The 57,254-nt window shown below is 63.8% G+C and carries 50 protein-coding genes (2 of these 50 cut by a window edge); 18 read left to right on the forward strand and 32 right to left on the reverse strand.

All coding sequences use genetic code 11. From position 1 onward, the window contains the following. The 3 genes from NDO48_RS18260 to NDO48_RS18270 all read right to left on the reverse strand — a co-directional run. Positions 1–256 carry the start of a cell wall hydrolase gene (locus NDO48_RS18260; RefSeq protein WP_018426755.1) on the reverse strand. 932 nt of this gene lie to the left of the window's left edge, so 256 of the gene's 1,188 nt are visible here — the first part of the coding sequence; its start codon is at positions 254–256; its stop codon lies off the left edge, out of view. A gap of 122 nt (positions 257–378) precedes the next feature. After that, positions 379–1,818, reverse strand: a complete 1,440-nt coding sequence (gene der, locus NDO48_RS18265; RefSeq protein WP_018426754.1) for a ribosome biogenesis GTPase Der — start codon at positions 1,816–1,818, stop codon at positions 379–381. Between the two features lie 10 nt (positions 1,819–1,828). Next, positions 1,829–2,494 carry a tetratricopeptide repeat protein gene (locus NDO48_RS18270; protein WP_018426753.1) on the reverse strand — a complete coding sequence of 222 codons (666 nt, stop codon included), beginning with the start codon at positions 2,492–2,494 and terminating at the stop codon, positions 1,829–1,831. Positions 2,495–2,965: 471 nt separating this feature from the next. Between NDO48_RS18270 and NDO48_RS18275 the strand changes: the two genes are divergently transcribed. After that, a complete protein-coding gene (locus NDO48_RS18275; RefSeq protein WP_018426752.1) occupies positions 2,966–3,964 on the forward strand; it encodes a hypothetical protein in 999 nt (332 codons plus the stop codon). A 173-nt stretch (positions 3,965–4,137) separates the two neighbouring features. Here the strand turns inward: NDO48_RS18275 and sbmA are convergent, their stop codons facing one another. Beyond that, positions 4,138–5,415, reverse strand: a complete 1,278-nt coding sequence (gene sbmA, locus NDO48_RS18280) for a peptide antibiotic transporter SbmA (RefSeq protein WP_026226949.1) — start codon at positions 5,413–5,415, stop codon at positions 4,138–4,140. A gap of 162 nt (positions 5,416–5,577) precedes the next feature. Between sbmA and NDO48_RS18285 the strand changes: the two genes are divergently transcribed. Further along, complete coding sequence (locus NDO48_RS18285) at positions 5,578–5,982, forward strand: MAPEG family protein (RefSeq protein ID WP_018426750.1); 405 nt, start codon at positions 5,578–5,580, stop codon at positions 5,980–5,982. On the opposite strand, the gene NDO48_RS18290 is transcribed toward NDO48_RS18285, so the two are convergent. Further along, the gene (locus NDO48_RS18290; protein ID WP_018426749.1) at positions 5,979–6,182 is read right to left on the reverse strand and encodes a hypothetical protein; all 204 of its coding nucleotides are present in this window, start codon (positions 6,180–6,182) and stop codon (positions 5,979–5,981) included. The genes NDO48_RS18285 and NDO48_RS18290 overlap by 4 nt on opposite strands. Before the next feature lie 116 nt (positions 6,183–6,298). On the opposite strand from NDO48_RS18290, the gene NDO48_RS18295 reads away from it, so the two are divergent. Continuing rightward, entirely contained in the window at positions 6,299–7,195 is an 897-nt protein-coding gene (locus NDO48_RS18295) for a LysR substrate-binding domain-containing protein (protein WP_018426748.1), read from the forward strand. 49 nt (positions 7,196–7,244) lie between these two features. Here the strand turns inward: NDO48_RS18295 and NDO48_RS18300 are convergent, their stop codons facing one another. The 6 genes from NDO48_RS18300 to NDO48_RS18325 all read right to left on the reverse strand — a co-directional run bounded on the left by NDO48_RS18300 (position 7,245) and on the right by NDO48_RS18325 (position 12,495). Continuing rightward, positions 7,245–7,595 (reverse strand): ArsC family reductase, encoded by a 351-nt coding sequence (locus NDO48_RS18300; RefSeq protein WP_026226948.1) that lies wholly within the window; start codon positions 7,593–7,595, stop codon positions 7,245–7,247. 70 nt (positions 7,596–7,665) lie between these two features. Next, positions 7,666–8,070 carry a RidA family protein gene (locus tag NDO48_RS18305; RefSeq protein ID WP_026226947.1) on the reverse strand — a complete coding sequence of 135 codons (405 nt, stop codon included), beginning with the start codon at positions 8,068–8,070 and terminating at the stop codon, positions 7,666–7,668. Further along, a complete protein-coding gene (locus tag NDO48_RS18310; RefSeq protein ID WP_267322010.1) occupies positions 8,067–8,918 on the reverse strand; it encodes an SMP-30/gluconolactonase/LRE family protein in 852 nt (283 codons plus the stop codon). The genes NDO48_RS18305 and NDO48_RS18310 overlap by 4 nt, the downstream gene beginning before the upstream one ends. Further along, positions 8,915–10,135, reverse strand: coding sequence for a PLP-dependent aminotransferase family protein (locus NDO48_RS18315; protein ID WP_018426744.1), 1,221 nt, complete (start codon positions 10,133–10,135; stop codon positions 8,915–8,917). Before NDO48_RS18315 ends, NDO48_RS18310 begins: the two co-directional genes overlap by 4 nt. Positions 10,136–10,158: 23 nt before the next feature. Continuing rightward, entirely contained in the window at positions 10,159–11,430 is a 1,272-nt protein-coding gene (locus NDO48_RS18320) for a Coenzyme F420 hydrogenase/dehydrogenase, beta subunit C-terminal domain (protein ID WP_267322011.1), read from the reverse strand. Between the two features lie 126 nt (positions 11,431–11,556). Continuing rightward, positions 11,557–12,495: a LysR family transcriptional regulator gene (locus tag NDO48_RS18325; RefSeq protein WP_018426742.1), complete on the reverse strand. Its 939-nt coding sequence runs from the start codon at positions 12,493–12,495 to the stop codon at positions 11,557–11,559. A gap of 205 nt (positions 12,496–12,700) precedes the next feature. Between NDO48_RS18325 and NDO48_RS18330 the strand changes: the two genes are divergently transcribed. The 5 genes from NDO48_RS18330 to NDO48_RS18350 all read left to right on the forward strand — a co-directional run bounded on the left by NDO48_RS18330 (position 12,701) and on the right by NDO48_RS18350 (position 18,374). Continuing rightward, positions 12,701–13,144, forward strand: coding sequence for a MarR family winged helix-turn-helix transcriptional regulator (locus NDO48_RS18330; protein WP_018426741.1), 444 nt, complete (start codon positions 12,701–12,703; stop codon positions 13,142–13,144). Positions 13,145–13,155: 11 nt separating this feature from the next. Then, positions 13,156–14,862 carry an MFS transporter gene (locus tag NDO48_RS18335; RefSeq protein ID WP_267322012.1) on the forward strand — a complete coding sequence of 569 codons (1,707 nt, stop codon included), beginning with the start codon at positions 13,156–13,158 and terminating at the stop codon, positions 14,860–14,862. A gap of 6 nt (positions 14,863–14,868) precedes the next feature. Beyond that, entirely contained in the window at positions 14,869–15,945 is a 1,077-nt protein-coding gene (locus tag NDO48_RS18340) for an HlyD family secretion protein (protein WP_018426739.1), read from the forward strand. A 272-nt stretch (positions 15,946–16,217) separates the two neighbouring features. Next, positions 16,218–16,907, forward strand: a complete 690-nt coding sequence (locus tag NDO48_RS18345; RefSeq protein WP_267322013.1) for a GntR family transcriptional regulator — start codon at positions 16,218–16,220, stop codon at positions 16,905–16,907. A gap of 24 nt (positions 16,908–16,931) precedes the next feature. Beyond that, positions 16,932–18,374, forward strand: coding sequence for an amidohydrolase family protein (locus NDO48_RS18350; RefSeq protein WP_018426737.1), 1,443 nt, complete (start codon positions 16,932–16,934; stop codon positions 18,372–18,374). Positions 18,375–18,379: 5 nt separating this feature from the next. Here NDO48_RS18350 and NDO48_RS18355 read toward each other — a convergent pair whose 3' ends face one another. The 5 genes from NDO48_RS18355 to NDO48_RS18375 form a co-directional block, all read right to left on the reverse strand. Continuing rightward, positions 18,380–18,985: a 2'-5' RNA ligase family protein gene (locus NDO48_RS18355; protein ID WP_157632692.1), complete on the reverse strand. Its 606-nt coding sequence runs from the start codon at positions 18,983–18,985 to the stop codon at positions 18,380–18,382. Between the two features lie 91 nt (positions 18,986–19,076). Continuing rightward, complete coding sequence (locus tag NDO48_RS18360) at positions 19,077–20,108, reverse strand: P1 family peptidase (protein ID WP_018426735.1); 1,032 nt, start codon at positions 20,106–20,108, stop codon at positions 19,077–19,079. A 5-nt stretch (positions 20,109–20,113) separates the two neighbouring features. Beyond that, positions 20,114–20,701, reverse strand: coding sequence for an NUDIX domain-containing protein (locus tag NDO48_RS18365; RefSeq protein ID WP_018426734.1), 588 nt, complete (start codon positions 20,699–20,701; stop codon positions 20,114–20,116). Between the two features lie 92 nt (positions 20,702–20,793). Next, entirely contained in the window at positions 20,794–21,804 is a 1,011-nt protein-coding gene (locus tag NDO48_RS18370) for an amino acid ABC transporter substrate-binding protein (RefSeq protein ID WP_026226944.1), read from the reverse strand. Between the two features lie 170 nt (positions 21,805–21,974). Continuing rightward, positions 21,975–25,025 carry an aminotransferase class III-fold pyridoxal phosphate-dependent enzyme gene (locus tag NDO48_RS18375; protein WP_018426732.1) on the reverse strand — a complete coding sequence of 1,017 codons (3,051 nt, stop codon included), beginning with the start codon at positions 25,023–25,025 and terminating at the stop codon, positions 21,975–21,977. 130 nt (positions 25,026–25,155) lie between these two features. Between NDO48_RS18375 and NDO48_RS18380 the strand changes: the two genes are divergently transcribed. Beyond that, positions 25,156–25,593 (forward strand): Lrp/AsnC family transcriptional regulator, encoded by a 438-nt coding sequence (locus tag NDO48_RS18380; protein ID WP_018426731.1) that lies wholly within the window; start codon positions 25,156–25,158, stop codon positions 25,591–25,593. A 40-nt stretch (positions 25,594–25,633) separates the two neighbouring features. Here NDO48_RS18380 and NDO48_RS18385 read toward each other — a convergent pair whose 3' ends face one another. The 8 genes from NDO48_RS18385 to NDO48_RS18420 form a co-directional block, all read right to left on the reverse strand. Continuing rightward, complete coding sequence (locus NDO48_RS18385; RefSeq protein WP_026226943.1) at positions 25,634–26,392, reverse strand: ABC transporter ATP-binding protein; 759 nt, start codon at positions 26,390–26,392, stop codon at positions 25,634–25,636. A gap of 2 nt (positions 26,393–26,394) precedes the next feature. Beyond that, positions 26,395–27,459, reverse strand: a complete 1,065-nt coding sequence (locus tag NDO48_RS18390; RefSeq protein WP_018426729.1) for a FecCD family ABC transporter permease — start codon at positions 27,457–27,459, stop codon at positions 26,395–26,397. After that, positions 27,459–28,163: a hypothetical protein gene (locus NDO48_RS18395; protein ID WP_018426728.1), complete on the reverse strand. Its 705-nt coding sequence runs from the start codon at positions 28,161–28,163 to the stop codon at positions 27,459–27,461. Before NDO48_RS18395 ends, NDO48_RS18390 begins: the two co-directional genes overlap by 1 nt. Continuing rightward, complete coding sequence (locus tag NDO48_RS18400) at positions 28,156–28,779, reverse strand: hypothetical protein (RefSeq protein WP_018426727.1); 624 nt, start codon at positions 28,777–28,779, stop codon at positions 28,156–28,158. The genes NDO48_RS18395 and NDO48_RS18400 overlap by 8 nt, the downstream gene beginning before the upstream one ends. Positions 28,780–28,797: 18 nt before the next feature. Further along, positions 28,798–29,877: an ABC transporter substrate-binding protein gene (locus NDO48_RS18405; protein ID WP_267322014.1), complete on the reverse strand. Its 1,080-nt coding sequence runs from the start codon at positions 29,875–29,877 to the stop codon at positions 28,798–28,800. Between the two features lie 235 nt (positions 29,878–30,112). Continuing rightward, positions 30,113–31,576 carry an MFS transporter gene (locus tag NDO48_RS18410; protein WP_267322015.1) on the reverse strand — a complete coding sequence of 488 codons (1,464 nt, stop codon included), beginning with the start codon at positions 31,574–31,576 and terminating at the stop codon, positions 30,113–30,115. Between the two features lie 118 nt (positions 31,577–31,694). After that, entirely contained in the window at positions 31,695–32,318 is a 624-nt protein-coding gene (locus NDO48_RS18415; RefSeq protein WP_018426724.1) for a CPBP family intramembrane glutamic endopeptidase, read from the reverse strand. Between the two features lie 149 nt (positions 32,319–32,467). Beyond that, positions 32,468–33,688 carry an NAD(P)-binding domain-containing protein gene (locus tag NDO48_RS18420; RefSeq protein WP_018426723.1) on the reverse strand — a complete coding sequence of 407 codons (1,221 nt, stop codon included), beginning with the start codon at positions 33,686–33,688 and terminating at the stop codon, positions 32,468–32,470. A 177-nt stretch (positions 33,689–33,865) separates the two neighbouring features. Between NDO48_RS18420 and NDO48_RS18425 the strand changes: the two genes are divergently transcribed. Then, positions 33,866–35,440, forward strand: coding sequence for a globin-coupled sensor protein (locus NDO48_RS18425; protein WP_018426722.1), 1,575 nt, complete (start codon positions 33,866–33,868; stop codon positions 35,438–35,440). Position 35,441: 1 nt separating this feature from the next. On the opposite strand, the gene NDO48_RS18430 is transcribed toward NDO48_RS18425, so the two are convergent. From NDO48_RS18430 to NDO48_RS18465, 8 genes are all read right to left on the reverse strand, one after another. Further along, positions 35,442–36,392 carry a hypothetical protein gene (locus NDO48_RS18430; protein WP_018426721.1) on the reverse strand — a complete coding sequence of 317 codons (951 nt, stop codon included), beginning with the start codon at positions 36,390–36,392 and terminating at the stop codon, positions 35,442–35,444. A gap of 82 nt (positions 36,393–36,474) precedes the next feature. After that, the gene (locus NDO48_RS18435) at positions 36,475–37,629 is read right to left on the reverse strand and encodes a hypothetical protein (RefSeq protein WP_018426720.1); all 1,155 of its coding nucleotides are present in this window, start codon (positions 37,627–37,629) and stop codon (positions 36,475–36,477) included. After that, positions 37,616–38,788, reverse strand: a complete 1,173-nt coding sequence (locus NDO48_RS18440; protein WP_018426719.1) for a polysaccharide pyruvyl transferase family protein — start codon at positions 38,786–38,788, stop codon at positions 37,616–37,618. The genes NDO48_RS18435 and NDO48_RS18440 overlap by 14 nt, the downstream gene beginning before the upstream one ends. Before the next feature lie 38 nt (positions 38,789–38,826). Further along, positions 38,827–40,005: a polysaccharide pyruvyl transferase family protein gene (locus NDO48_RS18445; RefSeq protein ID WP_018426718.1), complete on the reverse strand. Its 1,179-nt coding sequence runs from the start codon at positions 40,003–40,005 to the stop codon at positions 38,827–38,829. A 41-nt stretch (positions 40,006–40,046) separates the two neighbouring features. After that, positions 40,047–42,719 (reverse strand): glycosyltransferase, encoded by a 2,673-nt coding sequence (locus NDO48_RS18450; protein ID WP_018426717.1) that lies wholly within the window; start codon positions 42,717–42,719, stop codon positions 40,047–40,049. Beyond that, positions 42,706–44,178 carry a DUF6212 domain-containing protein gene (locus tag NDO48_RS18455; protein WP_267322016.1) on the reverse strand — a complete coding sequence of 491 codons (1,473 nt, stop codon included), beginning with the start codon at positions 44,176–44,178 and terminating at the stop codon, positions 42,706–42,708. The genes NDO48_RS18450 and NDO48_RS18455 overlap by 14 nt, the downstream gene beginning before the upstream one ends. A 210-nt stretch (positions 44,179–44,388) precedes the next feature. Beyond that, the gene (locus tag NDO48_RS18460) at positions 44,389–45,603 is read right to left on the reverse strand and encodes a glycosyltransferase family 4 protein (RefSeq protein WP_018426715.1); all 1,215 of its coding nucleotides are present in this window, start codon (positions 45,601–45,603) and stop codon (positions 44,389–44,391) included. A gap of 45 nt (positions 45,604–45,648) precedes the next feature. Continuing rightward, entirely contained in the window at positions 45,649–46,236 is a 588-nt protein-coding gene (locus NDO48_RS18465) for a MarR family transcriptional regulator (protein WP_245262131.1), read from the reverse strand. A gap of 194 nt (positions 46,237–46,430) precedes the next feature. Between NDO48_RS18465 and NDO48_RS18470 the strand changes: the two genes are divergently transcribed. The 8 genes from NDO48_RS18470 to NDO48_RS18505 all read left to right on the forward strand — a co-directional run. Next, entirely contained in the window at positions 46,431–48,200 is a 1,770-nt protein-coding gene (locus NDO48_RS18470; protein WP_026226937.1) for a type I secretion system permease/ATPase, read from the forward strand. A gap of 110 nt (positions 48,201–48,310) precedes the next feature. After that, positions 48,311–49,609 carry an HlyD family type I secretion periplasmic adaptor subunit gene (locus NDO48_RS18475; protein ID WP_416377211.1) on the forward strand — a complete coding sequence of 433 codons (1,299 nt, stop codon included), beginning with the start codon at positions 48,311–48,313 and terminating at the stop codon, positions 49,607–49,609. 361 nt (positions 49,610–49,970) lie between these two features. Beyond that, positions 49,971–50,630: a calcium-binding protein gene (locus NDO48_RS18480; RefSeq protein ID WP_018426711.1), complete on the forward strand. Its 660-nt coding sequence runs from the start codon at positions 49,971–49,973 to the stop codon at positions 50,628–50,630. A 74-nt stretch (positions 50,631–50,704) separates the two neighbouring features. Continuing rightward, positions 50,705–52,954 carry a glycosyltransferase family 2 protein gene (locus NDO48_RS18485; protein ID WP_018426710.1) on the forward strand — a complete coding sequence of 750 codons (2,250 nt, stop codon included), beginning with the start codon at positions 50,705–50,707 and terminating at the stop codon, positions 52,952–52,954. Then, positions 52,951–53,790 carry a class I SAM-dependent methyltransferase gene (locus NDO48_RS18490; protein ID WP_018426709.1) on the forward strand — a complete coding sequence of 280 codons (840 nt, stop codon included), beginning with the start codon at positions 52,951–52,953 and terminating at the stop codon, positions 53,788–53,790. The genes NDO48_RS18485 and NDO48_RS18490 overlap by 4 nt, the downstream gene beginning before the upstream one ends. A 2-nt stretch (positions 53,791–53,792) precedes the next feature. Then, positions 53,793–55,049, forward strand: a complete 1,257-nt coding sequence (locus NDO48_RS18495; RefSeq protein ID WP_267322018.1) for a glycosyltransferase family 4 protein — start codon at positions 53,793–53,795, stop codon at positions 55,047–55,049. A gap of 11 nt (positions 55,050–55,060) precedes the next feature. Beyond that, positions 55,061–55,795 (forward strand): membrane protein, encoded by a 735-nt coding sequence (locus NDO48_RS18500; RefSeq protein ID WP_026226936.1) that lies wholly within the window; start codon positions 55,061–55,063, stop codon positions 55,793–55,795. Between the two features lie 6 nt (positions 55,796–55,801). Then, positions 55,802–57,254, forward strand: the 5' portion of a protein-coding gene (locus tag NDO48_RS18505; protein ID WP_416377212.1) for a hypothetical protein. It continues 758 nt past the right edge of the window; the window shows 1,453 of its 2,211 coding nt (coding positions 1–1,453); its start codon is at positions 55,802–55,804; the stop codon falls past the right edge of the window.

The raw sequence follows: 57,254 nt of genomic DNA on the forward strand, positions 1-57,254 counted from the left end.
ACATCGGGCCGGTGACGATGCCATCGAGGAAAGGCATTTCGGCCGCATGCACTGAACCGGCGGCAGCGCGCTCGACATAAGAACTCCAGCGGGCGTTCTGGCCCTCGAGGCCGGAAACGAAGCTGGTCATGTCCTGATAAGCGGCAACGGTGGGGAAGCCGAGCCAGATCCCGAGGCCGACGATGGCGGGTGCCAGGAACGAACGCTTTCCCTCGCGGGCGGCGGCAGGCCGCCGCGACTCAACTGGTCGATGCACGAAAACTCTCCAGGACGCTACACACCCACTGGAGAGAAAAATGAAGCATTAACCTTGATGGAGCGTTAACGCACGCAACCTTCGCGCAATGCGAAAAGGGCCCGCAATTGCGAGCCCCCGGTTCATTTCTTCTTCTTTGCGCGTCCCGCGAACGGGTTGTCGGATGTGCGCAGCGCCATGCGGATCGGCACGCCGGGCATCTCGAAGGCGTCGCGCAGATTGTTGGTCAGATAGCGCACATAAGATTGCGGCATGGCATCTGGGCGCGAACATGAGACGACAAAGCCCGGCGGTCGGGTCTTCACCTGGGTGATGTACTTGACCTTGAGCCTGCGGCCGGCGACAGCGGGCGGCGGGTGGTGGGCGATGATGCCCTCCAGCCAGCGGTTGAGCTTGCCGGTCGAGACGCGACTGTTCCAGACGCGGTGGGTGCGCAGGACCGCATCCATCAGCTTGTCGAGGCTACGGCCGGTTTCGGCCGACACGGGCACGGCCTGCAAGCCCCGCACCTGCGGCAACAGCCGCTCGGTCTTTTCGCGCAGCTCGGCGAGCGCTTCCTGCGGATTGTCGATCAGATCCCACTTATTGAAGGCGATGACCGGGGCCCTGCCCTCGCGGATGATGAGGTCGGCGATCTGCAGGTCCTGCTTCTCGAACGGGATCGTCGCATCGAGCACGATGATGACGATCTCGGCGAAGCGGATGGCGCGCAGGCCGTCCTGAACGGAGAGCTTCTCCAGCTTCTCCTGCACCTTGGCCTTGCGACGCATGCCGGCCGTGTCGAACAGCTTGATGCCGCGGCCCTTCCAGTCCCAGTCGACCGATATCGAATCGCGAGTGATGCCGGCCTCGGGGCCCGTGAGCAGGCGTTCCTCGCCAATCAGCGCATTGATAAGTGTCGACTTGCCGGCATTCGGACGGCCGACGACTGCGATACGCAGCGGCTTGGTCTCGTCATAGGCATTGACGTCTTCGGCGTCGGGGTCGGCGATGTCCTCGCCGATCAGCACGTCGCTTTCGGCAACGAGTTCGGCTTCGTCGTCACCGTCGTCCTCGAAGACGCGCTCGTGCCCGAGCGCTTCGACAACGGCGTCGCGCAAATCGGGCATGCCGATGCCATGCTCGGCCGAAATCTGCACGGGCTCGCCCATGCCGAGTTCCCAGGCCTCAAGCGCGCCGCCCTGGGCGCCGCGTGCCTCGGACTTGTTGGCGACGAGTACGGTCGGCTTGCCGGAACGGCGCACGATCTCGACGAAGGTGCGATCATCGGGGGTCAGGCCGGTCTTGGCATCGACCATAAAGAAGATCAGATCGGCTTCCTTGATGGCGATCTCGGTCTGCTGGCGCATGCGCCCCTGCAGCGTGGCGGCGCCCGCATCCTCGAAGCCTGCCGTGTCGATGACGTCGAAGGCGAGGTCGTAGAGCTTTGCCGCATGGACGCGGCGGTCACGCGTCACACCAGGCGTGTCGTCGACAAGCGCGATCTTCTTTCCGACCAGCCGGTTGAAAAGCGTGGATTTGCCGACGTTGGGTCGGCCGATTATGGCGATCTTGAATGCCATAGGGCCCGCGTTACGATCCGTTGCCCGAACCGCGGATCAGTTCGGCCATGACATTGGCACGCTGACGCGCGTTGCGCGGCGCGACTTCGTCGTTGGAAATCTGTTCGAACAGCTTCATCGCGTCGGTGAACTTGCCTTCCTTCCAGGCCGAGAGGCCAAGCGCCTCGCGTGCCGAATGGCGCAGCGGATTGGTGTCGGCGGTCAGCGTCTCGACGCGGCTCGACACCTCGGCATAGGTACCGTGGTCGACGAGCAGGAGTGCCGCGCGCAGGCGGGCCATGTCGCGGATGACGGCAGGAATGGCAGTGTCGGCGGCCACTTCATCGAAACCCGCGACCGCGCCCTTGAAGTCGCCCTTGTCTGCGAGAACGGTGGCGGCACGCATACGGGCGAGCAACGGATAAGCGCCGTAGCCATCCTTTTCCAGCGCCTCGAACGCAACCAGCGCCTCGTCAGTCTTGCCCGAATTGGCGAGCGTCAGCGCCTGCGAGAACTGGTCGCCCGAGGCGTTGGCCTTGGTCTCGACCCAATATTCCCAGGCGACGAACAGCCCAGTGCCGATGACCACCAGAACGGCGAGCACGATCGCCGCGGGGCCATAACGGTCCCACAGGGCCCTGGCCTGCTCCTGGCGAATTTCCTCGTTTACTTCGCGGAAAAAGCTGTCGTCCGACATTCCATCCAACCGGTTGCGGCCCTCGGGCCTCTCGTGAGCCTGCGTTTTAACGGAATTTCGCCGCCATGGAAGGGGGCGGGGTGGAAATTCGGTGGGCGGGGAGTCCCTCGCCCCGATTACGGGGAGAAGGGGCCGAGTTTCTTCACTGCCACGCCCCGTTTCCGGTCTGGCCATTGTCAAAGAACGCTTCCGCGTTCGGGAGAGAAATTCGAGAAGCGGAGCGCGAGGCCGTGCCTTCCGATAGATTGATGTGGTGCAACGTTCGCAGACCAGAGAGGGTGCGAAGGATAGCGATGGCAAAGAGAGGCAGCATCGAAAAGTGCCCAAGCCTCGCCCAAAAAGTCGTCACACCGTGGAACCCCTCTCCCCGCCTGTCCAAACGGAGGCATTTGAGACAGAACGCATCCGTGCCACATTTCGGCCTTAACCGCCTGACGTCGCCAAGTCCCCGTAATTGCATCGAAGTTCGACATGACCAAAGCGTTTAGCGTCTGTGCCCTTATTTCCGCATCGCTCGCCGCCGGGCCGGCGGCAGCGAGTCCTGCCCCCAAGGTTGACGAGGTGAAGCCCAAGCAGATCGTGCTGATCTCCTTCGATGGCGCCCATGACCTTGCGCAGTGGCAGCGCAGCCGAAACCTTGCGGCCCGCACCGGCGCGCGCTTCACCTATTTTCTCTCATGTGTCTTCCTGCTGTCGCGCGAGACCAGGGGCGAATATCTGGCGCCAGGCAAGTCGCCCGGCCGCTCAAACGTCGGCTTCGCGCAATCGAAGCAGGAGGTGGTCGACCGGCTCGAACAGATCAATCTCGCCGCGGCCGAAGGCCACGACATCGCCAGCCATGGCTGCGGCCATTTCGACGGCGGCAAGTGGAGCAAGGCCGATTGGACGAAGGAATTCGACGCCTTTTCCCAAATCATGCGCGACACCTACAAGATCAATGGCATTTCGCCGGAGCCATCGAACTGGGCCCATATCGCCGCCTCGGTGAAGGGATTTCGCGCACCATATCTGTCGGAGAACAAGGCGCTGACGTCGGTGCTGCTGGACAAGGGCTTTGCCTACAACGCCAGCGGCGTGTCGCGCGGGCCGGAGGCGCCAAAGCCGGATCGCGGCATGATGGAATTTGCCTTGCCGCAGATTGCCGAGGGTCCGTCCGAGCGGCGCATCATCGCCATGGACTACAATCTCTATGTCCGCCACTCGGGCGGGGTGGAGAAACCTGGGGAAGCACCCATTTACGAGAAGCGCGCCTATGACGCGTTCAAGGCGGCTTTCGACAAGCAGTTCGATGGCAGCCGCATCCCGCTGCAGGTGGGTTTCCATTTCACGCTGATGAACGACGGCGCCTACTGGCGCGCGCTGGAGCGTTTTGCCGGAGAGGTCTGCGTGAAGTCGGATGTCGAGTGCATCAGCTATGCCGACTATGTCGGGCGACAGAAGGACGCTGCGCCGGTGCAGACCGGCGGGTGAATGCAGGACGTTTTCGATTTCAAGCAGGACGATGACGCCCCTCCTCCCTTGTGGGAAGGACAGAAAGCGGGGCGTTAGCTTAAAGACGGCAAGCGTCGAAGCTTGTGCCTTGCCCTCACCACCCCGCCCCTCTTCCTCCTGGGAAGAAGGCTGTCGACGTCATGACACCATGATCATGCCACCGGCTGATCTTCCGGCCTCATGCCAGCCTTTTCCCGCTCGAGATATCGCTTATCGATGTCGGGCAATTGGTCGCCGGCGAGCGTCGCCTCAAAGGCGCGAAGGCGCTTGTAGACCGACAAAAGCTCGACGATCGTCGACCATGAATTGACCAGGAACTGGAACGAGCTGGTGACCTGCGAGAATGCGTAGCTGATCTGGTTCATCAGGCCGAGCGTCAGCTTCTGGGCCGCGACCGATGGAACCATGACGATCAGCGAAAAGATGTTGTTGGCCTGGAGATAGGTGTAACGGACAACATTGAAGTAGACGTAGTGGAAATAGAGCCGAAAATAATTGCGGCGAACGTTTTCGAACAACTCAGCAACCGTCGCAGGCTGGGCACGATCTTCATGATCCTCGCCATAGACCAGCTCCTTGCGGTAGGCTGCCTCGACACGCTGGTTGCGGAACTGCAGGCCTGGCAGTTTGTAGCCCGCCAGCGCCAAGCTGATTGTGCCGAACAGCGACCAGGCGATCGCGGCAACGAGTAGCGGTTGCTTGACTTCACCCAGTAGCGGCAGATGGGTGATGTGCGTCGACAGTTGGATAAGCACAGGCGTGAACGCAATGAGCGTCATGATGGAATCGATGAAATTGACGCCCAATCCCTCCATGATCTGAGCGAAGCGCATCGTGTCTTCCTGCACGCGTTGAGCGGCGCCTTCTATGTGGCGCAACCGACCCCAATGCTCCATGTAGTAACCGTTCATCGCCATACGCCAACGGAAGACCCAGTGGCTAACAAAGAAGGCATTGACCACAGCGACATTCATGCCGACCAGCGCCAGGCCGGCAAAGCTGGCGATCTGCCAATAGAGCTGTTCGTCGGTCGCCGTCGTTGTCTTGGACAGGACATTCTGGATCAGGTCATAAAACGGACCGTACCAGTTGTTGACGGCGACACTGACCTGGACCTGGAAGTAGACCACGAAGAGAATTAGGGCCGTACCAAGGATCGACCAGCGCTGCCAGGGATGAGGCGAATACCAACTCCAGAAGGCATAGAAGACCACGACGCCGAAAAAGAAATAGATATAAAACCACAGAAAGGGCGGCGACCAGAATACCGAGATACCGATGATCTTGGGCGCGTCCGCCGCTGCAGGCGGCATGCCGAAAGCAGCGCCCAACTGTTCGCCGCCGAAGAACCACAGGAGCACGAGCACCAGGCTCCAGACAGCAGCCGAGGTGAAAAACAATTTCGGCTGCGGGAAGAAGGATACGAACACGCTTCCGGGTTCCTTTCGGCGTTCAGCGGCATATGCGATTTGCCGCATGAAGTCATACTTCGCGCCTGATGGGAATCCCAGTGGGCGCGCATATTGCATTGCGCCCGAGATCGTGGCGATTTTCGGCTCTTGCAGATTACACTTAGGTAACGTGGGGACGCCATGAACCAGTCAGCCCTTGCCGCAGCAGCCCTCTATGCGGCGCTCAATGCCCTGATCCTGCTGTGGCTGACGACGGCAACCGCGATGGTGCGGCGTAAGCACATGGTGCTGATCGGCGACGGCGGGGTTGCGCATCTCGGTCGGACGATGCGTGGCCATGCCAACGCCATCGAGAACATCCCCGTCATGCTGGTGCTGCTTGGATTTGCCGCGGCACTCGGAGCGCCAGCTGTGGCAATCCATGTGCTGGGTGCTGGCTTCACCTTCGGCCGCGCCGTGCATGCCTGGCATTTCACCCACGCCGAGGCGTCGCAATGGCAGCGCGCGACCGGCTTCGGACTCAGCGTGCTGACGATTGCGACGGCAGCGCTCGGCGTGCTCGGCCACGCATTTCTGTTGCTCTAGGCACGGCACTCGCCGGGCGCCGACAAAACCGGCCTGGAGCCGCGACCGAGCGGCAGGTCGGCGAGCGCGCGTTCGTCCATGCGCGCGATGTCGGGATGGGACAGCGGATCGTGCAGCCAGGCGAGGAAACGCTCACTGTCGATGCCGTTGATATCGTGCTGGCCTTGCAGCAGGGTAGCGAGGCTTGAGAAAATCTTCATCTGACTTCTCCTGAAAGCGTTGGTCCTTTCACTGTATTTTCGCTAAAAACGCTCACTCATCAATCAAGATTGCCGCAGACGGAGTTTAGAAAATCTCAAGTCAGGCACTCAATCGTGTGCATCTGAACGGGCTCCGTGCGGTCGAGAGCGTCGCGCGCTGTGGCTCACTGGTCAAGGCGGCAGAGGAGCTCGGTGTCTCGACCAGCGCGGTCAGCCAGCAGATTGGCCGCACCGAAGCGCAGCTTGGCCGCGCCATTTTCCAGCGCACCGGCGCGAGACTAGCGCTGACCGGCTTCGGGGCGGAGTTTTGCACGCGGCTGACAACTGGTTTCCAGGAACTCGGCCGCGCGGTGGCGCTGGCCGAGGAGACAAGCTCGAACGTGCTGGTGGTGTCGGTGGCGCCGGCTTTCGCCTCGCGCTTCCTGGTGCCCAGGCTCGCCCGCTTCAACCAGCGCCACCCCGAGATCAAGCTCAGGATCGACGCTTCGACCGGGCTGGTCGATCTCGACCATACCGACGTCGATCTCGCGATCCGCATGGGCGACGGCACATGGCCCGGCGTGCGGGCGGAGCTGCTTCTGGCGCAGGAGGTTTTTCCCGTCTGCGCGCCGGCTCTTGCCGCGAAACTGAGGGAGCCTGCCGATCTCGCACATCTGCCCGTCATCGCCGACGAGAGCACGATGATCAGCTGGGAGCGCTGGTTCGAGGCGGCGGGGCTGCAGAAGCCGTTCCCGGTGCAGCGGGCGGGGCCATCCTTCACCGACCCGATCCTCGGCATCGACGCGGCGGTGGGCGGACAGGGTGTGGCGCTGGCCTGGCAGCTCTTGTCGGCCGATGCGCTGGCCGACGGGCGGCTGGTGGCGCCGTTCGGCATCACCGTTGCCAGCGGGCTGGGCTATTATCTGGTCAGCTCGAAGATGGATCGCCCGGGCCGCAAGGTGCGCGATTTCACAACGTGGCTGCGCGAGGAGGTGGCGGCGACAATGGCGCGGTTCGGCACAAAGGCGAAATAGCCGGCGGCCCGAGAGCGCGGACATTGTCCACCGGCAGCGGCCGCGTCCATTATCCCGGGAATGCGGCCTCGTAGGCCTCAGGCTTGAAGCCGACGAGGCGGCGGCTGCCGAGATCGAGCATCGGGCGTTTGATCATCGAGGGCTGCGCGAGCATCAGGGCGATCGCCTTTTCGGCATCGAGGCCTTCCTTGTCTGTGTCGGGCAGCTTCTTGAAGGTGGTTCCGGCGCGGTTGAGTACAGTCTCCCAGCCGAACTCCTTGACCCATTTTTCCAAGCTCTTGCGGTCGATGCCGACGGCCTTGTAGTCGTGGAAGTCGTAGGCGACGCCGTGCCCCTCGAGCCAGCTGCGAGCCTTCTTGATCGTGTCGCAGTTCTTGATGCCGTACATGGTGATGGACAAGATCGGGCCTCCGCAAGCGCGGCCGGCCGGGCGGACCCGACTCGGCCAATTTTTGGCTAGCGGCTAGGTTCTACACCGCAGGCGGTTTGGCAAGCGCGTGGCGCCAGGCGACCGCCTCGACCTCGACCATGATCTCGGGCAGGACGAGTGCCGTGACGACCATAGCGGTGGTGGCCGGCGGATTGTCGGCGAAGATGCGGTTCTTGACCGAAGCATAGGCCTGGTAGGCGTCCGCGCTGGTCAGATAGCAGCGCAGCGACACGACATGACCGAGGTCGAGACCTGCCTCGCCCAGCACCGCCTCGATGTTGCGGAACACCTGTTCGGTCTGCCCGGCGGGATCGCCGACACAAATGATCTGTTTGTCCTTCAGGGCCACCTGTCCGGAGACCAGTACGAAGTCGCCGCAGCCGACGGCCTGGCTCATGCCGGGGAACGCCATGCCTGGTGGGTTGAGACGTGCGACGTTGCTCATGGCCGTCCTGCTCCCGGCGCTGGCGCGCGGACGACGTCGATGCGCCCTCCCCTCAGCTTGGTGGTGATTTCAGGGGCGTGGTGCGGGGCGACGCAGATGAAGAGGTCGCGGCCATCCGCACCGCCGAGCATGCAGGCATAGGGGCTGGCATCTGGGATGACGATGCGGTCGACGATCTCGCCGGCAGGGCTGACACGCAACACCATCTTTTCATAAGGCGAGGCCGCCCAGACATGGCCTTCGGCGTCGAGGCAGATGCCGTCGGGCACATGGCCGTCGAGCGCTGCAAACAGCCGGCGGTTGGACAAGCTGCCGTCAGAGCCTATGTCGAAGGCGGTCAGACGTGCAGCCATCGACTCGGCGATAACGAGTGTGCTGCCATCAGCTGTGATGACAGCGCCGTTGGGACACATAAGCCCATCGGCTGCTATGCCAACCTCGCCATCCGGCGAAACCGTAGCGAGCACCGTCGGCGCCGGCGGCTGGCCGGCATAGAAGTCGAAGCCGATGTTGCCGACATAGGCGCGGCCCTCAGCGTCGACGATCATGTCGTTGGAGTGGAACGGGTGGACGCCGGCGAGATCGGCATGAAGCACCAGCTTGCCATCCCCAAGCCGCCGAAACAGCTTGCGGTCGTTCATCGAGACGACGAGCAGGTCGCCATCCGGCAGCCAGCCCATGCCGGATGGGCCGCCGGGAACGGCGAAGTTGTCGCGACGCGTGCCGTCGCCATCCAGAACATGGACGAGACCATCGTGCTGATCGGCGAACCATAGCTGGCCGTCATGCCAGCGGGGGCATTCGGGATAGACAAATCCCCCCGCGATCGTGCGAACCGAAATCGTCATGCCGGAACCCTGGCGCAGGCGCTGAGGATTTCGCCGAGCTTCCTGATACCGCGCTCGATGATGTCTTCGCTGACATGGCTGTAGGCGAGGCGCAGGAACTGGCGACCGTCGGTCTCACCCATGAAACGTTCGCCGGGACGGAAGAAGATGCCCTCCTTGGCCGACAGCTCGGCCGCGCGCTGCCAGTCGACACGCTCGTCGATCTCGAGCCAGAGGTAGAACGAGCCCTGCGGCATGCGGAAGGTGACGTAGTTGCCGCAATGATCGCGTACCGCGCGCGCCGCCGTCTCGGCCTTGCTCTTGTAGACCTTGTTGACCTCGGCGATGTGGTCCTCAAGCAGGCCGTCGGCCATGAACGAGGCCATGACGCGGGAGTACCACTGGCTGACGCCAAGGTCCTGGCGCACGGCGGCGATGGGTTCGATGGCCGCGGCCGGACCGGCGATCCAGCCGAGGCGCAGCGCCGGAGCCACGATCTTGGAGAAACTGCCGCACTGGATGACGCGGTCATCGGTGTCGAGGCTGAGCAGGGTTGGCAATTCCTCGCCGGCAAAACGCAGATCGCCATACACATTGTCCTCGATGATGAGGAAGTCATGCTCCCTGGCAAGCTTCAGCAGCTGCTTGCGGCGCGGTACCGACATTTCGGTGCAGGTCGGTGTCTGGAACGTCGGGATGGTGTAGACAACCTTGACCTTCTTGCCCTCGGCCTTGACCTTCTTGAGCAGGGTTTCGAGCGCATCGATGTCCATGCCATGGTCGTCCACTGCCACAGTGCGCAGGTCGCCGCCGGCCATCTGCATGAAGCGCAGCGCATAGGGAAAGGATGCGGCCTCGGCGACGACGACATCACCGGGATTGACGTATCCGTTGGCGGCGAGCGCGATGCCCTGCACCGAGCCAGAGGTCAGGATGACGCCGAGCGTGCCCAGCTGCTTGCCCTGGGTGCGCTCGATGCGGTCAGCGATTTCCTTGCGCAGGCCCTTGTAGCCGAAGACGAGTTCTTCATAGCCAGTGGCCGGGTCGAAATAGTCGAGCACCTTGGCGCCATGCTCGTCCAGCGCCTTGCGGGCGAGACGAACGAGGTCGTCGGTTGGGAAGGTCTCGGGTGCTGCCAGGCCTTGGTCGAAATTGAAGATCGCCGGCACTTCGGGGTCCGGAAAGAACAGGGCTGGGCCGGAGCCCGAGAGCTTGGCGCGCAGATGATCGACAGACATGGTTTCCTCCTTGGTGATTGTTCTCAGCTTGTCTTGGTGTCCGCAACGAAGGTCCCCGAGGTGATCGGGCTCTCCCGGTTGCGGCGTTTGAGCGAACGGGCGAGCGTGCCGCGGAAAGCGGTCCAGCGTTCGCGCCAGCTGGCGGCAAGGCCTGATTGCACCACGCGCAACGCGCCATAATCGGGATAGGGCTGGCCGGTCAGGGCGAGACCAGCAAGCCGCCACAGGACCGAGCGCTTCTTGGCGCCATGGTCGTCGTGCATGGCCTCGAGTTCGGCGACTGAAAACGCCTCCTCGTGGATGTAGCCGGCGACGACAGCATCCTCGATCAGTTGCCTGCCGCGCTCGGTGCGGGCGATATGCATGTTCCAGCCGTCGCCCGCCTCGCGGTGGCTTGGCCTGTCACCTTCCATGACCCAGCAGTCGCCGGCGACGACATCGGCATGCTCGCCTGTACCGTCGGCGCAGATCTTGCAGCGGAACATCAGCTCGTAGGTCAGGTTCGAGAACCAGGTTTCGTCATAGGTCTGGCTGTGCTCGCGCCCCTGCTTCACGCGCAGATAGGTCGGGCCGGGCCAGCCGTGGCCGCGATAGCGGAACTCCTCGACATCGCGGTGGTCCTCGCCGAAACGCCTGACGATGTTATAGGTGGCGGCGATGCTGGGATTGCCGCCGCAGACCATAGCCAGCATGTGAGGGATTTGCAGGTCGACGCGCGGGTCGACGCGCGCCAGATTGCGCAATGTGGCGACATCGCAAGGCTTACCGATGAAGGCGAAGCGCCTGCCGCTGTCGAGCAAGGCGCCGACATCCTTGAGCGGCGCCGACGGCCCGTAGCGGGAACCCGACGAGGCGACGACCTGCTCGCGGGTGGCGTTGAACCTGGCTTCGTTGAGCAGCGGGTTGTCGGCGGAGACACCGACCTGAAGGATGCCGTCCACCTCACCGCTTTCGACAAGATAGACCGCGAGCGCGGTGAGTACACCGCCGGTGGCGCTCCTGAAGCGGATTTCCGGGTCGGTCGCATGGCCTTTGGCGAGATGCAGCATGGTGCCGAAGATGCGGTGCGGGACTGTCTTGCCCGTTGCAAGACCGGTTTGGCTGCGTCCGGCGCAAACCTGCATCACCGCCTTCTGCTCGTCTTGCCGCAGCGGGCACTGACCACGCGGGCGCATAAAACCTTCGGGCGAAAGGCCCATACGCAGCACGTCCTTACCCAACAGGCTTTCGCAGGCGCCGCAGCCGGTGCAGAGTCCGCGCTCGACGATCGTCTCGATGCTATCGGCAACACGCATGCGCCATCCTCCCGGCGACGGCCTCGCGGCCATCGCCCCAGCGACAGGTCTTCGATCTCAGGTGTTGGCTGCAGTTATAGGGCGGCGGCGTCAGCCGGGACAAATTGCCATTCGGAATGACCGACATCAGCCTGAGTGATCCTGCCCCGTCTCGGGCGGCGGAAAACAATCGTCGAGCACGCTGCGCACCCAGTCATGCGCCGGGCTGCCTTCGGAGGCCGGGTGCCAGTAGAGCCAGGTCTGCAACGGCGGCATGCGGAATGGACGAGGCAGTGCGACGAAACCGTCTTCGGGAAGGAAATGGCGGACGAACGAGGTGGGTATTGTGAGGCAGAGGTCGCTGCGCGACAGGATGGCAGCGGCTGCCAGACAATGTTCGAGATGTACCGCCACCTGCCGCTTCAGCTTCATCCGGGCCAGCGCCCCGTCGACCAGGTTGGCGAAACGCGGGCGGTTGGAGATGTGGAGGTGGCTGAGCGTCATGTAGCGGTCGATGGTGAACGGCTCGGTAGCCGCCGGATGGTCCTTGCGCATAACGCAGACGAATTCGTCGCTGAACAGCAGCCGTTGGCCGAAACCATCCTCGGCAAGGGGATGCGACTCGACGGCAAAGTCGATTTCGCCCGAGGCCAGCCCGGGGAAGAGATCGCGCTCGGCCAGAAAGCGGTTGCGGACAATGAGCCTCGATCCCATCCGGTTCAACTCGCCGACGAACGGGCCAAGGACGACCGCCTCGGCGTAATCGCTCATGCTGAATGAGACGATGCGTTCGGAGGCCAGCGGGTCAAAACGCTCGTGCCGGGCGAGCGTACGGTCGAGCGCGGTGAGCGCTTCGCGGACGGGGCCGATCAGCGTTTCAGCGAGCGGCGTCGGTGCAATGCCCTGTCGTGCCCGCACAAACAGCTGGTCGCCGAAGATGTCGCGCAGGCGCGCCAGGCTGTTGGAGACCGCCGGCTGGGTGACGTTGAGCGTCTCGGCAGCGCGAGTGATGCTCGCCTCGCCGTAGACGGCTTCGAAGACATGCAGCAGATTGAGGTCAAGCTTCGCCAGGTTGCGCAGGACCATCGCGTCACGTCCCCTGCTCTTCGACCGGCAACTCGCCCTCCCGACATCGCGCGGAACCGCACGCTGTCGGCATTAGGTTTCGCGGCTGGCCGCTTGGCCTCGTCCGAAGGGACTATAGATGATTGACAATCAGGCCTTGCATCGCATGCTTCGGAAAATTAAATAGGATGCTAATAATATCTTTCCTAACGAATGGGTGGGCACCATGAACTCCGATGCGGTAAAGGCCGAATTTTTCGACGAATTGCTCAAGGTCAACCGGAAGCTCCGAACCATGTTCGACGCGCAGGTGAAGACCCAGGGGCTGACGCTGGCGCGTGCCAGGCTGATGATGCACATTGCCAAACACGAGGGCGAGACGCAGGCCGAGCTCGCCGAGCACATGCAGATCGAACAGCCGTCGCTGGTCGGCCTGATCGACGGGCTGGAAAAGAAGGGTCTGGTGGTGCGCTGCACGACCGACGAGGACCGGCGCGCCAAGCGCATCTTCCTGACCCCTGCAGCCCGCCGCGAGGCTGACGGCATGACGGCCTTCGTGGCAAACTTGCGCAACCAGGTGCTTTCAGGCGTCGATGAGGCCGACATCGAAAGCGCGACCCGCGTGCTGAGCACGATTGCCAGGAATGTCGGCGACGTCTCCGACTGCTGAAGGCCACGGCGATGCAGCAAGACCAGGAGCCGGAGCAACGGAGCGAGACCAAGGAAGCGCTCGAACCAACAGCGCCGGCTAGCCGTCCAGCCGTCGCCTCCGCGCAGGCGGACGGAAACACGCCAGAGCCGGCTGCGCCTCCACCCTTCGTGCCCAAGCCGCCGCTGCTGGCGGCATGCTACATAGCCGCAGCCGTCACACTTTCCCTGGCGCAGAGTCTGGGCATGAACCTGATCGCCTCCAACATCCAGCAGATCCAGGGTTCGATCGGGGCGACAGTCACCGAGACGACATGGCTGCTGGCCGCCTACATGGCGCCGAACGTGTCGCTGTCGCTCGCGCTCATCAAGATCAGGACGCAATACGGCTTGCGCAATTTCGCCGAGCTCAGCCTGCTCGGCTTCGTCATTGCCTGCCTGCTCAACCTGTTCATCTCGGATCTGCAATCGGCGCTGGTGGTGCGCTTCATGAGCGGCATCGTCGCCGCACCGATCTCGTCGCTGGCCTTTCTCTACATGCTGGAATCGTTCCCGCCCGAAAAAAAGCTCAACGTCGGCCTGCCGATGGCGCTGACGACCATCCTGCTCGGCCCTCCCCTGGCCCGGCTGATCTCGCCGGCCCTGTTCGACATCGGCGGGCTGCACGCCGTGACCATGTTCGAACTCGGCATGGCGATGATCGCGTTTGCGCTTGTCTATATGCTGCCGCTGTCGCCGCAGCCGCGTGCCAAGGTGATCGAGAGGCTCGATATCGTCAGCTACCTCTTGATCGCCACGGGTTTTGGCTCTGTGGCGATCGTGCTGGTGCTCGGCAGGCTATACTGGTGGCTGGAGGCGCCGTGGATCGGCATGCTGCTGGTGCTGGCAATTGCCTGCGTCACCGCTGCCTCCGTCATCGAGCTCAACCGCAAGAACCCGCTGCTCGACATACGCTGGCTGGCAAGCCCGCCGATCCTGCATTTTGCCGGCGTGCTGCTGATCTTCCGGCTGGTGCTGTCGGAACAGACGCTGGGCTCGTCGAGCCTGTTCCAGGCACTGGGACTGACCAACGAGCAGACACGCTCGGTCTACTGGGCGATCCTGGCGGCGTCGATTGCCGGCGGCGTCACCTGCGCCATGGCAATGCGGCACGGCAAGGAGGACCGCATCCACGCGGTAGCCCTGGTGCTTATCGCCGTCGGCGCCTTCATGGACAGCCGCGCCACCAGCCTGACCCGACCCGAGCAGGTCTATCTCAGCCAGGCGATCATCGCCTTTGCCGGCGCCCTGATCCTGCCGCCGGCGATGAAGAGCGGGCTGATGTCGGCGCTGAAGAAGGGGCCGAACTACATTCTCAGTTTCATCATCGTGTTCCTGACCACGCAGAGCCTCGGCGGCCTGCTGGGGTCGGCGGTGTTCACCACCTTCGTCACCATCCGCGAGCAGTTCCACCACAACGTGCTGGTCGAACACATAGCGCTGACCGATCCGCTGGTGGCGCAGCGCGTGGCCCAGCTCGGCGGCGCCTATTCGCGCGTCATCACCGACAAGACCCTGCTCAATGCCGAGGGGCTGCAGCTCTTGTCCCAGCAAGCGACGCGCGAGGCCAATGTGCTCGCCTACAACGACGCCTTCCTTCTGATCGCCTGGATTGCGCTAGCAGCGCTGGTCCTGCTTCTCGCCCATACGGCCGTCGTTGCCCTGCGCGACCGGAAACCCGCACTCCCAGCCACCGCGTGACCCCAGATGTTGTCCAAGCTCATTGATATCCTCCGCTCCGCCAGCACGCTGCTTGCGCTCGCTCTCGGCGCCGCCGGCATCGCCACCATCCTCTATGTCTGGGAGCTGCCGCCGTTTCGAAGCGCGGTGCAGGTGACGGAGAATGCCTATGTCCGCGGCCAGGTGACGATCCTTTCGCCGCAACTGTCGGGCATAATCGCCGAGGTGGCGGTGCAGGATTTCCAGGACGTGAAGGCCGGGCAGCTGCTGGTGCAGATCGACGACCGCATCTACCTGCAGAAGCTGGCGCAGGCGCGCGCGACGCTGGCGAGCCAGGAGGCAGCGCTGGCCAATTCCGAACAGCAGCGCCATTCGGCCGAGGCCAAGGTCAAGTCGGCTGAGGCACAGGTGGCGTCGGCGCAAGTCGCCTATGACAACGCCCAGGGCAATTGGGGCCGGATCGAACCGCTGCTGCAGCGCGGGGTGACGACGCTGAGCGAGGCCGACAAGGTGCGTACGACGATGGAGCAGGCGCGCGCCGCCCACAGCCAGGCTGAAGCGGCACTTGAGGTAACGCGGCAGGATTTGCAGGCGACGATCGTCAGCCGCCAGTCGCTCGAGGCCGCGGTGTCGGGTGCCGAGGCGGCCGTCAATCTCGCGGAAATCGACCTCAAGAACACGCGCATCACAGCCCCTGAAGACGGACGGCTGGGCGAGATCGGCGCCCGGCTCGGACAATACGTAGCGCCGGGAACCCAACTGATGGCGCTGGTGCCGAAGCGCATCTGGGTGGTGGCCAATTTCAAGGAAACGCAGCTTTCGGGCATGCAGCTGGGCCAGCCGGTCAGCTTCAAGGTCGACGCGCTTGGCCATGCCGAGCTCAACGGTCGCGTCGAGCGCTTCGCGCCGGCAACCGGTTCGGAATTCTCGGTGCTCAGGCCCGATAACGCCACCGGCAATTTCACCAAGGTAGCACAGCGCGTGCCGGTGCGGATCAGCATCGATCCGGGCCAGGCTATGGCCGAAAGATTGACGCCCGGCATGTCGGTGGTGGTGAGCATCGACACCAATTCGAAGCCGCTGGCGCAAACGGCAAGCCAGTGAACAGGAAGACAGGCGCCGTCCTGCGCATCGATGTCACCCGGGTTGTCAGGGACCTCGGGTAAACAGCGCGGACGGCGCCCTTTCATGCCAGGCACCGGGAGATGTGCCCTTGGGAATGCCCCGCGGGCGGATGGAAACCCGCGTAGAGCCATCAGAAAGTGCGGCAGCTCGTCAGGCATTGTCAACAAAAATTGTCGACAAATTTGTTGACTTGATCTCTGATTGGGATTGAATTGGGGTGGGCTGGCGAATTGGCCCGGGAGGAGGGTTGGATGGACGCCGAAACCGCCAAGCGGCAGATCACCGATCAGCATATTTACGAGAAGATCTGGAACGCCATCGCCGAAAGGCAGGTCGGCCCCGGCACGCGGCTGAAGGAAGAGCAGCTTGCCGAAATCTTCTCGGTCAGCCGGGCGCGCGTGCGTCAGGTGCTACAGAACCTCGCCCGCGACGGGCTGATCACGCTCATACCCAATCGCGGCGCCTTTGTCTCGACGCCGTCGATCGAAGAGGCGCGCGACGTGTTCTTCGCCCGCCGCACCATCGAGGAGCGGCTGGTGGAGCGGCTGTGCTCGACCATCGGCGCCGACGGCATCGAGCGGCTGCGCAACCATGTCGACCAGGAGCGCAAGGCACATTCGAGCGGCGACGTGGCGACCGCGATCCGGCTGTCAGGCGCGTTTCACATGCTGATCGCCGAGCTCGCCCAGTCGCAGATCCTCGCCGGACTGCTGCGCGACCTGGTTTCGCGCACGTCGCTGATCATGGCGATGTACCAGCAGAAGGATGTGCTGAACTGTGGACCCGACGAACATGCGGCGATCGTCGAAAGCATCACCAACCGCGACGCCAAGAAGGCGCTTGCCGTCATGCACCATCACCTCGCCCATATCGAGAACCAGTTGGACCTCGAAAGCGAACGCGTGATGGCGCGCGACCTCGAAGACATTCTCGGCCTCTAGGCTCGGGCGGAAGGCCAGCAAGACATGACACGGGCAGACATACTCCTGCGCAACGCGACACTGGTCACCGTCGATTCCCACCGGCGCGTGCTCGACTGCGCCTGGCTGGCAATCACCGGCGACCGCATCAGCGGCATCGGCAGCGCCGCCGAACCGGAGCCCGAAGCATCGGAAGTGATCGACTGCAGCGGCATGGTCGCCCTGCCCGGCCTGATCGACAACCACTCGCATGCCGGCCACGGGCTGGTGCGCAATGCCGGCGCCGGCCTCGACACATGGTTCGACGCCTGCGAAGAGATCTACGCGCGCGGCTCGACGCCGGAATTCTGGCGCGCCGAGGCGCGCATGGTGCAGCTCGAACGGCTGCGCGGTGGCGTGACCACGGCGATGACGTTGCTGGGCGGCGGCGCAGATATCTACCGCACCGACGATCCGGCCTTCGGCGACGCCCATAACGAGGCGACGGTGGAGTCGGGCCTGCGCACCTTCCTGGCCGTCGGGCCTGGCCGCCCACCCTTCCCGCGCCGCTATCGCACGCTGGGCAGCGACGGCGCCTGGAACGACCGGGAGATTTCGTTCGAGCGGCAGCTCGAGGTCAGCGAAATGCTGATCAACCGCTGGAACGACGTGCTGGGCCGCGGCACCGGCATCTGCCTGGTGATGCCGGTCTACTACGCCGCGCAGGTGGCAACGCCCGAAGACCGGCGCCAGGTGGTCGACATGGGCGAGGCAATCATGGATTTGCGCCGTCGCAAGAGCGTGCTGTTCACCCAGGACGGCCACCGCGACGGCTCGATCGCGCTGGCGCGCGATCTTGGCGTCCTCGGTGAGTTCGCACTGCTGGGCCACAGCGTCGACCTCACCGAGGACGATTTCGCAGCGCTCAAGGAGACGGGCGCGTCGATCATCCACAACCCCTCTGCGATCATGTCGATCTATGGCCGCTGCCCGGTGCCGGAGCTGATCGAGGCCGGCATCAATGTCTGCATCGGCTCGGATGCCGCCGCGCCCGACCGCGGCTACGACATGTTCCGCCACATGGCGCAGTGCATGCACTACCATCGCCGCCATTTCCGCGACCCGGCTTATCTGCCGCCTGGCAAGACGCTGGAGATGGTGACGATCGACCCGGCCAAGGCGCTTGGACTGGCGCATGAAATCGGCTCGCTGGAGGTTGGCAAGAAGGCCGACATCGCACTGGTCGACATGCGCAAGCCGCACCTCTACCCGCCGGTCATGCCGATCACGCGCATTGCGCATTTCGCCAACGCCGCCGACGTCGACACCGTGATCGTCAACGGCCGCGTTCTGATGCGCGGCCGCAAAACCGGCCATCTCGATACAGAGGCCATCCTCGCCGACGCCGCCGAACAGGCCGCACTTGCCTTCGAGCGCGTCGGACTCAGCCGCCTGCTCGAAGAACCGCAGGATTTCTGGCGGCTGGCGCGGCAGCCATTGCCGGGCTGACCCTGTCAACCCAGCAAAGGCCAGCTACCAACACTCCGGCGAAGCCGCCCGTTGTCCGAACGGTGCAGGAGATGAAATGTCGTGACCGGGACGATGATGGGTCGGTCGAGACGCATTTCCGGAACGAGCTTGCTGTCGTAGAGCAGCGTACAGTGGGGTACGAAGCCGGCGCGACGAGGAACCAGGAGCCCTATGCCGTTCAACGCTTCCACGATCCGGCGTTCAAGGTCGATCACCTGATCAGCGCCCTCTCGACACAGGAGCACCAGCGGTTTCGTTTCACCGTTCCGGAAACTGACCATGCGGTCGAAGGTCAGGTCGAATGCTTGTGCCCTGACTGTGGCAGCCGCCGCTGCGGCGCTTCGCTCCGTGGCTTCGTCGCGGCGTACCCCCACCAGCGAGACGTGGAGCTGATCAGCGCGACGTGGCTTGCCCGTCAGGCCATGGGTGCGACGCGCACGATGGGCTGCCGCCTCTATCAGCTCGACTGGCGACGGATGGATGCGAAACAAGAGGCCATCGGACTTGGACCATACCTGTCTTGCCCGCCGCCCCGGTGGGCGCAAACCAAGCGAAGTTGCTACGAAGTCGAATTGCAATTGCTGGGACATGGCCTTCTCCATTCAATGGAACAAAGAAGGAACATCCTAAGTTTATTTTCCTAGACAGGCAATCCTGCGTTCAGCGTCCGCCGGCGGAGATCTATCCTTGCTCTCTCAACCAATCGGCCAGTGAAGGCCGAAAATGCCCTGATCGGCCGTGCATTGCCTCGGCTGAACACATCGAGTTCACCACTGCCTCCTCAGTCGCCTCGGCTGCTGCGCGGAACAGGCGGTCGATGCGGTTTTCGTTGAGAGCGGACATGGCGACGAAATCGGCGCGTGCGTCGTGGTCGAAGGTCTGGGCGGTCGAGAAGCCGAGCGCGATGTCGCCGCTGCCATGGCCCCAGTAGGCACCCAGCCGGGCGAGGCCGACGCCGCAGCGGCGCACCACGCGCTTAAGCTGGCGGTGTTCCATGGCAATGTCAGTGGCGAGGATGACAATGACCGAGCCTTTTTCAGCCTCCACCTTGGAACGCGGATCGGGGCGACGGCCATCCGGCAGGATCAGGTCACCGGCGCGGCCGAAATTGGTGAGCACCAGCACGCCGAGATGATGGTCGCGGCCGCCAAGTTCGATGCGGCGCGAGGCTGTGCCGATGCCGCCCTTGAAGCCGAAGCAGCTCATGCCGGTGCCGGCGCCGACATTGCCCTCGGCGATGGGGCTTGACGCCGCTGCGGCCAGGGCAGCGCGGGCATCGTCCTCGGTGACGGCAAGCGCCTGGATGTCGCTGAGATGGCCATCGTTGCACTCCATCACGACAGGATTGACCGTCGACGTCTCGCGGCCGATGTCGGGATTTTCCGAAATCGCTGCGCGGATCAGCGCGTTGGCGCAGGTGCCGACGCCGAAGGTGTTGGTGAGCAGGATCGGCGTCTCGAGCATGCCCAACTCCTCGACCTGCATCAGGCCGGTGCTCTTGCCGAAGCCGTTGATGACATCGCAGGCGGCCAGCACCTTGCTGCGGTAGAGATTGCCGCCATGCGCCAGGATGGCGGTGACGCCGGTGTTGAGATCGCCTGAGCGAATGGTGCGATGGCCGACGGCCACGCCCGGCACGTCGGTGATGGCGTTGAGCGGCCCGGTCCGGGACGCGCCGAAGGAGACGCCGAGTTCGCGGGCGATGTTCGACATCGTGGCTAGACTCCACGCAGCAGGTGAAGCGCTGCGTATTGCAGCAGCATGATGGTCTTGCCGTCGCAGATGCGGCCGTCGGCGACCATGGCCAGCGCCTCGTCGATACCGATCTCCAGCACCTCGATGTCCTCACCCTCGCCCGGATGGCCGCCGCCTTCGGAGACACGGTCCGACGGTTCATACTCGCCGACGAAGAAATAGATCTTCTCGGTGACGGCGCCGGGGCTCATGAAGGCTTCGAAGACGCGGCGGACATGGTGGATGCGGAAGCCGGTCTCTTCCTCGACCTCGGCGCGGATGCGCTCTTCGGGTGCTGCGTCGTCGAGCAGGCCGGCGGGCGTCTCGATCAGCATGTCGTCATAGCCGCTGACGAAGGCCGGATAGCGGAACTGCTTGACCAGCACGACGGTCCGGCGCGCGGGATCATAGAGCAGGATGGTGGCGCCGTTGCCGCGATCATAGGTCTCGCGGCTCTGGACCTGCCATTCGCCGTCGCCGCGGCGATAGGCGAATGTGGTTTTCTTCAGAACGTACCAGTCGTCGGAAAGGGTTCTGACGTCCTGGACGCGGATGCGGTCGGCAACACTCATCTGGCACCTTCAATACAGGCCCGTGGGGGCCGGAGATTCGGGCGTCAGAATAGGCGGGGCCGCACCGAAGCGCGACCCCGTGTGACGAACCCTCAGCGCACCGGCGGGGCGTACATCAGGCCGCCGGCGTTCCACTGGGCATTGATGCCGCGGTCGATCTTGAGCTGGCTCGATTGGCCGAGATTGCGCTCGAAGATCTCGCCGTAGTTGCCGACCTTGGAGATGACATTGTAGGCCCAGCGAGGATCGAGGCCGAGCTGCTGGCCGCTGTCGCCTTCAGCGCCCAGGAAGCGCTTGATGGCCGGGTTGGCCGAGGTGAGGCCGGCTTCGGCATTGTCCTTGGTGATGCCGAGTTCTTCCGCCTCGATCAGCGTAAACAGCGTCCATCGAACGATGCTGAACCATTTGTCGTCGCCTTGGCGCACGGCCGGTCCGAGCGGCTCCTTGGAGATGATCTCGGGCAGTACGGTGTAGTTGGCCGGGTTGGTGAGCTTGAGACGCTGGGCGTAGAGGGCAGACGCGTCGGTCGTATAGATGTCGCAGCGACCGGTGTCGAAAGCCTTGATGATGCCGTCGGCGGAATCGATGACGACAGGCTCGTATTTCATCTTGTTGGCGCTGAAGTAGTCGGCGACGTTCTGCTCGGTGGTCGTTCCCTGCTCGGTGCAGACGGTGGCGCCATCGAGCTTGAGGGCGCTGTCGACGCCGAGGTCCTTGCGTACCATGAAGCCCTGGCCGTCATAATAGGCGGTGCCGACGAAACGCAGGCCAAGGCTGGTGTCACGCGACAGGGTCCAGGTGGTCTGCCGCGACAACAGGTCGACCGTGCCCGACTGGACAGCGGTGAAGCGCTCCTTGGTGGACAGCGGCACATAGCTGACCTTGTCGGCGTCGCCGAGGACGGCGGCTGCCACGGCGCGGCAGACGTCGATGTCGAAGCCCGACCATTTGCCGGCATCGTCAGGCGCCGAGAAGCCGGCGACGCCCTGGCTGACGCCGCAGGTGACGGTGCCGCGCTGCTTGACGATGTCGAGCGTGTCGGCCTTGGCAGGCACAGCAATCGCTGCCGTGCCGAGCAGAAGTGCTGAGATCATATGTTTCATAGGTCCTCCTCCCTTGGTTCGAGGCAAAGCCCCTTCGTGCCGCCGGCGCAGAGCGCCGGAAGTCGGTCATGTCCTTCTTTCGAATGCCACCGCGCGCCATTGCCCGCGGATACTTCCCTGTTTGTCGCAATTCCGGACGGAAAACCGCCCTGCACCTTCCTGGAATTGCTCTACTCGCCGCCAGCCTCCACGGCGGCAAAAGTCTGCTCGAGAACGCCGACCAGATGATCGGCATCGCGCCTGGTGAAGATCATCGGCGGACGCATCTTGAGCACGTTGTCGTGCGGCCCCTCGGTGCCGATGAGCACGCCGCGCGCACGGGCGCCGTCATTGACCTTGCGGGCAAACGCGGTGGCCGGCGCCTTGGTCTTGCGGTTGGTGACCAGCTCGATGCCGAGGAACAGGCCCATGCCCCTGACATCGCCGATGACCTCGAAGCGCTTCTGCATGTCGCGGAAGCGCTCGACGAGATAGGCGCCGACTTCGGCTGCATTGTCGCGCAGCCGATCGCGCTCGATGACGTCGAGCACGGCGAGGCCCGCTGCACAGGACACCGGGTTGCCGCCGAAGGTGTTGAAATACTCCATGCCGTTGTTGAAGCGGTCGGCGATGTCGCGCGTGGTGACCAGCGCCGACATCGGGTGGCCGTTGCCGATGGGCTTGCCCATGGTGACGATGTCGGGGACGACGCCCTGCGTCTCGAAAGCCCACCAATGGCTGCCGACACGACCGAAGCCGACCTGCACCTCGTCGGCGATGCAGAAGCCGCCGGCGGCGCGGACCATGGCGTAGACTTCCTTGAGGTAGCCCTCGGGGAGAAAGACCTGGCCGGCAACGCTGGGGATGGATTCGGCGATGAAGAAGGCCGGCGCACGGCCTTGCTTGCGCATCGTCTCGATCTGCTCGGCGATGCTTGCGGCGAAGCGCCTGGCATGTTCCTCGACCGGCCAGTCGTCGGGCGCGCGGTAGCTGTCGGGAATGGTCGCCTCGAAGACATGGGCCGGCCGGCCCTTGCCGCCCTTGCGCTTGTATTTGTAGGGGCTGAGGTCGATCAGCTCCTGGGTGGTGCCGTGATAGGCCCAGTCGAGCACCAGCGCATCGTTACTGCCGGTCAAGGTGCGCGACATGCGCAGTGCCAGGCTGTTGGCCTCGCTGCCGGAACAGGCGAAGGAGGCAACCGACAGGCCCTCTGGCAGGGTCGCTGTCAGCCGTTCGGCGTAGGTTACGATGGCATCGTGCAGATAACGCGTGTTGGTGTTGAGTTTTGCCGCCTGGGTGGCGATGGCCTCGACGACATCAGGATGGGCGTGGCCGAGGTGGCAGACATTGTTGAAGCAGTCGAGGTAGGCGCGGCCGCGATCGTCGATCAGCCAGGCGCCTTCACCACGGACGAACTTGATCGGCTGTGAGTAGGAGATCGACAGGTTGGGCAGGAGCGACGTCTTGCGCGCGGCGACGATCTCGGGCCGGGTGCGGCCGGTCTGGTGGAAGGTCTCGGGCGGGATGCCGGCAAGGGTTGCGGCATCAGGGAACAGCTCGGCCCAGACATCGAGATAACGCGCCTCGCCGACGCCGAGGATGTCGCGGGCGGCGAGATCGGGATCGGTCGAGATCTGGAAATGCAGATGCGGCGCCCAGCCACCGTTTTCGGCGGGCGCACCCATTTCGCCGACCAGCGCGCCGGCGGCGAGGCGCTGGCCGGGCTTGAGACGCGTCATCGCCTCATGCGCCATGTGGCCCCAGAGCGTGACGAAGGCCGGGCAGTCCTCGGGCGCATGTTCGAGTGCGATCAGGCAACCATAACCAAGCGGGTCTTCCTCGACCTCGACGCTTTTCACGGTTGCCGCGAGCGGGGTGTAGACCTTAGTGCCAGCCGGCATGAACAGGTCGAGGCCGAGATGGTGGAGGCGGCGGGCGCCTTCGACGAAGCGCGACCAGAAGATGTCGGAGGTGTAGACGGTGCGTGCCTCGCCCCAAGGGCCGATGCCAAGGGCGATGCCGTTTTCGGCGCACCAGGCATCCCACCAGGCAGTGGCCTTGTCCGGCTGCTGGCCGGCCGAGGTGACCGTCATCGGATGGGCCGGATCGCCATAAGGCACCAGCGCCTTGGCGAGCGTCGCGGGATGGCGATCGAGCACTGGCGCGAAGCTTTTCCTGTTGGCCTCGATCCAGGCGCTGACGGCCCGGGCGCCAGGCGCGGCATCGAAGCCGCAGGCATGGCGCAGGATCGCCGTGGCGAACCGCCGGTTCATGGCGTCGAGGCGCCGGAGCAGCCGCCAGGCAGGCGCTTCCGATATTGCGAGATAAGGATTGTCGCCGACCTGCGCCTTGCGCACCGCCGACAGTGAGACGGAGATGACAAGGCGCGCAACGATGAGGTCGAACAGGAGGTTGATCTCGTCTTCGCGCAGCGGATACTCGGCGTGGAAGCCGGCAGCGAGCGCGGCGGCAGCGCCAATCGGATCCTCGACGTCGAGGATGGAATAAGCGCAAGCGACTGCTACTTCGGCGATGACTGGCGAGTGCAGCGCGTCGCCGAAATCGATGATGCCGGCGATGCGGCCGTGGTCGTTGTCGTCGACCAGCACGTTCCAGTCATTGGCGTCGTTGTGGATGACCTGGGCGCGCAAGGACGGAAGCCTGGGCGCGACCTCGGCGTCGAACCGATCGAGGAAGCGTTCGAGCAGCGCGCGGTCGGCTTCGTCGGCGACATGGGCTAGGCGGTCGCGTGCAGCACTGGCCTGGCGGATGTCCCAGTCGAAGCTTCTGAGCGCACCTGGATGGATGAAGCCCTGGAGCGCGCGGTCGAGCTTGCCGAGGGCAGCACCCAGGCCGGCCAGCACCTGCGGGGTGCGGGCGACTTCCGCCAGCGGCAGGCCGGGCAGCCAGGAAACGAGGCGAAGGGCGTGCTCGCCGCCAGCGGCCGACGCATGAGCAAGTGGCGTGCCTTCGCGCGTCTTCTTGAGGCCCGGCACCGCGACATCGGCACCCGAGCGGGCGAGATGGTCGAGCAGAGCCGCCTGGAACTCGCTTTCGTGACGCGGCTCGGAGGCATTGACGATCTTGAAGATCCAGTCGCCTTCGGCCGACATCAGCCGGAAATTCTGGTCGCGCTCGCTGTCGAGCGGGGATGCAACACCGCCGACGCCGAAATGACTGGCGGCGAGCGCTGCCGCCTCTTCACGTGAGAATTGCGGTGCGGGGTGGTTTACGTCGGTCATCGGCAATCCGGGATTTCTGATGCCGGAGCTTGGCACGACCCGAAAAATGAGGCATCCGGCAATATGCCGGTTGCACCGGCACTTCGCGTGCATTGACCGGCACATTCACGGCGAGCGACGGAAGCGAACGATGAAGGAACTCGACGCCAAGGACAGGGACATTCTCGGCATCCTGTCGAAGGAAGCGCGCATCCCGATGAAGGCGCTGGCGGCGCGCATCGGGTTGTCGCGAAGTGCTACGACCGAGCGCGTAGCGATGCTGGAAAAGAGCGGCGTCATCAGAGGCTATCGCGCCGATATTGGCCAGATGGACCAGGGGCTGGTCTCGGCCTTCCTGATGGTGACGCTGGCGCGGACACCGGCCATCGGCGTGCTGGACCAGTTGGCGCGGCATTCGGAGGTGCGACGCGTCTCCTCGGTCTCGGGCCAGCTCGACCTCATCGTCGAGGTCGAGGTGCCGTCGATCGACAGGCTCAACACCATGCGCGACGTGATCGCGACGCATCCGAGCGTCGAGGACCTGACGACGCTGATCGTGCTGCGGCGGGATATCGAACGGGCGGAGTGAACAAGCTTAGCCGCGCTGCCAGGCGCGGCGCGCCTGCGGCTCAGCCGTCAATAGAGGCGTAGTTGGCGACGATGCTGGAGATCTGAGCCTCGCCGCTGCGATAGTCCAGCCGTCGCATCGACAGGCCGTAAAGTTCAGACAGCTTGGCTTCCGTGCACATCGAGGCGACGGGCCCCTCTTCGCTTCGGGAAGAACCGTGAAGCAGCACCGCCCTGTCGGCGATTTCGAGCGCGTGGGTCGGCTCGTGCGTCGTCATGATGATGGTGAGGCCGCGCTCCAGCGACAGCCGGCGCAGCATCGACAGAACGACCGCCTGGTTGCGGAAATCGAGTGCCGAGGCGGGTTCATCGAGAAGCAGGATGTCGGCTTCAGACGCGAGTGCCCGGGCGATCAGCGCGAGCTGTCGCTCACCGCCGGACAAGGTGCCGATGGCGCGATTGGCAAAAGCCTGCAGGCCGACCAGCTCCAGGGCTTCCGTCGCGTGCCGCCTGTCATGGGTCGTCGCATTCGAAAACAGCCCGACATGGCGCGCCCGCCCCATCAGCACGACATCGGCGACCGAATAGGCGAAAGGCGACGCGAAATGCTGCGGCACATATCCGACGGTCCCATCGCTGCGGATCGCACCTGTCGTCGGGGCGACGAGACCGGCCAGGCATTTCAGCAGCGTTGTCTTGCCGCGCCCATTGCGCCCGAGCAGGGCAAGCGTCTGGCCCCGATCGAGCGAAAAGGACAGGTCGCGAAACAGCCACGCTGCGCCTGTGCCATAACGGAAACCCACTGATTGCGCTGCAATCATCGCTACCAGCCCTCATTGTGAGTGCGATGCAGCAGCACCATGAACACCGGCGCACCGACGATGGCAGTCAAAACGCCAAGCGGGATTTCGGCCGGGATCAGCGACCGCGCCACGACATCGACAAACAACATGAAGCTCGCGCCGAGCAGCGCTGAGGCCGGCAACAGGCGGCGGTGATCGGGACCGACGAGCGAGCGGGCGAAATGCGGCACCACCAGGCCGACCCAGCCGATGATGCCGGAATTGGCGACGCTTGCCGCCGTGATGCCGGTGACGCAGCACAACACCAGCCAGCGCGTGGGCTCGATCTTGAGGCCAAGGCCACGGGCCTCCTCGTCGCCGAGCGACAGGATGTTGATGCGGAAGCGCATCAGCATCAAAGGCAGGGCAAAGACGGTAACGATGGGCAGCATGTATAGCGCGCGTTCGGGCGTCGCACTGGCAAACGATCCCATCAGCCAGAAGACGATGGCCGGCAGCGTGTCGTTGGGATCGGCGAGATAGGTGGCGAGCGAGACCAGTGCCGAGAACAGGGCGGAGATGACCACGCCCGACAGCACCAGCATCAACACAGAGGAACGCCCCGACTTGCGGCTCATCAGGACGACGAGCAGCAATGCGACGAGCCCGAAGGCAAAGGCCATCGACCACAAGGCGGCAGCACCGAAGCCAAGCAGGATGGCAAAGACACCGCCGAAGGCAGCGCCTGAGGAAACGCCGATGACATGCGGATCAACAAGCGGATTGCGGAACACGCCCTGAAGCACGGCGCCAGACAGGGCGAGGCCCGCACCAACGAAGCCGCCGATCAGCATGCGCGGCACGCGCACAAGCTCGACCACCCGCCACACCGGCTCGGCAACGCCCACCCTGCCCGGCCCGATGCCAAGCCACCCCAGAAGAAGCGTCGAGAGATCGCCAAGACCGACGCCATATCGGCCGATCGACAGCGACCCGACTATTGCCGCCAAAAGCAGTGCGACCAGGGCCGGCATGGCGAAGCCCGTGCCGCTCTTGCGCATGTTGGCGACGGCAGTCGTGGCGTCGTCGTCGACCACTGATGACATCACGCGGTCCCGGCCAGTGTCGGGCGATAGGGTTTGTGATGCGCTGCGGGTTCGTCGGAGAAGACCAGGGCTTTCAGGATGTCCTGGAACAGATTGGGCTGATAGCGCGGGTCCGAGCAGAACTGCTCGATATGGTCGCCATTGTGCATGAACACCTTGCCGCCGCCAGGCATGCGCCAGACCCAGTCGACCGGGCCTTCGTGAATGGTGCCATCGGCCGTCGGCCCACCGATCAGGCACAGCCACTGCGCGCCATCGGGCGCGTCTGCATAACCGCGCGAATATTGGCCCAGGATGCCTTCATGGCGATGGAAATTCTCGAAATCCATGCGGCCGAAGTAGCCGCCCGGTTCGGCCGGGCGGATCATCCAGTTGGTGAAAGGCTTTGGGCTGACCGCCTTGAACGGCGACAGGCACGGCAGCCACGGAATGATGATGTGGCCGTTGATCAGGAAATGACCACCGGTGGCGAGATAGTCGACGAGCCTGGCTTCGATCGACTTGAGGAAAATCTGGTCGTGCATGCCCGACAGCATCAGGACGTCTACTTCGCCGAGATTCATGTCCTCGAGCTCGTAGATATCGGCGTCGCTGTAGCGCCAGTCCTGTGGCGCCAGACCGCCGATGCGGTCGATGTTGTAGCTCCTGGTCGAGCGGACATAGAGCAAATGCGGCTTGTTTCCGCCGCGAAAGGTCTCAGCCACGGGTCTGAACCTCCGCCTTGAGCCAGGGGTAGAAACCGTTGAGGAAACGCGTGGTCGCCGGCATGAAGCGGCGGCCATGGTGGGTGTGCGGATCGATCGTCGAGGCGATCAGCCGGCCGCCGCCGTCGACCGGCAAGTCGAACATCAGGCAGCCCTCGTCATTGTCGAGATTGAGGATCGGCGTCGCTGCCTCGGGGAACCGGAACGCGCCGAAGAAATGCCAGCACATGTCGGCGAGCGGGATCGCCTCGGCCATCGGGTGAAGTGGCTTGGGCTGGTAGGCCTCCATGCGGCCACCCGGCCGCATCCACCACTTCCAATCCTCGGTCTCGCGGCTGAACCACTGGATAGAGACGACGTCGAGCCATTCGTCCATGCGGTTGGGCTCGAAGACGATCAGGAAACCGCCCTGCGCCAGATAGTCATTGAGCTGGCGGGCATGCCGGCGCAACAGGTCCTGGTTGGAGAAGTCGGGGACGACGATCGCCTTGAACGCGCTCAGGTCGACGCGGTCGATGAAGCGGAGGTAAATCTCTTCATCGAGCAGGGCCTTGTAGTCCTGAAAGCACTGCAGATGCGCGCCATCGCCCGAGGTGACGAAACCGATATCCTTCACGTCCGTCGCTCCCGGCCCTTACTTGGCCGCGCCGAAGCTTTTGGCATAGCCCGCGCTGTTGCCGTTCCAGTCCATCTGCATCAGCCGGTCGATCTGCTCCGCGCTCAGTTCCTTGCCGTACAGGAACTTGAAGCCGTCGAAGACGGCCTTGCGCATGTCGGTGTCGAACAGCTCGGGATAGCCGATCTCGGCGAACCACTGGTAGGCGAGTTCGCCACCGGCGGCTGTCGCCGGATCGATGGCGGGGGTCTTGTAGACACGCGCGTTCTTGACCGCGTCGAGGCTGCCGAGAACGGGATGGCCGAGGATGTCGGCCGGCTTGATGGTGTCGTTGTAGTAGTTGACCAGGATGATGTCCGGGTTCCACTGCAGCAGGGATTCGGCACCCACCTTGACGGAGCCTTCGGTGAAGCCGGCTTCGGTTGCGGCATTCACCAGCCCCGAGGCCTTGAAGTAGGCTTCCTCACGGCCGAACACCACGAACTCATTGTCGTTCATGCTGTCGATGAAGACGATGCGGGGCTTCTTGTGGTCGGTTGCCGCGAGAACGGACGAGATATCGTTGACGGTCTTGTCCTCCCAGTCGAGGAACGCCTGGGCACGCTCCTGCTTGCCGAGGATCTGGCCGAGCATGGCGACGTAGCCGCGCCGGGTCTCGCGCGATTCCGTGCTGACGGTCGCCACCTTGATGCCGGCGTTTTCCATCGGCGCGACGCGCTCGTCGCCCTTGGCCTGCCACTGCAACACCACGTCGGGGCCGGCCTTCAGGATTTCCTCGACATTGGGAATGAAGTTGGGCGCCACCAGATCGGTGCGGATGTTGGCGATCTCGGGGAAGAGCTGGCCGATGACGCCCTTCATCAAAGCGCTCTGGGCGCGCGGGTTGATCGCCATCAGGCGCTCGGTGCCGCCATCGATGGCGATCAACGCCTCGGGAATGGGCAGCGGAAAGATGGCGACGTTCTTGACCGGCTGCGCGATCTGGACCGACTGGCCACGGGAATCCGTGATGGAAACCGTCTCCGCCTGAGCAAAGGTGGATGTTGCGATCAACGCCGCGAAACCGAGGGCCACAGCGGAATATCTTGTTGTCGTCATCTGAAATCTCCTGCCGCCCTGCCGACGGACAGGCATTCGGATAATAATCATGACAATAGCAGTCAAGTTTTTTCTTGAGCCGGGCTGACATGGCAGGCGCGAGCGGAGGTGGATGCGCATCTCGAAGCGAAATGACGCCGCGACGGCCTGTCAGGAAAACAAGGGGCACTAAGGGTTGATGCGGCTTGCCTCTTGCGAGCAACCGGCCGGATCGGGAGGGGGAAAAGTGGGCATGTCAGCCCCTCCGTCCGGTGAGGCGCACGACGCGAAGTGCGACTAGCACGCAGAGCGCGGGAGCGACGGCGAAGATCGCGCCCAGCCAGACGGCGGCATTGGACGCCCCCTCCGCGCCGCCTGGTTCGGCGATGCCTGCGAAATTTGCCACCATGCCAGCGCAGGCAGTGCCGAGGGCCATGAAGAACAGTTGCACCGTCGTCATGCCACCGGCGGCGAGATCCTGCTCGGCGGGCGGCGCGCTCTGGAAGATGCGAGTGACGAGGCTCGGCCAGGTGACGCCAACGCCGAAGCCGATGAGAAGCAATCCAAGGCAGATCGGCAAAAGCAGCGTTCCGTCGCCACCGCCATGGACTGGCATGAACAGCGCATACAGCACCAGGCCGGCCAGCACGAGCAGCGGACCGAGCACCATCAGGCGGTCGGCATGCGCCTGCCAGCGTGAACTCATGAACGACGCGATGCTCCAGCCGAGCGACATGACGGCCGCGATGTAGCCGGACCAGAGCGGCGACTGGCCATGCAGGTTCTGCAGCAGGTAGGGCACGAAGATTTCCGGCTGAATGGCCAGCATCAACAGTGCGACGGTGACGTAGAGCGCGCCCAGCGGGGTTGCCATATTGAAGGCTCCGCGCGGCAGCACGCGTGCGCTGGCCCGGGCATCAACGCCGGAGATCAGCATGATGAGCGCAAGGCCGGCGCCGAGCCCGGCGAGGTTCCATGTCAGCTGCAACGACAAGCTGCCGGCGGAGACGGCGAGCACGGCCACGGTGAGCATGACGAGTTGCAGGAACGGCACAGCGACGCGTTCGTTGGTGTCCCAGCTCTTCTTCGGCAAGGTGACGTAGGCGACGACGGCGAAGGCGAGGCAGAACGGCAGCAGGGAGGAAAAGGCCAGCCGCCATGCGCCATACTCGGCAAAGATGCCGCCAATCGCAGGGCCGACCAGCGTGGCAACACCGAACATGGCCGAGGTGAGGCCGATGGCCCGTGCCCAAAGATGCTCCGGCAGGACAATGCGGGTCAAGGCGTAGGCAAGTGCGAACAGGAAGCCGCCGCCGAGACCCTGGATGGCGCGGCCGACGAGCATCACAGGCATACTGGGCGCGAGCGCACAAGTGAGCGTGCCCAGAGCGAAGATGGAGGTGGCCAGAACATAGGCGCCGCGTGGGCCGCTAGCGTTGAGCAGCTTGGCCGTCAGCGCCGAGCCGAGGATCGAGGCGACCACGAACAGGGTCGTTGTCCAGGCGTAGAAATCGAGCCCGCCTATGTCGGCGATGACCGACGGCATTGCCGTCGTTGCGATGTACATGTTGACGGCGTGCAGCGTGACGCCGCCGGCGAGCGCAAAGGTGTAGATGCCGTGCCTGCCATTGAAGAGATCGACCCAGCCGGCGGGTTTGGTCGCAACCGCTGCGGTCGCAGTGCCGGCCACGGCAGCCGGCTGTTCAAGATCGAAGTTCATGTCGGCCTTTCCATTTTTTTCGAGCCGACACGGTCTGTAGAACCTCAAGCGCTATTGAGGTCAACAGTCGAAAAGCAAATGGATGCGGCCTGCTGGCAGGAACGAGCCTGTCCGTGGGCTAGAGCAACGCGCCGAAATTATTCGCAACGTGGGCAGCTATAGCTGGCCACAGGCTGCCGGTCCAATGGCGCAGCCACCCGCAGGCCGCGCCGATGAGAAAGACCGAGGTCATTGTCGTGGCGTCAGGCATGGCCGGCAGCAGCACCCACCCCGGAAAATGGATACCAAGGAAAGCGACTGAGGTGACGCCGATGGCCGAGACAGGGCGCCAATACCGAACCAACCGGGTCTGGATGATGCCCCTGAACACCAGTTCTTCAACGGCTGCAGCGACGACGACCCAGCCATATTCAGCTGGCGGCAGGGCCGCCAGCTGGCCAGTGGAGCCGACGGCGCGCACGCGCAGCACGTTCCAGCCCAGCACAATGGCAAAGGCCAAGGCAGTGAATGCGCCGACGCGCGCGGTGACCGGGGCCAGGCCGAGCCAGTTCCCGGGTTCTTGCGGGCGCTGCCACCACAGCCAGACGATGACCGCAACACACCAATAAAGGGTGCGATACCAGGGACGGGCCGGCTCAGGGAGCAGACCAAGCTGCCAGACCAGGACAACTGAAGCGGTCCAGCCTGCGGCAAAAATGGCAACGAACAGGACGAGAGGGCCGATAGAACGCGTGTCGGACATGCGATGGACCGGCCCCGGTGGATATGGCGCCAAACGTAGTTGCTCGCGTGCCGAAGTAAAGGTCGGCGGTTGGCAGGGCGACAAGAGGCCGGACTACCAGCGATGCCAATCATTGCTGGAATGATGCCGCCCCCTGGATGCCTTGCTGCTCAGGCGAGCCCGAGATGGGTGGCAAGTTCGCGCGCAGCGGCGGCGCCAGCTCGGTTGGCGCCGATGGTCGAGGCAGAGGGACCGTAGCCGACCAGATGGATGCGTGGGTCGCCGGCGACCTGTGTCGCAAGGCGGCCGGACATGGTGATGCCGCCGCCCTCCTCGCGGATCTGCAGCGGCGCCAAATGGTCGAGCGAACTGCGGAAGCCGGTGTTCCACAAGATCACGTCGGCGCGCTGCTCGCTGCCATCGGCCCAGCGCACGCCGTCTTCGGTGATTTCGCTGAACATTGGCAGGCGATTGAGCACGCCGCGCTCGCGGGCGGCCTTGAGCGCCGGTGTCCACGGGATGCCGGTGACCGACACGACCGAGCCGGGGACGAGCCCGTGCCGTACCCTGTCCTCGACGAGGGCGACGGCGGCGCGACCGTCCTCCGACGTGAACGGGCGGTCGCGGAACTGTGGCTCGCGGCGCGTGACCCAGGTGGTCGACGCGACGCGCGAAATCTCGTCGAGCAATTGCAGCGCCGAGATGCCGCCGCCGACGATGACGACATGCAGACCGGCGAACTCCTGGGCGTTGCGATAGTCGCGGGTGTGAAGCTGCCGCCCCCTGAAGCGCTCGGCCCCGGGATAGTCGGGTATGATGGGCGTTTCCCAGGTGCCGGTGGCGTTGACGATGCCGCGGGCCGAGAAGGTCTCGCGGTCGGTCTCGACGCGCAGCCGCTCGCCACGGTCGCAGACAACCTTGACCGTCACCGGCCGGTAGACCGGCAGGCCGAACTCGCGCTCGTAGGCGGCGAAATATTTCGGCACGGCGACCGATGCCCTGACCTCGGTGGCGCCTTCCTCGACGACGTCGGCGAACTGCATACCAGGCAGGTCGTGGATGCGGTTGACGGTCGACAGCGTCAACGATGGCCAGCGATATTGCCAGGCGCCGCCTGCCCCTGATGACTTGTCGAGGACGACGAAGTTGCGCCCGGGCTCAAGGCCGAGCTTTCTCAGATTGTAGGCGGTGGAAAGCCCTGCCTGCCCCGCACCGATGACCACGATATCGGTCTTGTAGGCGGTACGGACGTCGCCGCGGGCGGGCGACGGTTCGGATGCGGGGATTTCGGCTGCTTGGTCGGACATGGCCGAGCAGAGATAGGCAGCCGCAGCGAACGGCGCAACGGCCAGTGCATGGGCGCGCCTGCGGCAGCACAATCCTTCCAGCATAAGGTGAGCACCCGCACAGCCCGACAACCATTGCTGGCGCGTCAATATTTCGCATGTGATTTCAATGTGTTGGCGGAAACCGAAAATGAACCATTTGGGGCCTAGCCAGCGGTTCAGCATTCGCCGGCAGCGAGATCGCGCAAGCGCCCGGCCGCCGGCCACCCCAAAGGAAGAAAAATGTCCGATCACGCCATCACCCCGGACGCCGCAATCGCCCGCCGCCTTGCCTTCGTCCGTTTCGACGCCGAAGCGCACGAGGCCCTGAACGCCGTCCGGCCGGCAATCGAGGCGGCTTTGCCCAAGGTGATGGAAACCTTCTACGGCCATATCGCCGAATTCGAAGAGGCGCGCCGCTTCTTCGGCATCGGCAGCGGCGGACGCGAGAAGATGCAGGTCGCCGGCGGACGCCAGATCAAGCACTGGAGCGCCATCGCGGCCGGCGACTTCGGCGACGACTATGCCCAGTCCGCACAGCGGATCGGTCGTATCCACGCCGATATCGGGCTCGAGCCACGCTGGTATGTCGGCGGCTACACGCTGATCATCGACCAGTTGGTGTCGGTCATCCTCGAGCAATTCTGGCCGAAGGGCCTGGGTATCCAGGCGCCGGGGCTGGTGCGGGCGAGCCAGGCGCTGAGCGCCCTGCTCAAGGCCTCGCTGTTCGACATGGAGCTGGTGATCTCGACCTATCTCGAAACATCGGAGCAGCGCCGCCTTGCTGCCGAGGCCGCCCGCGAGGCGGCGGAAAAGGAGCAGCGCAACGCACTCGCCTCGCTGGCCGAGGCCATCGACCAGCTCGCCAAGGGCCGGCTCAGCCACCGGATCGAGGGCCTCGACGCATCGAACTACGAGCAGATCAAGACCGACTTCAACCGCGCCATGGAGCTGCTCGAGGAGGCTGTCGGCCGCATTCACGGCAATGCCGGCGCGATCCGCGACGGTTCGGCCCAGCTTGTCCAGGCTGCCGACGACCTGGCGCGGCGGACCGAACACCAGGCGGCCAGCCTGGAAGAGACTGCCGCCGCTCTCGAAGAGATCTCGCAGACCACCGCGCAGACGACCAACGGCGCGACCCGGGCGGATGGCGTGGCGCAGGACGCCCGGTCAAGCGCCCAGTCGAGCAGCCAGGCGATGCGGGACATGATCGTTGCCATGGGCGACATCGACAGCTCGGCCAGGCAGATCGGACAGATCGTCTCGGTCATCGACGACATCGCCTTCCAGACCAACCTCCTGGCGCTCAACGCGGGCGTCGAGGCGGCTCGCGCAGGCGACGCCGGCAAGGGCTTTGCGGTCGTTGCCGCCGAGGTGCGCAGCCTGGCGCTGCGCTCGGCGGACGCCGCACGCGAGATCAAGGCGCTGATCGCGTCCTCGGGCGAACGCGTCGCCGCCGGCGTGCGGCTGGTCGGCCAGACCGGCGATGTGCTCGAAGTGCTGACCGGCAAGGTGACCGAGATCAGCGAACTGGTGGCCGAGATCGCCAATTCGGCCAAGGAGCAGTCGGTGGGCCTTTCGGGCATCAACAACGCGGTAAACCAGCTCGACCAGGTGACGCAGCAGAACGCCGCCATGGTCGAGGAATCGACCGCCGCATCGCACGCGCTTGCCGAGGAAGCGTCAGCGCTGGCAACCAGCGTGGCTCATTTCGAGATCACCGAGCATTTGCCTCGCGGCACTTCCGGCCCCCGCCACCGCAGGCCGCAACCTTCGCTGAGGGTGGTGGGCACCGGTAAGCCCAATCCCTCAAGGTAAGTTACGACGCCGTCACCGACTCGCTCGTGCGGGCGATGCGGGCGTCGAGTTCCTGCAGGCGACGGGCTGGCCCGGCATTGCCGGGTTGAAGGGCCAGCGCTTCGACAAGCATGTTGCGCGCGGTCGCCAGTTCGCCGTCGCGGATGTGCTTGTTGGCCCGGTGGTAGAGGTAGTTGCCCCGCTGCACCGGCGAGAACGTCTCGGCGAACCGTTCGTAAAGCCGGTCGGCCCAGGCGGGATGACGGACAATTGCGGTGAGCGCGATCTGATAAGGCCGCATGGCGGCTTCGATCCTGGCTACGCGAACGAGACCGCGCAGGCCTGACGCATCGTCGGCCCGGCAGGCTTCGATGAGCGCAAGCGCGCGCGCCGTCCTGGTGAAGGCCCTGATGGTGCCGTGGCCGGTCATGTGCACCGGGACAAGCCGTGTACGTTCCTGCCGTGCCGCGATCCGCTCCGCGTGTTCGCGATCGACGGCATGAAACGGATCATGGAAAACATAGGCGCGGCCGGCCGCGTGCTCGGGCGCGATCTCCATGCCGTCATGAAGCGAGGGCGCGAAGTGGCGCGTGAAGCGGCCGTCGAAGGGGACAGTCTTGGGATCGATGGAAATCTGCGGACAGAAGGCGATCACGACATCGGCATCAAGAAGCCGCCGGAAGCGGAGTGCCGCGTAGCCACCCTGAGAGTGGCCGTAGAGGATGCGTTCGGTTGCCTGCCGCAGGATTGGCGCGACAGCAGCGCTCGCTTTCACCATGCTCGCCGCCGGGAACCAGTTGGGCCGCCGGCTGATGAAGCCGAGAGCGGCGATGTCAGCCTTCTCGCAAAACCGCTGTCCCCAGAAGCGGCTGCCGTTTGCCTGCATCTCCATTTCGTTGAATGTTGCAAGAACATAGCCCGACGATCCCGGTCTGTGAAACACCTCTAGGTTTTCGTCGGAATAGATAAGCAAGTCCTGTTCCTGAATTTTGGAATACTCCGGCAATACGCATTGCCGCTACATTAAATTTTCCGCCTGCCGAAGCATGCTCCGCTCAAGGCGCAACGGCCCGCGGCTCCTTGGCTCCGGCCGGTGCGACGGCCAGCGCCCCCGCAGGGCTCAGCCGGCCGCAACGCCACAGGCTGTATGAATTCTCGGTATCCCAATCGTAGTAGTAGGCCGCCGTCAGCCGCCCTTCGTCCATCAGCTGCTGGAAGACCGTGCGCACGGTCCGCACGGCATCTTCACGCTTCCGGTCGTCTACGGGGCAGTCGCGCGCCGTATTCGCGATCCCCCATTCCGTCACCCAGCAGGGCCGGCCATCATTGTCCGTGCCGCAGAAGTCGAGGATGCGCCTCACCTGTGTCGAAAGGGCCGGCGCCGGCTTCTGTCCCGGATAGACGTGGATGCCGTAGGCATCGACCAGGCTGTCGAGGCCACGTTTGCGCAGCAGCGCAATGACCTCGTGCGGATCGAGCCGCTCCATGCCTCTCCTGTCGGCCCAGCCGGCGCTCAGGTCGGACAGACCCGCCGAGATGATGGCGGCGTCGCTGCTGTGAACGGTACGCCGCACCTCTTCGCGGGTGACCTTCACCGCCTCCAGATACTTGTCGAGCCCCTGTTCGAAGGCCGCCCGGCCCGCCAGGTCGGCGATGCTGCGCGGGGTCGGTTCGCCAGGGCGATGATAGACAAGGAGGTCACCATTGTAGGCGCTGAAGTTGATCTCGTTTCCAGGCTCGACCGCCTCCAGACGAATGCCCAGGGCATCGATGCGGCTGAGGGCGTCGCGCAATCCCGTGCGGTACAGGTCAAGGTCGAGTTCCGAGAGCCGGTTGACATCCCAGATGCGGCCGAAGCCGCTGCGGGGGCGAGCCGTCTCTGGATAGTAGCTCTTGTTCGTCAGCTGGATCTCGAGAAGAACCCGCATTCCAAGGCCGTTTGCAATCTCGAGGGCCTCGATGCTCTTGTTGATCGGTCGCGACAGCGAAAGACGGGCGTGGGTGATGCCGTTTGCCGCCATCTCCGCAAGCACCCTCTCCTGGCCGTCTTTCGACAGCCAGGCGAGATTCATTCGGTTGACCCCGATGCGGGCGCCTTGCGTCTCGCCGGCATCGGCAACCGGCGCTGCGGCGACGCCCCAGACAGCCAGCAGCAGGCCAAGCAGAAGCCTGATTGGCCTTCTCCTTGGACTGAAACTACAGGCCCACATGGCTAAGTGCGCTTCGGAAATTGGCTTCGCAGGCCGAGTAGCGGTCGGTCACGGCCTGCGTATCGATCTTGGAAAGGAAGTTGGCGAGATAGGCCTTCTTGTCGACCTCGCGGTTCCACGTCGCCGCTTCCATGTAGGGGAAGCCGACGAATTCCAGCATTTCCCGCATGCGGTCGTCGACGGCGATCATGAGCGCCGGCACCCCGGCCTGCATGCCGATGATGCAGCCATGGAATCGGCGGCCGAAGCAGAGATCTCGGGTGGCGATCCAGCTTCGCCACTGGTTCGTGTCGAAGAAGACCACGAGCTCATGGTCCCGCTGCCACTTTTCGGAATGCTTGTAGGAGGTCGCCCCGGTAATGCGGCCGCTGGCCTTGTCATAGACCGGCGCGTGATCGTCACCGGACAAGGACAGATTATAGGCGATCACCTCGTCCTGGATGACATAGCTTGCGACGCTTGTCGGCTTGAGCAGCGCATGCGCGTCGACGATCGTATCGGCAACGCTGCCGAGATAACCGCCGAAGGCGATTTTCTGGGCGTTCGCCAGATCGGGATTGGCGAGGGCGCCCAGCGAGCGCTGCATCCCCGCCGGGTTGAAATAAAGCGACGGGCAGCCTGTCGGCTTCACGAACTTCATGCCCTGCTCCCTCAGGAACTCGGCAGTGAAATAGCCGCGCGTCAGGAAGAAGCTCTCCTTGCGCTTGAGGACATCGAGGAATTTGAGGGTGCCGGCAGGCAGGTTCTCCTTGAGGCCTTCCTTGCGTTGAATGCCGATGCCCATGACCACGACCGGCATCTTCAGCCTCTCGAACACTTCCGCTTCCAGATCTGCGGAGTAGCCCGGCCGGAGCAAGTTTGCAGAGGCGAAGACGCAGATGTCGAACTCCTGGTTCAGGCGCTCGTAGGCCTCCGCCGAATCGCAGCTGCGGGCAAGGTGCCAGAACGGCACATAAGTCACGTCATGCGCCTTCAGGCTGTAGGCCGCGCCCTCCCCGATCAGATAGTTGCCGGTGTTGGCGATTTTCCTGACCTGCTCGATCAGATCCGCCTTGGTGCGGATGTCGTCGAAATAGGGCCTGTGGCGAACCTCCGCCCCGGACACGCTCGCCACGGTTCGCTGCAGATATGATGGGATGCCCGTAAGCAGGATGCGCATGATGTTCCCTGAAATAGTGCCTGAGACTTTTGGGGCGGCTAATGGCCGATGCCGATCTCGCGCAACGCCGTGCGGAAGTTGCGTTCGCGATCGGAGTAGCGGTCGACCAGTTCGGACGCGTTGAGACCGGCCAGATGATCGGCGACAAACTCGGCCCGGTTTTCGGCCTTGTCGACATCGGTTGCGTCGATGGACGGCAAGCCGGTGAAGCCCAGCATTTCGCGCATGCGGTCGTCCACCGCCACCATGAGGCTCGGCACCCCTGCCTGCATGGCAATGATCGAGCCATGGAACCTGCGGCCGAAATTGAAGTCCATCGACGAGGCCCAGGCGCGCCATTGGTTGTTATCGAAGAAGGTGCGCACTTCGAACGGCTTCTTGAGCCGATCGGTGCCTGGATAGGCGAGATCGCCGATCATCTTTCCGGAGGACGAGTCGTAGACGCGCCCTTCGGCATTCGGCTCCACCCTCATGTCGAAATGCAGGAACTCGTCCTGGACGACATATTGGGGAACCGAATCCTGCGGCTCCAGCGCGTTGGCGTCGATGATCGCGTCCTGGTTGCCGCCGAGGTAGCCCGAGAAGATGGTCCGCGCCTTGCCGACCTGCACGCCGGGCAGCTTCCTCAGCGACCGGCGCATGTTGTCGGGCATGAAATAGACGGATGGGCAGCCGGTCGGCTGGACGTTGGAGAAACCCTGGTCCTTCAGGAAACCCGTGGTTTCAAAACCGCGCGTCAGGAAATAGTGCTCCCGCTCCTTGAGGATGCTCAAGAGCCGCTTCGTGCCCTCGGGCAGCGCATTTTCGAGGTCCTTGCGGTTCTGCTGACCGATGCCGAGCATGACGATCGGCATCTTGAGCTTGCTCAACACCTCAGCTTCCGCGTCGGCGGACAGGCCCTTGCGCAGCAAGTTGGCGCAGGTGAAGACGCAGATGTCGAAGCTGGAATTGAACTGGTCGAAGCCCTCCCCGTTGCGGCTGCAATTGTAGAGATGCCAGAACGGCACCTGCTTGGCATGGGGCGCCAGCGCGCGCAAAGCACCCTCGCCGATCAGGTAGTTGCCGGTGTTGCTGATGTTGCGCAATTCCTGGAGGAACTCGTCCTTCGACTCGGGTTGCTTCTGCCGTTCCGAATAGGAGACGGCCAATCCGTTGGCGCCGTTTGCAAGGCGCGAATAGTGGCCAGGAATGCCCGTCACGAGGATCCTTGGACGCATACAACTAGACCTTTCTGCTTGATAGAACTGGTGGACGCGCTTCAGCCCGCCGCCGCGACCTCAACGTCGGCCGCCTCTGGCCGGCGCATGATCGATGCGCGCGACAGCGATGAATTGTTCACCGCGCCGTCACACCAACCGAGGAATTCCGAAAATGAACTTGTCCACGACCTTCGAGCCGCCGAGTTGAGGCAGCCCTCCATGAGCGGAACGAGCTTGCGGCGATCGCGGGCAACTTCCTCGATCACCCCGACCATCTGCCGCACCACCTGGGAATCGACGTCGGCATCGATGAGGATGCCGTCTTCGCCATGGATGATGAGTTCGCCCACGGCACCGACGCCGGTGGCGATGGGAACGCAGCCGAGTTGCTGGGCTTCAGCAATCATCAAGGGAGCGCCTTCCCACCGCGAGGGCATGACCAGCACGTCGGCCCAGCCCAGCGCCTTGATCAGTTCCTTGCTGGCGAAGACGGGCGGGTGCACGTCGACGCCGAGGTCCTTCAGCTGCTCAGTCCAGGAAACGGCGGAATCGGCGAGAATCTCGCCTCCGATCGCCCTGATTTCGACGGGAACGCGCGCGGCGTGCAGCTCTGCGATCGTCGCAGCAAGGCGGTCGATGCCCTTTTGCTGGTCGAACCGTCCCATATAGAGGATGCGGAGCCGATCGTCCTTGCGCTCTCCCCGTCTTGCCGACACCACTTCGGCAAGCGCCTTGGGAGGCACCGAAAAGCTCGCGCCATTGGCCACGGCGAAGACCTTTTCGAGAGGCACGCCGAAACTGCGAAGGTAGATCTTGAGCTGCTCCGAGCACGTCAGGAAAGAGTCGTAGCAATGTTCATGGGCGATTGCCGCGAAGGGCTGGCCGGCCGGTCGCTTGAACGAGGTGTTGTCGACGACGTGCAGATAGCAGGCGGTGCGCGTTCCCTCCGAGCGCAGCCGCGCGATCAGCGGATGAACCGACATGACGTGGTTGTTGATGACAAGGTCGAAGCCCGAGAGCTGGCCCTTCAGCGCGCCCCAGTCGACGTCGTGGTGCTCGGCGATGAAGTCCTGGCCAAGGAACTGGCCCGAACCTCCCCAGGCCGGAATGCCCTCATTCCAGAAATGGATGTGATCGAAGCTAGCATCGAACTCGTCGATGACGTCCATGCGCTGGGTGCCGAGCACGAAAAGATGGGTCTCGAACCCGGCCTTCTTCAGCTCGCGCGCAGCCGCATAGACCACCTTCTCGGCACCGCCGAACGAGGCATTGGGCACGAGCAGCGCAGCAGTGCGCTTGCCGTCACTGTGGCCGAGCGGCAGGACGGGTGAGCCGCCGATCTCCTTGCGCAGCGACTTGTACAAATCGGCGAAAGGCACAAGCCGCGCCGGCCGCCATGTCCAGCGCGCACCGGCTGTCTGGCGCAACGGGCTCGTTGCAATGGCGTTGACGCAGTTGATCATCACCTGCTGGGGCGTGATCAGCGACCGCCGCGGCCGGCTCCTCGGGAACGGGAACCGCACCTTCAGCACGGCCGAGGTGGGCCAGACTTGCTGGTTGCCGATCGAGGCGAACCAGTCGAGCGCGTTGTTCTGGATCACGTCACGCACGAGCGACGTCGGAATGAAGATGAGGTCCGGAGAAGCAGCCTGGGAGGTGCCCGACTCCAGGATCACCGGTTCGATCTTGCGCTGCGTCGCATCGTTGCCGAGTTGGACGAAGACGATGTTCGCCTTCTCACTCAAGCGCTCCAGGTGGCAAAGCACATTGGGCAACATGCGCGACCGTCGCAAAAGGTCGAGCGTCGCGCCGCTGCCGGCGATCAGGAAAGGCGGGAAGTGGACGTTGTCGGGTTCGCCGATGCTAGCCCAGAAATCCGGGATGATGTCGTCGAGGCGAAGCATCTTCGGCGGCTTGGTCGGGTCGGTGAAGAATGAGATGGCCGCATCTTCGGTGCGCGCGAAGAGATAGCGCGGGCATTCCTCATGCTCGAATTCGACCAGCATCGGACGCTGGAAAAGCGCCTTGTGGCGCTTCCTCAGGAAGCTGACCGAAGTGGCACGTTCGCGATTGGCTTCCTTGAAGCGGCTTTCAGCCCGCAACCGATATTCGAAGGTGGTGTCGTGCGAGGGGACGCCGACGAACCCATGTTCGATGCAGGAAAGCCAGAACTCCCAATCCTCGAAGCCGTTCTGCCGGTCGTCGTTGAAGCGCACGCCGGCCAGGAAGACGTCGATGGAGATCATCGAGCCGGTGTCGCAAATGTTGTCGGTGATACAGTGGACAAGCCGCGAATAGCGGTTGCCGTAGTGCGCGCGCCAGTTCACCGAGAAGGTGTCGATGTTGGTGTAGACCCAGCCGCAGCCGCTTGTGAGCAGTTGCTCGTAGAGCGTCTCGATGGTGCCCGGCAAGACCCTGTTGTCGGCATCGAGCAGATAGAGCGCCTTGGCCTCAGGCAGGTTTTCAAGCACGTAGTCGATCGCGCGATTGCGCGCCCCGCCCGGCCCCGCATTGGGGCCGAACACCACATGTATCTGCGGATGGCTGGCTGCATAAAGCAGCAGCAGGTCGAAAGCCTCGTGCCGCGGGTCGCCGTCGACCGACACGACAATGGCGATCCGGCAATTGGCAACAGTCGAAGCCAGGACGGATTCCAGCGCCTCCATGGCCAGCGCGGCATGGCCGTAAAGCGGCATCGCCACGACAATCAGATCGTGCTTACCGGCGGGCATTGATCGCCTCCCCCGACTGCTTGACCAGCCGGAAGCCCGATACCTTGAGCCAGGAGAAATCGACCGAACCGGTGACGGCGCGACTCAGGATCATCAGATCCATATGCGCACGCACCGGTTCGTCCATGTGCATGTTGATGTTGATTGACTGATCGGGGCCGACCTCGCGCCAGCCGCTGAAAAAGGCCGACGGTTTTGCCGAACCGGTACGCACCAGCTCCGCCACTTCGGAGCGAGCGTTGGCATTTGCCGGGGCAAGCAGGAAACTGACGGCCGCCGGAGCGCCTTCCGGATGGTCGATCACAGCATTCGCCGAGAACGAAATGGTGCCAGGCTCAACCGCGCGGCTGACGGCGCCGGCGGAAATTCCGCTCGGCAGCGGATGGCACACAACCGCGTGCTCATGCTCGAGGAAGCGGACGGTCTGGAACTCGGGGACTACAGGAGAGACCGAAACATCGACGATGCGGCTCAAGAGATCCGGCGCCAGGCGATAATCTTCGATGAACTGGCCGTCGAGCAGATCGGTGGGCGCAATCATATTGGGCATGCGGGCCGGCTTGACACCGGGCAGTCCCGTGAACACGCGGAATGCCAGCGGCCTGAAATCGAGGTCGGGATGCGACGTTTCCGTCCGCGCCGTGTAGCGCTCGCTGGCAATCGGGAAACCGAGCGACAGCCCGATCATCTCGTGGCCCGTGGTCGACACCCGCAGCCGCAATGTCTTCGCCCCCAATCCACAAGCTCGGGGCAGCGAGAAGAAATTCCAGCTCGCGACGAGCTTCGAGGCGGGAACGCTCCACTCGGCCACGCCCTCTCGGCTCTCGACATAACTCATCGTGACGACCAGTTCAGCACCATCCTTCGGCACCGAATGGAGATGAAGGGCGATGCCGGCGACGCCCTGGCTGGAGACAGGCAGAAGCTGCTCGACATAGGCGCTCGACAGCAACTGGCCGATGCCTTCGTCTTTGGGGTCGACGTATGGGTCGTGACCGAAAACTTCCGTCGTCGGCTCCCAGTTGCGCGCCTGGAATGCGTCTTCGAGCGCGCGGTAGTTTTCGAACAGCACTTCACGCTCCCGACGAAGCATGGCGAGTTCTGAGGACATTGAGGCGGTGAACAGCGACAGCCGCCCCAACCCACCCTCGGCCAGCGCAACAATGAGCGCGCACATCTCGGCCCCGTTTCGGGCATCGAGCCGCTGAATGGGGACTTCCGGCACCGTTGCAAGCCGCCTGAGCGCAACGAGACCATCCTTCAGATCAGCTTCAGCCTCGTCCGAAAAGGCTACGGCAATGAGAGGAAAGGTGTTCTTGAGGATTGGCTGCGAGCGAATGCCGTCGCCGAGAAAGACGACGAGATGGTCAATTCCAGCCTTTTGAAGATTGTCCCGGTCAATATCCGACGCGGCAATCAGTTTTATACTCGCCGTCGATTGCTTCCCGCCAGAAGACATCAACATTTGCACGCATCACCCTCAATAAAAACAATATAATTCGAAATCTGAATTTACTCAGATACGAAAATCATTGGCAATCATTCGAAGAGACACGTAGCAACAATCGAAGCTGCGGACAATAATAAAAATTAGGAATTTACTTCCAACTATACTTCAAAAATTGAAGTAATAATCACACAATCCGAACTTCAAGAACAGGAGCAAGGTCTATCCCGTCATTTTCGCAATCAGGCCAGCCTGACTGGCGATGCACTCACCCAGCCTGAAGCGCTGCTCGATCGTCCGGCGCGCGGCGATCCTGAGGTCGGAGAAGCCGTCGGGACTCTTCAGGACATCGAGGATCGACTCGGCAAGAGCGTCCGTATCGAAGAACGGCACCAGGATGCCGTTGCGGCCCGAGCTGATGACCTCGCGGACGGGAGCGGTATCGGAACCAATGACAAGCGCACCACAGGCCATCGCCTCGAGGACCGACCAGGAAAGGACGAACGGGTAGGTCAGATAGAGGTGGGCCGCGGAAATCTGGAAGAGCTGACGCAAGACCGCATACGGAACCGGGCCTGGGAAAATCACCCTGCCCTCCGGAAGATCCAGCGACGCGAGCAGATGCTCCTTCCACGATACCCCGCCGGGAGCCGGCGCGCCGTAACTCACGCCGTTGCCGCCGACGAAGACGAACAGGGCGTCGGGGTGTTTGCGGATGACCTTGGACGCCGCCTCCAGTGCCTGCGGAAAGCCACGGTAGGGCTCAAGGTCGCGCGCAACAAAGGTGACGATGGGAGGGTTGCCGGCCTTGAGCACGCGTCCGTCCGGCAGCTTCAGGGAGGCGATCGGATCGGGACGCATACGCTGCGTATCTATCCCCTCGTGACACACGGTGATGCGCGCTTGCGCATCCGCCGGATAAAGACCCCTCTGCCACTGGGTCGGACTTATGCCACCCTCAAGCGCCTCAAGCGAAATGAGCTGCGCCATGTTGCGAAGCCTGATCCGCTTGCGCGTTTCGAGGTCGGGCTGGCTGTCCGGGGCAAATCCGATATCCGCTCCATCTGCCCGATAGAAGAATTCGCAGTAGCCGAGTGCCGGCACATGTGGCAGCACGTCCTTCACGAACATCATGCTGCCCCAGCCGATGTGGCCGATGACGATGTCAGGGCTTTGACCCTGGCGCGCCATCGCGTCGAACGTCTCGGCGACGCGATGGCCGATCCGGGCATGGTGATCGGGTATGCCGAGATGGCGGGCCATCTGCGGATGCGCCCGCGGGCCCGGCTCCGACCGGTGGCGCACGACACGCACCGACGGAATCCGCTGATCCACGGCCTCAGTTACCAGGCTCACCTCGTTTCCGGCCTGCGCCAGATGCGCAGCGAGGGCGGCGAACTGGCCAAAGCCACGCCGATGCACGAAGGCTACGTGCATGACGTTCAGCCAGCCTGCGACGAGGAACCGACCCTCAGCCGCACATCAAACGCCGTAGCGCGCGGCATTGGCCCACACCAGCTCGAGCCGGTGCAGCGCCTGGAAGGCGGTTGCGAGATCCCTCAGGTCCTGCTCCCCGCAAAATGCCCGTTCAAAGGCCTTCGCCGCTTCCCGCAGATCGGCGCAGAGTTGCCTGCCCCTCTCCGTCAGCCTGATTCGAGCCGAGCGTTTGTCGCGCTGGGAGGTGACCCGATCGATGTAGTCGCCATCGGTCAACTGCTTCAGGTAGTACGAGATGTTCGAGCCGACATAGTTGCCGCGATCGAGCAGTTCGCCGACCGAGAGCTCGGTGTCGCCGATGGCCAGCAGAACCATCACCTGGGCAGGACCGATGTCGTCGACGCCCAGCCGCGTAAGCTCCGCGCTCACCAGGCCAGAGAAGCGCCGGCTGGATCGCTCGAGCAGCCGAGCCAGGTCGAAACACGAGACCTGCGGAGCATCGCTGAGCTGTTGCTCGCGCTGAGGCTGATCGCGTCGCGGCTGGTCAGGGGCGACGTGCAGCCTGTCGCCTCCGTTCCGCATTAATACAACGTCTTCCAGACCCATGGATGGGTAGAGAAGTCCTTGTGTCATCCCTCTCTCCTATTTTTGTAATTTACTTCAAAACTTGAAGTAAAATTCAACAACGTCCCACCCCGGATTCCCGCCCTTGAGAGTGTTATATTTTTTGTGTCACACTGACGACAGCGATGTTGCAATATGCTCTGCATGAGATGCAGATAATAACCTCAAATCACGAAACACGTAAGCCCCAGGCCAAATCGCCCATGTTCGATACTGTTCGAAAAAAGCCAGTTGGCAAGACCCAAAATGGGGCAGCTGCCACCCAAAACGGGACACTCAATCCGAGGTTGCTCGTCCTGCAGGCAAGGCGTGTATTTGGCGTGACGCTCCTTTATGCGGCCTTGCTGAGCGCCTGCATCAACCTGCTTCAGCTGACGATGCCGCTGTTCATGCTGCAGGTACACGACCGGGTGCTAAACAGCCAGAGCATCGATTCCCTCGTCATGCTGACGGTTCTGGCGGTCGGCGCGCTGGTAATCTACGGCGTGCTCGAGTTCATCCGTGCCATGTCGTTCCAGGCGATGGCGAGTGCGGTGACGCGATGGCTGAACCTGCCGCTGCTGGCGGCTGCGGTTCAGGCCTCCGTCGACCAGGGGGTTTCGCGCGCAAGCCAGTCGCTGCGCGATCTGACGGAGCTGCGCGGCTTCCTCACTTCGTCGGCCGTCAGCGCACCTCTCGATGCCGCCTGGTCGCCGATCTTCCTGGGCGCACTGTTCCTGCTGCATCCCCTTTTCGGCATGGTCGGCGCGATTTCGGTGGCGCTGCTGCTGGGCTGCGGTGTCGTTACAGACCTGCTCACGCGCCAGCTGATGAAAGAGGCAAGCCAGACCAACACTGAGTCGGTGTCGAAAATTGCCGGATCGCTTCGTCACGCTGAGGCGATCGAGGCGATGGGCATGTTGCCGGCGCTGGCTCGGCGATGGCGCGGCGCACAGATGCATGCGCTGGAAGCGCTCGAAAGCAGCGGCAGCAGAAGCAGGGCGATGTCGGCGATCACCCGCGTGCTCCGCTACGTGATTCAGGTCGTAACACTCGCGGCAGGCGCGCTGCTGGTGCTAAAACAGGAAGTCAGCCCCGGCGCCATGATGGCGGCAAGCATCCTTGTTGGCCGGCTGCTGGTGCCCTTCGATTCCATCATCGAGAACTGGCGGCAATGGGTCCTGGCGATTGCCGGCTGGCGGCGGCTCGAGGCAAGCCTGAACGAGGACCTGGCGGTGCGCCAGGCGATGCCGACGCCACATGCACATGGCGACCTCGTCGTCGACAAGCTGGTCTACGCTGCGCCCGGTATGGACGTGCCAATCATAAAGGGCATTTCCTTCTCCCTTTCCCCCGGCGAGGTGCTGGGCTTGGTCGGCCCCTCCGCAGCGGGCAAATCGACCTTGGCGCGGCTGCTGGTCGGCGTGCTCAAGCCGACGTCGGGCGGCATCTTTCTCGATGGCAACAATGTCTATCTCTGGGAGCGCGGCTCGTTTGGCCGGGTGGTCGGTTATCTTCCACAATCGGTTTCGCTGCTTGAAGGGACGATCCGGGACAACATCTCGCGAATGGAAGACAGCGACCCGCACAGGGTACTCGAGGCCGCACGGCTGGCGGACGTCCACGACATGATCGGCCGCCTGCCCCTTGGCTACGACACGCCGGTCGGCGACGGCCAACTGACCCTGTCGGGCGGACAGAAGCAGCGCATCGCGCTTGCCCGCTGCCTCTACGACCGTCCCCGGCTGATCGTGCTGGATGAGCCCAACGCCAATCTCGATGCCGTCGGCGAGCGCGCGCTCGTCCGTGCGATCGAAAAGGCCAGGGACGACGGCGCCATTGTCGTGATGATCGCCCACAGGCCGACGATCATGGAAGTCGCCGACAAGCTGCTCGTCCTTGAAAATGGACGCATCACCCAGTTCGGGGAGCGCACTGATGTGGTCGCCTCGATGAGGTCAGCCCAACCGTCGCGCGAGGTGGTGGCATCATGATGCACAAATCGACATCGTCGGCACGGGCCGAGATCCAGCCTGTCAGCAGGCCCGCAATCGCGAACCATCAGCCACGGCCGCCGCTGCCCACAAGCGCGATGGAGCTGGAGATGGCCGAGGGCAGAGCCCGCTCGCCGCTCCGTCGCCTCGTCATTGCGGGGTTGACGACGATCCTGGTGTCGTTCGGCGGATTTCTCGGCTGGGCATTCTTCGCCGACCTCAGCAGCGCCTCGGTGGCTAGCGGCACGGTCGTCGTCGATTCGAAACGCAAGACGGTCAGCCATTTCGAAGGTGGCGTGCTGAGCCGAGTGCTGGTGCAGGAAGGCGACCAGGTCGCGACCGGCCAGCCCTTGATAATGCTTGAGGACACGCGGGCCCGCGCCGATCTGCAAGGCCTGGAGAGCCGGCGGATCGGCCTGAATGCCAAGCTGGCGCGACTAAAGACGGAACAGGCTGGCAGCGAGGTGATTGGCTTCCCCGACGAATTTGCCGGCAGCAGCGACGCTGCGATCCAAGACGCCATGGCGGCCGAACGCGCATTCTTCGACAAGCGCCTGGAGTCCAAGACCGGGCGCAACGGCATCCAGCGCACGACGATCGAGGAATATGCCGAGCGATCCAAGTTCCTGACCATCCAGGTCGATGCAATCGACCGGCAGATCGGCCTCATCAACGAACAGAGATCGGCCATCGCAACGCTGGTGGACAAGGGCTTTGCCCAACGCTCCAAGCTCATTGAGATCGATGCGCGGCTCAACGAGCTCGCAGCAAGACGCGGAGAGCTTGCCGGCCAGAGAGCCCAGGCCGAAAAGGCCGAGGCAGGCGCCGAACTTGCGCTGACGGGAATCGAACGCGACTTCCAGTCGGAAATTGCCGGCGAAATCACCACAGCCCGCCTCGAGCTTGCTGACGTCGAGGAGAGAATTGTCGGTGCCAAGGACGTATTGCGCCGCCTCGAGATTCGCTCCCCGCAGGCTGGCATCGTCACCAACATCCGCGTGCGCACGCCTGGAAGTGCCGTGACACCAGGCGAAGCGCTGCTCGACATCGTGCCGGAAAGCGAGCCGCTGCTCATCGAGATGCATGTCAGCACGCGCGACATCGACAGCATCGCCGTCGGCTCGCAGGCGCAGATCCGGCTGACGGCATACAATCAGCGCTCGCATCTGCCCGTGGCAGGCAAGGTCATCTATGTGGCCGCCGACCAGTCGGTCGATGAAAAATCGAACATGGCCTATTTCGTCGCGCGAGCCCAGGTCGACCCGAACTCGCTGGCGGCGAACCCGGACATGCGGCTCTATCCCGGCATGCCGGCGGAGGTGCTGATCGTGCACAAGCCACGCCGGGCGATCGACTACCTCGTCTCTCCCGTCACCGACAGCTTCAATCGCGCCTTCAGGGAAGATTGATCCCAACTCGGCGTGAGTTAGGCCGGAAAATGCCGGCCATGCCCAACGCTGCCTGTTCGCCTTCCGGCGCCTGCCGGAACACGAACCGGCGGAGCATGGAGCGCTGTTCAAATACGCCCGAATTTAGTTTGAATTTTGAAACAAACTACGTGAAATACAGAATTACAATCCTTTTATTGTTCATATATCTTCTGTTTTAATTGCTGATATTTACTTGTCTTTAGCAATTTTTTATCAAAAATCATCATTTTATGCTTCTGCACATATTGCGAATATCTTCTTTGCGCCGCACAATGATCTCGCGTAATCCTCGGATCCCACCGACGATAGGCGCGTTCAAAACGGCTAAGAGGAGAAGCAGATGGCCACATTGGAAGGCGGCGCATATGACGACGTCCTGTTTGGCTCCCGCTTTGACGACATCATTCGCGCCCTTGGCGGCGATGATCTCGTCAAAGGAGGCAACGGAAACGACATCATCTACGGGCATGGCGGCGATGACGTCCTGTTTGGCGACAATGGAAATGACACTCTGTTCGGCGGCGACGGAGCGGACATCCTTTATGGCGGAAACGGCAACGATATCCTGAACGGCGGTCCCGGCGACGACATGCTGTTCGGCGACAACGGTGACGACATCCTCCATGGTGGCGACGGCAACGACATCCTGATGGGCGGCAAGGGTAACGACTTCCTGTTCGGCGGTGCTGGAAACGACATCCTCAACGGCGGCAAGGGCGACGACATCATGGTCGGCGGCAAGGGCAACGACCTGTTCGTCTTCGATGGCGGCGGCGGCAACGACGTCATCCTCGACTTCACCCCCGGCGAGGACCTGCTGCAGATCTCGAAGCACATCAACGGCCTCGACATTTCCTCCCCCGACGATCTGGCTTCGCGCATCACCCAGGTCGGTGGCAATGTCGTGATCGACCTCGGCCATGGCGACACGCTGACGCTCGTCAATGTCGATGCAAAGGACATGCAGGCCAATCCGGACCACTATTTCACCGTCCATTGAGCCTGACACGGCGTGCCCTGAACTCCCCCTGCGGGGCACGCCGCCCCTCTCCAACAGATCCAAAGGACCAACGCGTGACGTCCGACCGTTCGAAGGTCGCCGGCGGCGGCTCCAGCCTGGCACAGGCCTTCCAGCTTTGCTCGGAGGTGGCTGTCGTGGCCTGGGACATCCCCGCGCAACTACCAGCCTTGGGCAAGTTCACCCTGGCCATGCAATCCCGACCGGTCCCGCTCGTCAGCATGACGCTTCCGCGGGCCGACGGCGGGCAGTGCGTGCTGTGGGCAGTGAAGCCGGGATACGACGCAGAAGATGTACAGATCGCCACGACGGACGGAAACGCACAGCAGGCGTTGACGCTCAAGCCGGCCGCACGGCTGCCGCTTCTCGACGTGGAGACGCTGCTGGGCAACCTTTCGCCGGAAGGCCGCGTCAAGTTCCTGAACAATCTGCTGACCGTGTGGCGCAGCGCATTCCGGCTGTCGCGCGACGAACTCTTCGGCAGTGTCGTCGAGGATGCCGTCTTCAGTCTTGTGCCGGCGCCGCGGCTTGCCAGTTCCGTCTGCCAGATCGCGCCCCGCCGCTATCTCATCGAGACCGACATGAGCCCTGACCTGGGCGACATCACCGGCATTTATGCCATCGGCGCCGGTTCGGTTCTGCGGCTGCCGCTACAATTCGTCGTCGGCAGCGGTTCGGAGCGCGGTTGGCAGTCCTGCCATTTCATTCTCGACACGCCCCAGCCTGCCCGACCGTTCCACATCATGTTCCTGGGCAAGCGGGGCATCGCGGTCCGCAACCTGCCGAACTGCAATCCGCGCCACCCCGATTTTCAAAAATGGTGGGCGGAACAGCGCGGCGGCACGGGGCTGCGCGAGTTCGTCGTGCGGCAACTGTCGACGATGGCCGGCAGCGGCACGGCAGCCGCAATCGACCTCCAGCAGCGGGCTCCGCTTCCGGCCCGGCAAGTCGCCAGGCCCCAGATGCATGCCGCCGTCGACCTCGCGCTTGCCTTGCCGGACGGCCTGCTCGCCGGCGGCTGGACCAACGATCAGACTTCAACCCTTGCCGGCATCGACTATCTCAAGGAGGACGGCACGGCCCTGCCCCTCGACGGCAACTGGTACGAGTTCGCGGCCTGGAGCCGGGAAGCAAAGACCAATACCAAGACCGCAGTGACAGGCTTTGTCGCCTGGCTTCCGTTGAACGAGCCGCTTGGCCCGCTGCTCCAGCCCCGGTTCCAGCTGCGGCTCGCGTCCGGTGCGGTCAAACCGCTCGTGCCGAAGCCGCAGCCCGTCGAACCAGGAGCGCAGCGCAACCACATCCTGCGCGCCGTGCCCCCGCAGCATGCAGTCGACGATGCGTTCCGGACCATTCTGGCCCCGGCCCTCCAAAGCGTCGAGCGCGCGTTGGGCCGGACCATCAGCGTCGACCACACCAAGGACTATGGCGAGCCACGCAAAGCGCCGCTCGTCTCGATCGTGGTGCCGCTCTACCGGGTCCTCGATTTCCTCCGTTTTCAACTGTCCGGCATGGCTACCGATCCGTGGCTGGCGGAAAACGCCGAGATCATCTTCGTTCTGGATTCCCCCGAGATCGAGGACGAGACGAAGCACATGCTGGGTGGGCTGCATATCCTGCACGACCTGCCGATGAAGCTCGTCGTGATGAACCGCAATGGCGGCTACGCCCGGGCCTGCAACGCCGGCGCTCGCTTTGCGCGTGGCACGGTTCTGGTGATGCTCAACTCCGATGTCGTGCCGCGCGACCCGGGCTGGCTCCAGTTGCTGACGCGACCGCTCCTCGAACAGCGCAAACTCGGCGCCATCGGCCCGAAGCTGATCTTCGAGGACGGCTCGCTGCAACATGCCGGGCTCTATTTCGGCCGCGACCAGCGCGGTATCTGGCTCAATCACCATTTCTACAAGGGGATGCCCGGACGCTATCCGCCGGCACAAGGCGCACGCAACGTTCCCGGCGTCACCGGAGCTTGCCTCGTAACGCTCAGGGAGACCTATGAGCGGGTCGACGGATATACCGAGGACTATGTCATCGGCGACTACGAAGACAGCGACCTCTGCCTCAAGATTCGGCGGCTGGGTTTGGAAATCGCCTACGAGCCTGCGGCCTGTCTCTATCATTTCGAGCGCCGGTCGATCAGTCGCAGCCAGGACTACATGCGCGGCGTCGCCAGCCAGTACAATTCCTGGCTGCACACCGAGCGTTGGGAAAACGACATCGCCGCGCTGATGCCTGCCTATTCCCACGGCGCCCGCGCGAATGACGCCTCCATGGACATCGAAGCGACGAAAAGGAACGCCGCATGAGCGAAGCGGTTCTCCGCCATGAGACCCGGCCTGCCCCAACGGCCCAGAGGGTTCGCGTCAGTTGGCTGACGGAGGCGGTCCTGAACAACCGCTTCCTGCCGCAGCCAGATGCAGGCAGCGTGTTCGTCGGCGACGGCGATTTCCGGGCCGTCGGGGCGGAGTTTCTTGGCCATTTCATTCGCCTGGGTGGCCTGCGGCCGGAGCATCGCGTGCTCGACATAGGCTGCGGCATTGGCCGCATGGCCGTTCCGCTGACGCAATATCTTGATGTCGGCAAGGGACGCTACAGCGGGCTCGATCCGGTCGAGGGCGGCATCGCCTGGTGCCGGCGTTTCGTCACCCCTGTCTATCCCAATTTCACCTTCCAGCGGCTCGACATCGCCCACAAGCTCTACAACCCTCAGGGCAAGATCAGCGGCGAGGCGCTGAAGCTTCCTTATCCCGAGCGGCAGTTCGATTTCGTGATCATGACATCGGTCGTCACGCACCTGCCGCCAGACGAAGTTCTCGTCTACCTGAGAGAGGTCGCCAGGATGCTCAAGCCGGGCGGACGCTTGTTCATGACCGCCTTCGTCGTCGACGAAATCGCTGCGGCAAACGCGTCCGGCAGGCGCGATCCCAGGCTCGGCTTCGTGCGCGACGGCGATGGACCCTGCTGGCACGTTCCCGAAATGCCGCCGCTTGCAGCCGTCGGGTTCGACGACGGCTTCCTGGACCAGGCGCTGGAGAAGGCCGGGCTTGTCGTCAGCCTGAAATCCCTCGGCCACTGGCGCGGTCAGGACGCCGACCACTACCAGGACCTCTATGTCGCCGAATGCCGCGGAGCCCAGCGGTAAGCATGCGCATCCTTGTAGCGGCGCACAACCATCCGGCCCTCCATCCCGGCGGCACCGAGATCTTCGCGCACGACCTTTTCCGCGCCTACCAGCGAGCCGGTCACGAGGCGCTTTTCCTCGGGGCAACGAACCAGGTTCATCGCCAGATCCGGCCCGGCACGAGCTTCCAGGGGCTCGGCGACGCGGCCGACGAAGTGCTGCTGTGGTCGGGCCATTTCGACCGCTTCTACATGAGCCAGGTCGACCTCTACGGCGTCGTTCCGGACCTGGTGGAACTGCTGTCCGACTTTCGGCCGGATGTGGTGCATATCCATCACCTGCTGCTGATCGGCGCCGAGTTTCCACACATCGTCCGCCGGACGCTGCCGGACTGCCGCATTGTCATGACGCTGCACGACTACTATCCGATCTGCCACCACGACGGCCTGATGGTCCGGACCAGCGGCAAGGAGCTCTGCCACACCGCTAGCCCGGACCGATGCCACGCCTGCTTCAAGGACATTCCGCTCGATCGGTTTGCGTTGCGGGAACGCCATCTTAAGGCGCTGCTGAGCACGGTCGACCACTTCGTCGCGCCAAGCCGCTTCCTGCGGCAGCGCTACGTCAACTGGGAGCTTGCCGAGGACGCCATAAGCGTGATCCCCAACGGCCTGCCGGTCCGACCCAAGCCAATAGCCACGCCAGATCGCGCCGGACGTCCGACGGTATTTGGATATTTCGGCAATCTCAATCCCTGGAAGGGAACGACGGTCCTGCTCGAGGCGGCCCGACTGCTGATCGAAGAAGGCCTCGAATTCGAACTGCGCGTCCATGGCGGCGTCCCGTTTCAGAGCGAAGTCTTTGTCTCGGAGGTCGACCGCCTTTTCAGCGAGACGGCACCGACTGTGCAACGGCGCGGCCCCTATCGGCGGGAGGACGTCGCCGAACTCGTTGCCGCCGTCGATTGCACGGTCGTGCCGTCGATCTGGTGGGAGAATGCGCCGCTGGTAATCCAGGAAGCCCAGGCACAAGGGCGACCGGTCATCGCCAGCAACATCGGCGGCATGGCCGAGCTGGTCGAAGACGGGGTCAACGGCCTGGGGGTTTCGCCCAACGATCCACGCGCGCTCGCTGGCGCCATGCGCCGCATCGCCGAGGTGCCTGAGCTGCGGCACAGGCTTTCGGGGAACGCACGCCAACCCGACGACATCGATACGACCGCCCGGCGCTACCTCGAGCTGATCGAGGCGATCAAGCCGGCGCGTGTCCAAGCAGCATGAGGAACAGTTGAATGCCCGTTGGTGCCGAGAAACCAAGCGCTATGGCCGAGCAGAACAACACCAAGCCGGTGAATGGCCGCGTCGACGCCATAGATCAGGGCTGCGTCTTCGGCTGGGCCTTCGATCCCGCCGAGCCGAACAAGCGGCTGGCGATCCGAGCGACGCTTGATGGCAAGACGATTGCCGAAGCGGTCGCCGACCGCGAGCGTCCCGATCTCCGGCGCAACGGCATCGGCGACGGCAAGCATGCCTTCGAAATCATGCTGCCGGAGCCGGCGGCCTCGCGAGCTTCCGACCTCGTCGTCATGGCAGTGAGCGGCACAGGCAACGAGCAGGCGCTGCGCGTCCCCCGCCCCGACGAGCAGGCCGCCGGAGCCCTGATCGCCGCACCGCTCACCAAGGTGCTCGACAGGCTGGACGTCCTGATGGCGGCACAACGGCAGTTGCAGGTCTCCCAGCGTTCCTTCCTGCGCACGCAGCAGGTCGACGACACCGGCGAGGCTGAGGCCGTCGGTCTTGCCGATATCAGCACCGCCGTCACCAGCTTGCGCACCGAAATCACGCAGCGACTGAGCGATCTCGACGTCCACCTGATGCGACTCGACGGCGTGGTGGCCCGGATGGAGAAGACCCTTGGCGGACTGCAGAAGCGATCCAACGGGGACCTGAAGCCGTTGCTGCTGCTGCTTTTCGTGCTGGTGGGTTTTGCAGCGGGCGCCGCCATGGCGCTGATGGCACGGGGCTGAGGCACGATGCTGGCCGTGGACAATGGACCTCCCCCATCTCTGACCGCCACGTCCCGGCCCGCCGGCAGGCTCCCCAGGGCCGGAAGAGTGACGGGTTGCCCGATCGGCAGCTCCGTCCTGCTCGTGATCGGCACGGGCGGCGCGATACCCGACGCGGCACTGGCCACACTCAATGACGATCCCATCGCGGTCTCACCTTGCGCTATCATCAGCTGGCGATTGGCGACGCCGTCGCCGAGCGCCACGCACGGCTTCGCGGCCCTGCTGTCCACGGGCAGCGCTGATCGCACATTCGCGACCGTACAGTTCGAGCGGGAAGGCGCACCCAGGCGCTATGTCTTCATGCCTCGAACGGTCTCGATCAACGAAGCCGCGACGCTGCTGGCCGAGCTTTGCGGCAATCAGTTGGCCGCCACCATCGACGCCCTGGCGGATTTGCTCATCGCTTTGCCATCCGACCCTAACAGACTGTCGGCGGCCGTCACCCTGATCAAGGCCGCACATGGGAGCTGCGGCTTCATCGAGTTGCTTGGCGAAGGCCAGGACGGAGAGATTTTCCTGCAAGGCTGGGCCAACGACGTCATGCCTGGCATGGGCCGGGTGGTGGTCGACGGCGACAGGCCCGCGGTCGCGGAATGCGCCCTTGCCGCCTATGCGCGGCAGGACATTCCGCAGGGTGCCTCGGCCTTCGCCGGACTTCTCGATATGGATGGGGCGATCAGTCCCGGCGGCATCCAGGGCCTCGTCTGGCGCGGCCGCCACGGCTGGCGCCATCTGGCCGTCCACGACCGCAAGCTGATTGCCGGGCCGCTGGAAACGGCCGGCCACGCCCGCGCGGCGGTGCTGCGGGCACACAGCACGCCGCAAATCCTGCTGCGCCTGCGCATGGCCGCCAACAGCTTCGACGGCACCGAGACCGTGTCGAGCCTGCCGCTTCCGGTTCGCATGGGCGTGGACGACGTTTTCCAGGTCGAGGGCGCGGGCTTTCTCGTCTCCGGCTGGCTGCTTGACCCCAACGATCATGTCCAGAGCGTCAAGTTGCGCCGCCACACCAGCGAAGCACGGCTCGACGAGGGCTGGGGCCGGCTTGAGCGCAGCGATGTGACAGACGCCTTCACAGATCATCCGGCCTTCTCCCGCGCATTTGGCGATGGCGGCCACAGGCATGGCTTCGTCGCCCATGCGCAGCTCCCCGACGGTGACCAGCCTTCGCCGCTCTACCTGGAACTGACACTGCGCGACACCCGCCGCGCCTTCATGCCGCTCGCGCCACTGCGGACGGCGGCCCGCCTCGCCGCGCTACGCCAGATACGCGCCATCGACCCGTCCGATTGGGCGCTGCCGGAGGTCATGGACCGGCACATCGTTCCCCTTCTCTGCGCCTCCGAAAGGGTGTCGCCGACGGTCAAGGCCGTCGTCGATGCCGGTCCGTTCGAGGCAGCGGCCGGTCCGCCGATCG

Origin of the sequence: Aminobacter sp. MET-1 (assembly GCF_026521175.1) — a bacterium.
Lineage (GTDB): Bacteria > Pseudomonadota > Alphaproteobacteria > Rhizobiales > Rhizobiaceae > Aminobacter.

What these genes read in the sequence shown, in the direction of transcription:
- NDO48_RS18490 (WP_018426709.1), top strand. Translation starts at nt 52,951, where the DNA reads ATGAGCGAAGCGGTTCTCCGCCATGAGACCCGGCCTGCCCCAACGGCC.
- der (WP_018426754.1), bottom strand. Translation starts at nt 1,818, where the DNA reads ATGGCATTCAAGATCGCCATAATCGGCCGACCCAACGTCGGCAAATCC.
- NDO48_RS18305 (WP_026226947.1), bottom strand. Translation starts at nt 8,070, where the DNA reads ATGAGCAACGTCGCACGTCTCAACCCACCAGGCATGGCGTTCCCCGGC.
- NDO48_RS18405 (WP_267322014.1), bottom strand. Translation starts at nt 29,877, where the DNA reads ATGACGACAACAAGATATTCCGCTGTGGCCCTCGGTTTCGCGGCGTTG.
- NDO48_RS18500 (WP_026226936.1), top strand. Translation starts at nt 55,061, where the DNA reads ATGCCCGTTGGTGCCGAGAAACCAAGCGCTATGGCCGAGCAGAACAAC.
- NDO48_RS18410 (WP_267322015.1), bottom strand. Translation starts at nt 31,576, where the DNA reads ATGAACTTCGATCTTGAACAGCCGGCTGCCGTGGCCGGCACTGCGACC.
- NDO48_RS18290 (WP_018426749.1), bottom strand. Translation starts at nt 6,182, where the DNA reads ATGAAGATTTTCTCAAGCCTCGCTACCCTGCTGCAAGGCCAGCACGAT.
- NDO48_RS18480 (WP_018426711.1), top strand. Translation starts at nt 49,971, where the DNA reads ATGGCCACATTGGAAGGCGGCGCATATGACGACGTCCTGTTTGGCTCC.
- NDO48_RS18460 (WP_018426715.1), bottom strand. Translation starts at nt 45,603, where the DNA reads ATGCACGTAGCCTTCGTGCATCGGCGTGGCTTTGGCCAGTTCGCCGCC.
- NDO48_RS18425 (WP_018426722.1), top strand. Translation starts at nt 33,866, where the DNA reads ATGTCCGATCACGCCATCACCCCGGACGCCGCAATCGCCCGCCGCCTT.
- NDO48_RS18450 (WP_018426717.1), bottom strand. Translation starts at nt 42,719, where the DNA reads ATGCCCGCCGGTAAGCACGATCTGATTGTCGTGGCGATGCCGCTTTAC.
- NDO48_RS18270 (WP_018426753.1), bottom strand. Translation starts at nt 2,494, where the DNA reads ATGTCGGACGACAGCTTTTTCCGCGAAGTAAACGAGGAAATTCGCCAG.
- NDO48_RS18370 (WP_026226944.1), bottom strand. Translation starts at nt 21,804, where the DNA reads ATGAAACATATGATCTCAGCACTTCTGCTCGGCACGGCAGCGATTGCT.
- NDO48_RS18360 (WP_018426735.1), bottom strand. Translation starts at nt 20,108, where the DNA reads ATGTCGAACATCGCCCGCGAACTCGGCGTCTCCTTCGGCGCGTCCCGG.
- NDO48_RS18435 (WP_018426720.1), bottom strand. Translation starts at nt 37,629, where the DNA reads ATGTGGGCCTGTAGTTTCAGTCCAAGGAGAAGGCCAATCAGGCTTCTG.
- NDO48_RS18420 (WP_018426723.1), bottom strand. Translation starts at nt 33,688, where the DNA reads ATGCTGGAAGGATTGTGCTGCCGCAGGCGCGCCCATGCACTGGCCGTT.
- NDO48_RS18320 (WP_267322011.1), bottom strand. Translation starts at nt 11,430, where the DNA reads ATGCGTGTTGCCGATAGCATCGAGACGATCGTCGAGCGCGGACTCTGC.
- NDO48_RS18465 (WP_245262131.1), bottom strand. Translation starts at nt 46,236, where the DNA reads ATGACACAAGGACTTCTCTACCCATCCATGGGTCTGGAAGACGTTGTA.
- NDO48_RS18385 (WP_026226943.1), bottom strand. Translation starts at nt 26,392, where the DNA reads ATGATTGCAGCGCAATCAGTGGGTTTCCGTTATGGCACAGGCGCAGCG.
- NDO48_RS18475 (WP_416377211.1), top strand. Translation starts at nt 48,311, where the DNA reads ATGGCCGAGGGCAGAGCCCGCTCGCCGCTCCGTCGCCTCGTCATTGCG.
- NDO48_RS18440 (WP_018426719.1), bottom strand. Translation starts at nt 38,788, where the DNA reads ATGCGCATCCTGCTTACGGGCATCCCATCATATCTGCAGCGAACCGTG.
- NDO48_RS18315 (WP_018426744.1), bottom strand. Translation starts at nt 10,135, where the DNA reads ATGTCTGTCGATCATCTGCGCGCCAAGCTCTCGGGCTCCGGCCCAGCC.
- NDO48_RS18445 (WP_018426718.1), bottom strand. Translation starts at nt 40,005, where the DNA reads ATGCGTCCAAGGATCCTCGTGACGGGCATTCCTGGCCACTATTCGCGC.
- NDO48_RS18350 (WP_018426737.1), top strand. Translation starts at nt 16,932, where the DNA reads ATGACACGGGCAGACATACTCCTGCGCAACGCGACACTGGTCACCGTC.
- NDO48_RS18285 (WP_018426750.1), top strand. Translation starts at nt 5,578, where the DNA reads ATGAACCAGTCAGCCCTTGCCGCAGCAGCCCTCTATGCGGCGCTCAAT.
- NDO48_RS18345 (WP_267322013.1), top strand. Translation starts at nt 16,218, where the DNA reads ATGGACGCCGAAACCGCCAAGCGGCAGATCACCGATCAGCATATTTAC.
- NDO48_RS18455 (WP_267322016.1), bottom strand. Translation starts at nt 44,178, where the DNA reads ATGTCTTCTGGCGGGAAGCAATCGACGGCGAGTATAAAACTGATTGCC.
- NDO48_RS18355 (WP_157632692.1), bottom strand. Translation starts at nt 18,985, where the DNA reads ATGTCCCAGCAATTGCAATTCGACTTCGTAGCAACTTCGCTTGGTTTG.
- NDO48_RS18330 (WP_018426741.1), top strand. Translation starts at nt 12,701, where the DNA reads ATGAACTCCGATGCGGTAAAGGCCGAATTTTTCGACGAATTGCTCAAG.
- NDO48_RS18390 (WP_018426729.1), bottom strand. Translation starts at nt 27,459, where the DNA reads ATGTCATCAGTGGTCGACGACGACGCCACGACTGCCGTCGCCAACATG.
- NDO48_RS18495 (WP_267322018.1), top strand. Translation starts at nt 53,793, where the DNA reads ATGCGCATCCTTGTAGCGGCGCACAACCATCCGGCCCTCCATCCCGGC.
- NDO48_RS18470 (WP_026226937.1), top strand. Translation starts at nt 46,431, where the DNA reads ATGTTCGATACTGTTCGAAAAAAGCCAGTTGGCAAGACCCAAAATGGG.
- NDO48_RS18375 (WP_018426732.1), bottom strand. Translation starts at nt 25,025, where the DNA reads ATGACCGACGTAAACCACCCCGCACCGCAATTCTCACGTGAAGAGGCG.
- NDO48_RS18335 (WP_267322012.1), top strand. Translation starts at nt 13,156, where the DNA reads ATGCAGCAAGACCAGGAGCCGGAGCAACGGAGCGAGACCAAGGAAGCG.
- NDO48_RS18310 (WP_267322010.1), bottom strand. Translation starts at nt 8,918, where the DNA reads ATGACGATTTCGGTTCGCACGATCGCGGGGGGATTTGTCTATCCCGAA.
- NDO48_RS18325 (WP_018426742.1), bottom strand. Translation starts at nt 12,495, where the DNA reads ATGGTCCTGCGCAACCTGGCGAAGCTTGACCTCAATCTGCTGCATGTC.
- NDO48_RS18415 (WP_018426724.1), bottom strand. Translation starts at nt 32,318, where the DNA reads ATGTCCGACACGCGTTCTATCGGCCCTCTCGTCCTGTTCGTTGCCATT.
- NDO48_RS18275 (WP_018426752.1), top strand. Translation starts at nt 2,966, where the DNA reads ATGACCAAAGCGTTTAGCGTCTGTGCCCTTATTTCCGCATCGCTCGCC.
- NDO48_RS18365 (WP_018426734.1), bottom strand. Translation starts at nt 20,701, where the DNA reads ATGAGTGTTGCCGACCGCATCCGCGTCCAGGACGTCAGAACCCTTTCC.
- NDO48_RS18380 (WP_018426731.1), top strand. Translation starts at nt 25,156, where the DNA reads ATGAAGGAACTCGACGCCAAGGACAGGGACATTCTCGGCATCCTGTCG.
- NDO48_RS18340 (WP_018426739.1), top strand. Translation starts at nt 14,869, where the DNA reads ATGTTGTCCAAGCTCATTGATATCCTCCGCTCCGCCAGCACGCTGCTT.